Consider the following 56,969-nt stretch of genomic DNA (forward strand, 5'->3'; position numbering starts at 1 on the left):
AAGTACGCCCATCCGGCCGATCGGCAAGACAAACCTGTCGACCCGGCATTCCGCGGCTGGGGCCGCGCCGGCGCCGATTTCGATACGGGCGTCTATCGCTTCGACACCATCAAGCCGGGCGCCGTGGCCGGCCGCAGCGGGACCACGCAGGCACCGCACATCTGCATGATCCTGTTTGCCCGCGGCATCAACCTCGGCCTGCACACCCGCGTGTATTTCAGCGACGAGGCTGCGGCCAACGGCACGGACCCGGTGCTGAACGGCATCGAGTGGGAAGTGCGCCGCAAGACGCTGATTGCCCAGCGCAGCGAGCGTAACGGCGAGGTGGTCTACACCTTCGACGTGCGCCTGCAAGACACGCCGGATGGCGGCGCGGAGACCGTGTTCTTCGATATCTGATCGCCGCATCACATCCGAGGACCACGCCCGGCAGGTTCACACCGCCGGGCGTTGTTTTTGATGCGAGCAACACGACTTTCAGCGGGACGTCATGCGGGCGTCGATAATGGGTGGATCGCCAGCCCGGCGTTTGACGACCCTGCCGTGACCCAGCTCACTCTTCCCGGATTCGAAGCCACCCCGCAATTGCCCGCGCATCGCCTGTTTCTGGCGATCAAGCCTGACGTGGATACCGCCGAGCGCATCGCGCGGCTGATCCAGCAATTGCGGCCCGTCGTGGGCTTCAAGGGCAAGGCGCTGCGTACGGAGCGCCTGCATGTCACGCTGCATCACCTTGGCGATTTCGTTCATCTGCCGCCGGACGACGTCGTGGCGCGTGTGCGCGCAGCAGCGGCCGGCCTCGCATTGCCGGCATTCGACGCCACGTTCAACCAAGTGGTGAGCTTTCATGGCCGGCGCGACCATCGGCCGTTTGTGCTGCTGGGGGATGAGGGTGTGGGCGGCCTGATGGCGTTTCAGGCGGCGCTGGGCGAGGCGCTCCAACATGCCGCCGTGCCAGTGCCGCGTGGGCATTTCAAGCCGCACATCACGCTGTTGTATGACCGCGGCGGCTTTGCGCCGAAAGCGGTCGAGCCCATCACGTGGACCGTGCGCGAGTTCGTTCTCATCCATAGCTGGCTCGGCAAAACGCGCTACGACGAACTCTGCCGCTGGGCGCTCAAAGGCTGAGCGCCACGTTGTTATGCGCAGCCGTCCGGCCCGCAGACAGGGCCATCGGCTTGGTTCATCGGGGCAGGCGCGCCGATGTGCTGCGTCAGCGCCTGGGCCCAGGGTTCCGGTTTACCGAGCCACGGGCCAACGTCGATGATGCCCAGTTGGCCATCGGCATCTTCCAGCGCAAACGTCGGAAAACCCTGACCGCCCACTCGATCGAGCCACTGTCGGCTTTGGGCGATGTGCTGCTGCGTGAGCGTACCGGCTTGCCGCGCGTATTCCGCATCGAATGCTTCGGGCGATAGGCCGATCTCGGCTGCCAGCGCGCGCAGTACCGGCACATCTGCAATGCGACGGCCTTGTTCGTAATGCGCGCGCTGGATGCGATGGATCATGTCCAGCCCGCGGCCGCCGAGTGCCTCGGCTGCAAGCACGGCGGTAATGGGGGGCTCCGAATCCATCACGGCCGTGGTGTCGCGCAACAGGCCTTCAAAGTAGGGCTCGCCGAAGGGCTGGCCGGTCAACTCGGCAATGCGGTGGTCGTGCGGCATCACGTAGTCGCGCCACTGAGGCGTGACCGTACGGCGGTTCGTGCCAGCAAGCATGCCGCCGCCGTGGAAGGCGATCGTGAGGCCCGGCACCGTGCGCGCGGCCTCCACCAGCGGCGCGGCGCCGTAGCACCAGCCACACAGCGGGTCGTAGATGTAATGCAACGTCGTCATGTTGTTTCCTCGGTGGCAGACCAGCTTACTGCGGCCACTTCATTTCGCCCTTGATGACCTTGGCGCTCAGCTCCAGCGATGCATCGCCGGCCAGCGTCGGATAAGCCGCCTTCATCGCCTTGATCAGCTCCGCCGAGTTGTTGGCCTTGGCGGCCTGTACCTCGAAGGTTTTCAGGTAATCCGCGGTAAAGCGTACCGCGTCCAGCCCCGTTGGCATTGCACCCGTGAAGTGACCGGGCACCACGGTCGTCGGCTTGAGCGCTGTGATGTTGTCCAGCGTCTGCAACCAGCCCAGGCGCGATTCGCGCGTCTGCGTGTCGGCCACCCAAACGTGGTCGCCGCTGTTGACGACCACGCCGCCGGCCACGGTCTTGATCGATGGGATCCACAGATACGTACGTGCCGCGTCGGGGCCGTTCAGGCCCTTGATCTCGATGGTGCGGCCTTCCAGCGTGAGGTGGTCGGCATTCAGCACGTCGGGCAGCACGAGCGTCTTGGGCGCGTTGTCCTTGAGGATCGGGCCCCAGTAGGCGAGCTTGCCGTTCATTGATGCCTTGATGGCGGCCACGGTTTGCGGTGTTGCCACGATTTTCGCGTTCGGGAAGGCAGCGCGGATGACGTCGAGGCCGAAGTAATAATCCGGATCGCTCTGGCTGATGTAGACCGTAGTGAGCGTCTTGCCGCTGGCCTTGAGTTTCTGCACGAGCGCCTCTGCATCGCTGCGCTGGAATTGCGCGTCGATCAGGATCGCCTCGTGTGCGCCGCTGATGATTTCCGACGACACCGGGAAGATGCCCTTGGCGCCGGGGTTGTAGACCTCGAGATGCAAGGGGGCGGGCGGGGCAGCGTGAGCAGCAAGGCCGGCGCTGACCAGGCCGGCGGCAAGCAGGGTGCGGAGCAGGGACATCGGGTTTCTCCAGTCGGATGAAATGCGTGCAATGTCGCCACTGTAGGTTGCTTGATCCGATCGAAAAACCCCCTAAGATGCGCATATTTGTTTCTCTAATCGATCAAATATGGATCGCATCACGTCGGCCGAAGTGTTTGTGGCGATTGTCGAGCGCGGCAGCCTGAGCGCCGCCGCCGAAGCGCTCGACATGTCGCGCGCGATGGTCACGCGCTATCTGGCGCAGATGGAGGCGTGGTCCGGCGCGCGGCTGCTGCACCGGACCACGCGCCGCATCGGCCTGACACCCGCCGGCGAGGCCACGCTTGCGCGCTGCCGCCAGATGCTGGAAATCGCTTCGCAGATGGCCGTGGCGGATGGCCCCGAAGCCGATACGCCGCGCGGGCTCCTGCGCATTGCCTGCGCGCAGTCCCTGGCGCAGCAGACGTTGAGCGCGGCGGTGACGGCCTACCTGCGGCGCTATCCGCAAACGGCCGTCGATCTGGTGGTCGACAACCGCACCATCAACCTCGTGGAAGAACGCATCGACCTGGCCGTGCGCATCACCAACGATCTGGATCCGAACCTGATTGCGCGGCCGCTGGGCATGTGCGAATCCGTCGTGGTGGCGGCGCCGTCTTACCTGGCCGCGCACGGTACGCCGCGCCGCGTGCAAGACCTGGCCGTTCACAACTGCCTGACGTATTCGTACTTCGGCAAGAGCCTGTGGGAGTTCACCGAGGCGAAGACGGGCGCGCCATCAGACGTGCCGGTGGGCGGCAATCTGAGTGCGAATGAATCGATGGTGCTGCTGGCAGCGGCGCGGGAGGGCGCGGGGATTGCGTTGCAGCCGGTGTTTGCCGCCGCGCCGCTGATCGCCAGCGGGCAACTCGTGCGTTTGTTGCCCGACCACGTGCCGCAGGCGCTGGGCATTCACGGCGTGTACAGCTCGCGCAGGCAGATGCCGGCGGCGCTGCGGGCGATGCTGGATTTTCTGGTGGACTGGTTCAGGGCGCAGCCGAACGTCACGTGATTGGGCCGGCAGATTTCCTTCGCATAGCCAACAGGCCCAACGCCAGCAGGCAGAACACCGCCCCCGCGTGGAATGTCGCGGCTGCGCCAAGCCTGTCCCACAACAAGCCCGCCAGAACGCTCGCAGCCAACATAGCCAACCCGCTTACGAGGTTGAACATGCCGTAAGCGGTACCGCGCAAGTCGGCCGGTGCGGTGTGGGCGACCGGGGTGGCCAGCGAGCCGAGCATGATGCCGATCATCGGCGGGCTGACACAGCCGAGCACTCAGATGCCTGCCGGGATCTTGCACAGGCCGCTGGGCGATCTGGGTTTCGGTCAAGGAGGCGCCACGAGCGATTGGCTTTCCGTTAATCGAGAGCTTCAGGCGAACGGCTCAAAGACGCTGTTGAGCTTGGCCCCACTGGCAGCGTCGCGCGCGAAGGCGAATGTGCCGGCGGTGCGCAGCTCTTCCGCCGCCCGCAGGAAGGCTCCCATGGCAACGCGTGCGAGTGTCGCGCCCACGCTGATGCGCTTGACGCCCAATTCCGTCAACTCGGCCACGCTAAGGTTGCCGTCGGCGAAGCCCATCAGCACGTTGAGCGGCCGATCAATCTCGCGCAGCACGGTGGCGATCTCGTCGCGCGTTTTCAGGCCGGGGGCGTAGAGCACGTCGGCGCCGGCGTCCTGGAAAGCCTGCAGGCGGCGGATCGTGTCGGCCAGGTCGTTGCGGCCGTGCAGGTGGTTCTCGGCGCGCGCGGTGAGCGTGAACGGAAACGGCAACGCGCGCGCAGCCTCCACCGCAGCGCGCACGCGGTCGACCGAAGCCTCCAGCGAGTAGATGGGCGCATCTGCGCGACCCGTCGCGTCTTCAATCGAGCCGCCGACGATGCCCGTGGCGCCCGCCAGGCGGATGGTCTCGGCGACGGCTTCCGGCGCATCGCCAAAGCCGTTTTCCAGGTCGGCGGCCATGGGCACATCCGTGGCGGCTGCCAGATCGGCCACGTGCGCGAGGATGGTGTCGCGGCCGACGCCATAGTCGGGCAACCCGCGCGAGAACGCGAAGCCGGCGCTGGTACTGGTCAATGCTTCGAAGCCCAGCGATGCCAGCAGCCGGGCCGAGCCCGGGTCCCACGGGTTGGGAATCACAAAGGTGCCGCTGCGTTCGTGCAGCGCGCGGAAGGCGTGGGCTTTTTCGATCTGGGTCGGCATGGGCTATCCGGTGTGAAGGGGATGAGGGTTGGACTGCACTGCTGCGGCACAGGCGAGCGCATCGTCCAGGCGGTCATTGCCCCAGAACATCGCGTCGCCGACAAAGAACATGGGAGCGCCAAAGATGCCACGAATCTGCGCGGCGTGCGTTTGCTCGCGCAGGGCGGTAAAACGAGCGTTGTCAGTGCTCGCCTCAAGCACCTTTCATGCAGCGTGCGTGGCCGCTTCCGAACAGATCCAGGCAGCCACATCGCGCACGTCGCGGCGCGGGTTCGGCTCGGATTGGATTAACCAGTACGCATGCGTATTGCGCACCCCCGGGGCGATGGTCGGTACGGTGACCAGGCGGCCGTCCGCCAGCAGCGGCGCGATCAACTCCAGACGGCCCAGCGCGATGCCTTGGCCGGCCACCGCTGCATGGATGATCTGGTCGTGCTGGTTGAAGCGCAGCACGGTGCGCGGCTTGGCGTGGCTCCAGCCGGCGGCGGCCAGCCAGTCAGTCCATTGGAGCCAGGGGCGGCGCAGGTCGCGGTCGTCAAAGTCGAGTAGCGTTTGGCCGGCAAGCGCCTCGGCGGAATCCAGCGAGCGCAGCCCCAGCGACGGATGCGCGACCGGCGCAACGGTCTCCCCAAACAGCCGGATGGCGCCGGGCGGCGCATCGCTCGGTGGGCAATACCGGATGGCAAGTTCAATGCCTTCGTTCTTCAAATCGACGAGGCGGTTGTTGGTGGCCACGCGCACGTCGATGTCGGGGTATTGCTGCTGGAAGCGGGCGAGGCGCGGCAGCAGCCACAGGCCGGTGACGCCGATGCTGGCCGTAATCGTGACCGGCCGCCGTTCGGCCGCCACACGAATGGCGCCGATGGCGTCCTGCAACTGCTGCACGGCGCTGTCGGCGCTGCGGAACAGGCGTTCGCCCTCGGGCGTGAACGCAATCGAGCGGTGCCCGCGCACCAGCAGCTTCACACCCAGCGCCTCTTCCAATGCGGACACCTGCCGGCTCACCGCCGATTGCGTCAGGCACAGATCATCGGCCGCGAGCGTGATGCTCATGCGCCGGCCCACCGCCACGAAGCCGCGCAGCAAGTCCAGGGAGGCCAACCGAACCAGGGGAGTCGACATGCGTTTTCCTCATGCAAGGCGTTCTCAAAGATCAATTGAGAAGCCGGATAGGGCGAAGTTTAATAAGCCATCGGACGACATTCCAGTCTCATGCACGCTCCGCACGCTTGCGAAGCTGGAATGTCAGTCACATCGGAGAGAAACGCTCATGACATTGAAATCTCTCGCGCAATCGCCCTGGTTGCCGGTATTGGCCGGCGGCGCGGTGATCGGCGTGGCGCTGGGCATTCGGCACGTGCAAGGGCTCTTCCTCGTGCCGGTCACGATGGGCCATGGCTGGACACGCGAAACCTTCGGCCTGGCGATCGCGTTGCAAAACCTCATCTGGGGCGCGGCACAGCCTTTTGCGGGCATGCTGGCCGACCGCTACGGTGCCGCCAAGGTGGTGGTGGCCGGCATCGTCGTCTATGCGCTCGGTTTGTTGCTGATGGCACATGCGGGCACGCCGCTGGGCTTCACGCTCTCGGCCGGCGGGCTGATCGGGCTGGGGCTGTCAGGCACGTCGTTCGGCGTGGTGTATGGCGCGATCAGCCGATTGACGCCGCCCGAGCGGCGCAGCTGGGCGCTGGGCGTGGCGGGCGCGGTGGGCGGTGTCGGCCAGTTTGTGATGGTGCCGACGGCGCAGGGCTTGCTCAGCACGGTCGGCTGGGTGACGGCGCTGGTTGTCATGGCGGTGGTCATGGCGATCTTCATGCCGCTGGCCGCGCCGCTGCGCGAGAGGGCATCGAGTGCCACCGTGCAGGAGGCGCATCAAAGCATGGGCGCAGCCATCCGCGAGGCCTTCGCCCACCGCGGTTTCTGGCTGCTGAATCTGGGGTTCCTGACGTGCGGATTCCAGCTCGCCTTTATCGGTGCGCACATGCCGGCGTATCTGCTCGACAAGGGGCTCACCGGCCGCCACGGCATGGTCGCGCTGGCGCTGATTGCCGCCGCCAACATCGTCGGCACGTATTACTGCGGCGCACTGGGCGGGCTGTTCCGGCGCAAGTATCTGCTGTCGTTGCTGTACCTGATTCGCACGGCGGCAATTGCGCTATTCATCCTGCTCCCGCTGTCGCCGGCAACGCTGTATGCGTTTGCCATCGTGATGGGCCTGCTGTGGCTCGGCACGGTGCCGCTGACGAACGGGCTGCTGTCGCAGGTGTTCGGGGTGCGCTACATCGGCACGCTGTTCGGCTTCGTGTTTCTCGGTCACCAGATCGGCGCCTTCCTGGGCGTGTGGCTGGGCGGCGTGGTGTACGACCACCTGCATTCCTACGATGCAATCTGGTTTGGTGCGATGGTGCTCGGCGTGGTGGCCGCGCTCCTGCACTGGCCGATCGACGATCGCCAACTCGCGCGCACGCCGATGGCGCTACCGGCATGAAGGGTCGGCTCAATCGATGGGCGGCGTGGGCGCTGGCGGCGGCCGGCGCTGCCCTGGTCTTTGCGGCGTGGCTGACGCCGGAAGGTGCATTTTCTTTTGTGACGTTGGCGTCCTTCTGCGGGTAGGGCGACGCACGAGCCCGATTTGTGAAACAATACCGGGTTAATCACTAGTGGGCACTGGTACGGTTTGCGCGGGAATTACGTCGCTTTTGCGTCGTTCTCCTGTGAATGCCACCGTTCAGACATGACTTACGCCGTCAAGGAAATCTTCTACACGCTGCAAGGCGAGGGTGCCAACACCGGCCGCGCAGCTGTCTTCTGCCGCTTTGCCGGCTGCAATCTCTGGAGTGGGCGCGAAGCCGATCGCGCCACCGCCGTCTGCCAGTTCTGTGACACCGACTTCGTCGGCACGGACGGCACGCAAGGCGGCAAATACGCCACCGCCGACGCACTCGCCGATACCGTTGCCGCCGAATGGCCGGCCAGCGCCACCGGCGGCAAGCCGCTCGTCATCTGCACCGGCGGCGAGCCGCTGCTGCAACTCGATAAGCCGCTGATCGACGCGCTGCACGCACGCGGCTTCGAAATCGCCATCGAGACCAACGGCACCATCGCCGTGCCGGACGGCATCGACTGGGTGTGCGTGAGCCCCAAGATGGGCTCCGAACTCGTCGTCACGCGCGGCGACGAACTGAAAGTGGTGATCCCGCAAGACGGGCAAGACCTCGACGCATACGAACGGCTGGATTTCCAGCATTTCTTCCTGCAGGCCATGGACGGCCCGCTCGCCCGGCAAAATACGGCGGCTGCCGTTGAGCTGTGCCAGCGCCGGCCGCGCTGGCGCCTGTCGCTGCAAACCCATAAGATGCTGGGCATCCGCTAAGGCGGGCCGCAGCACTTTGTCCCCGGTTTTCTGCCGGTTCCAGCCGTTTCGCGGCGCCCGCTGCCGCCACCTTGCTCCATGACCAAGACCGTTTCCATTACGCGCCGGCTCGAATTCGACGCCGGCCACCGCATCCCGGGCCATGCCGGCCAGTGCCGCAACCTGCACGGCCATCGCTACCAGCTCGAACTCACGCTGACCGGCGAAGTCCTGCACAACGACAAAGCCGCCGACGACGGCATGATCCTCGACTTCGGCGACGTCAAGCAGCTCGCCAACAAGCACCTCGTCGACCTGTGGGATCACGCTTTCCTCGTCTATCGCGGCGACACGAAGCTCGTTGAATTCCTGAACGACATCGAAGGCGGTCACAAGACCGTCGTGCTGAACGACGTGCCCACCGTCGAGAACCTCGCCCAGGTGGCCTTCGACATTCTCGAGCCGGTGTTCCGCAACACGTTCGGGCATCATCTGCGCCTGTCCAAGCTCGTGCTGTACGAAACTCCGAACTGCTGGGCCGACGTGAAGCTCGCGCGCCCGCACGAGCAGGATTGATTCGACAGCGCCGGATCGCATGACCACACCGCACGTCCTCACCCCGCCCGCCGACATGTCCGCCCCCGAGCGCGACGGTTACTGGATGCAGCAGGCGCTCGTGCAGGCCAAGTTCGCATGGGGGCAGGGCGAGGTGCCGGTGGGCGCAGTGGTCGTGCGCGGCAACGAGATCGTCGGCGTCGGCTACAACGCGCCGATCGGCACGCACGATCCATCGGCGCATGCCGAGATGCGCGCCCTGCGGCAGGCCGCCGAAAAGCTCGGCAACTACCGCCTGCCCGACTGCGAAGTCTTCGTGACGCTGGAGCCGTGCGTGATGTGCGCCGGCGCCATGCTGCATGCCCGTGTGGCGCGCGTCGTCTACGGCGCGCCGGACCCCAAGACGGGCGCCGCGGGCAGCATCCTCGACCTGTTTGCCGAGACGCGGCTGAACCACCAGACCGCCATCACCGGTAGCGTGCTCGCGCAGGAATGCGGCGACATGCTGCGCGCCTTCTTTGCCGAGCGCCGCGCGAGCCAGAAGGCCGCGCGCCTGGAGTCCACCGAACCTGACGAAACCGCCACATGACCACTGTCCGCCTGATTGCGCCTTCCGGTTATCCGAACGATGCGGCCATCGCCCGGCGCGGCGTGGCGGCGTTGGAAGCGCAGGGCTGCGTGGTCGTCAACCGCGAGTGCCTGAGCCGGCAGCATCAGCGCTTTGCCGGCGGCGAACTGGCGCGTCTGGCCGACCTCAACCAGATCGGCACGGGCAGCGGCCAGGAAATCGCCATGGCCATTCGCGGCGGGTATGGCCTGACGCGCTTGCTGGATCGCATCGACTTCATCGACATCGGCCGCCGCGCGCAGGCCACCGACGCCATCATCGTCGGCCACAGCGATTTCACCGTGTTTTCGCTGGCGTACCTGGCGGCCACGGGCGGCGTGACGTTTGCCGGTCCGCACGTCTGTTCGGACTTCGGGCTGGAGACGGTCGACCCGTTCATGGCCGAACACTTTTGGGGCATTTTGCGCAGCCCGACCTATGCGCTGCGCGTGGAGGGGCCGCAACCCAAAGGCTGCCCGCGGCCCGGGCGCTATGCCGGCACGCTGTGGGGCGGCAATCTGGCCATGCTGTGCAGTTTGATCGGCACGCCGTATCTGCCGGACATTCGCGACGGCATCCTGTTCGTTGAGGACATCAACGAACATCCGTACCGCGTTGAGCGCATGCTGCTGCAATTGCAGCAGGCCGGCGTGCTCGATGCGCAGCAGGCGCTGGTACTGGGCGATTTTTCCGGCTATCGCACCACGCCGTACGACGCCGGCTACGATTTCGACGCCATGCGCGATTACCTGGCCGAACATCTGTCGATTCCGGTCGTCACGGGATTGCCGTTCGGCCATTGCCCGACCAAGGCGACGCTGCCGATTGGCGCACATGCCGAGCTGGATGTCGACGCCGCGGGCTTTACGCTGCACTTGTCGGGGTATCCGACACTGAGGGCATAAGTCTTCCGGCCATCCGGGTCACGTCCGGGTGGTAAAATCTCAGGTTCTCCAAATGGCGGACGGCCGAGTGCCTGCGTCGCCAGATCACCGCTTTCCAAATCAAGGTTTCCACGTGCTTTCCACCGCCAACATCACCATGCAGTTCGGGCCCAAGCCCTTGTTCGAGAACATCTCGGTCAAGTTTGGCGAGGGCAATCGCTATGGCCTGATCGGCGCCAACGGTTGCGGCAAGTCGACCTTCATGAAGATCCTGGGCGGCGATCTGGAGCCCAGCTCCGGCAACGTGATCCTGGAACCGGGCGTGCGCCTGGGCAAACTGCGCCAGGACCAGTTCGCCTACGAAGACATGCGCGTGCTGGACGTCGTGATGATGGGCCACACCGAAATGTGGGCCGCCGCGCAGGAGCGCGATGCCATCTACGCCAACCCGGAAGCCACCGACGACGACTACATGAAGGCCGCCGACCTGGAGGCCAAGTACGCCGAATACGACGGCTACACCGCCGAAGCGCGTGCCGGTGAACTGCTGATGGGCGTCGGCATTCCGACCGACCAGCACAACGGCACAATGAGCAACGTCGCGCCCGGCTGGAAGCTGCGTGTGCTGCTGGCGCAGGCGCTGTTCTCGAACCCGGACGTGCTGCTGCTGGACGAGCCGACCAACAACCTCGACATCAACACGATCCGCTGGCTGGAATCGGTGCTCAACGAGCGCAATTCCACCATGATCATCATCTCCCACGATCGCCACTTCCTGAACTCGGTCTGCACGCACATGGCCGACATGGATTACGGCACGCTGAAGGTCTACCCCGGCAACTACGACGACTACATGGAAGCCTCCATGCAGGCGCGCGAACGCCTGCAGGCCGCCAACGCGCGGGCCAAGGAGCGCATCTCCGACCTGCAGGACTTCGTGCGCCGCTTCTCGGCCAACAAGTCCAAGGCACGCCAAGCCACGTCGCGCCTGAAGATGATCGACAAGATCAAGGTCGAAGACATCAAGCCGTCGTCGCGCCAGAACCCGTTCGTCCGCTTCGAGATGGAGAAGAAGCTGCACAACCTGGCAGTGGAAACCGAGAACGCACGCAAGACGTACGACCGCAAGATTTTCGATGGCCTGACGATGGCCGTGCGCGCGGGCGAGCGGATCGCCATCATCGGTGAGAACGGCGCGGGCAAGACCACGCTGCTGCGTTGCCTGCTGAACGGCGCCGTGAAGACCGGTGTGCAGCGCGGCATCGAGATCGACGGTGGCACCGTCAAGTGGGCCGAGAACGCCAATGTCGGCTACATGCCGCAGGACACCTACGAAGAATTCCCCGAAGACCGCGACCTGATGGACTGGATGAGCCAGTGGATGCAGCCCGGCGATGACGACCAATCGCTGCGCGGCACCATGGGCCGCCTGCTGTTCTCTGCCGACGACATCAAGAAGAGTGTGAAGGTGCTGTCCGGTGGCGAAAAGGGCCGCATGATCTGGGGCAAGCTGATGCTCGGCCGCCACAACGTGCTGGCGCTGGACGAGCCGACCAACCACATGGACATGGAGTCCATTGAGTCGCTGCAGATCGCGCTCGACAAGTTCGAAGGCACGCTGATCTTCGTGTCGCATGATCGCGAGTTGATCAGCGCCCTGGCCACACGTGTGATCGAAGTGCGCCCGGACGGCACGCTGACCGACTACCTCGGCACCTACGACGAATACCTGCAAAGCCAGGGCGTCGAAGTCTGAGCGCCAATCCTCTGCCGTAGCCAAGGGCCGCCGATGTGCGGCCCTTTGTTTTTGGTGCCCGCCCAATGCGGCTGCCGCGCGCCGCCAAGGTGGTCGTTTTATGAAAAAACCGACTGGCTTCCATGATTTTTTGTCGCCATCGGAATGCATTGCCGTCGCTACACTGGGATCGCATATCACAGTGAACAGGCCGAGAGCTGCAGGCAAGGCGTCGCGCGTCGCACCAAGAAGCGCCAAACGCAGGCTCGGCGAAGTACCCAGGAGACGAGATGACCTCTGATATTGGCGGCCGCATTCGCCTGCAATCCCTGCTGGACAAAGTGGTGTCTGCGGACGAAGCCGCGACGTTGATCCGCGATGGCATGACGGTCGGCATGAGCGGCTTCACCCGCGCCGGCGACTGCAAGGCCGTACCGTTTGCCCTGGCCCGGCGTGCCGCGCACGAGCCGCTGCGCATCACCTTGATGACAGGCGCCTCGTTGGGCACCGACATCGACAAGGTATTGGCCGAAGCCAATGTGATCGCTCGTCGCCTGCCGTTTCAGGCCGATGCCACCTTGCGGCGCAAGATCAACGCAGGCGAGGTCATGTTCATTGACCAGCACTTGTCGGAAACCGTCGAGCAACTGCGTTCGCGGCAGATTGCGCCGCTGGATGTGGCGGTGGTGGAAGCCACAGCCATCACCGAGAATGGCGGCATCGTGCCGACGACGTCGGTGGGCAATTCCGCAAGTTTCGCGGTGCTGGCGAAGCAGGTGATCGTCGAGATCAACCTGAACATGCCCGCCAATCTGGAAGGGCTGCACGATATCTTCTTCCCGGTGCAGCGGCCTTATCGCCAGCCGATTCCGCTCATTGCAGCGGAGCAGCGCATCGGCCTGCCGTATATCCCGATCGACCCGCGCAAGATCGCCGCCATCGTCATCACGGGGCAGGACGACAGCCCGTCTAACGTGTTGCCGCCTGATATGGAGACCAACGCCATCGCCGGGCATCTGAACGCGTTCCTGGCGCGGGAAGTGCGCACGGGGCGTCTTTCCCCCACGCTGCAACCATTGCAGGCGGGTATCGGGACGATCTCCAACGCGGTTCTGCATGGCTTCATCGACTCGCCGTTCCATGACCTCAAGATGTATTCGGAGGTCTTGCAGGACAGCTCCATCGAGCTGCTCGACTCGGGCAAGCTGGCGTTTGCCTCGGCTTCGTCGATCACGCTGTCACGCCCGGTCTACAAGCGGTTCCTGACCGAACTGGAGCGCTACAAGCCGCGGGTGGTTCTGCGGCCGCAAGAGATCAGCAACCACCCGGAGGTGATCCGCCGGTTGGGCCTGATCACCATCAATACCGCGCTGGAATGCGACATTTACGGCAACGTGAATTCAACGCATGTGGGCGGCACGCACATGATGAACGGCATCGGCGGCTCGGGCGACTTCGCGCGCAACGCGCATCTGTCGGTCTTCGTGACCAAGTCGTTGGCCAAGGACGGCGACATCTCGAGCATCGTCCCGATGGTCTCGCATGTGGACCACACCGAGCACGACGTTGACATCATCGTCACCGAGCATGGCTTGGCCGACTTGCGTGGATTGGCGCCGCGCGAGCGTGCCGTCCAGATCATCGGCAACTGCGCGGACCCGCGCTACCGCGAGCTGCTGCGCGACTACGTTGTGCGGGCGCAGCGGCGCGGCGGACATACGCCCCACCTCCTGGAGGAGGCGCTGGCCTGGCATATTCGGTTCCGCGATCATGGATCGATGCGCCCGGCGGGGTTCAGTGAAGAGGGTGCGCTCGCGGAGTCTGCATTGAGCGCTTGAAGCGTGGGCGCCTCTGCTCAGGCGCCCAGCACTTCCTCGCATGTCGCCAGCCATGCGCGCGCGGCGTGCGACAGGTACCGACCGGGGGACCACAGGTGCGCGAGTGCCCAATCCATGTCCGGCGTGGTCAGCCGTGCCACTGCCAGCTTGTCACGGTTCGCAAGGTTGGTCACCAGCGGCTGCGGCAAAAACGTTGTGCCTAGGCCCGCTGCCGCCATCGAGGCGAGGAATTCCCAGTGCCCGCTCTGCGCAGCGATGTGCGGCTCGATGCGGGCTTCGAGAAAGGCGTGTCGCAGCTTGCGCGTCAGCGAAAAATCCTCGGCCAGCAACAGCAGCGGTTCGTCGCGCAGCGCAGAAAGGCTGACGGTCTTGCCCCTGGCCCACTTCGCTTTGCGCGGCCCCACCACCCAGATCGGATACTTTGCAAACTGCCGCGTGGCGAGTTCGAGCCCGCTGTCGCCGGGCAGCACGGTGGCGCCCACCTCCAGTTCGCCGCTGGCCACTTGCTGCTCCACCGTCTTGCCACCGGACTCGGCCAGGTTCAGCACCACATTGGGATAACGCTGCCGAAACGCGCTCACGACCGGCGAAAAGAACAGGTTCACCATCGGTGGGATGCCAACCGTGAGTTCACCCCGTCCGAGCGAAGACAGATCCGCCACTTCAAGCGTCAGCCTGTGCACCACGCCCAGCGTTTCCTGGCCCCGTGCGTACACGACCCGGCCCACGTCGGTGAGCCGCACCTGCCGGCCTTCGCGAATCAACAACGGCTGACCGACCTCGCTTTCCAACTGACGCACCATCTTGCTGATGGTGGACTGTGTTACCGAGAGCGAACTCGCTGCCTGCGTGAAGCTCTGCAGCCGCGCGGTTTCGACGAAGTAACGAAGGGCTCGGATATCGATGGGCACGGGCAAACCTTTGCCATGAAGCATGCGAATGGGATTCGCCATGGTAATGAAGTTTTCCCATTCCACGGTGCTCAACAAAAAAGGCGGCAGAGGTGGCCGCCTTTTTGTTGTCCGAGCGTGCGGGCTTAGCCGGTGGCCTCGTCGATCAGCAAATCAAGCTGGGCGATGACGTTGCTGGTGTCCGGCTCGCCGCGCGTCTTGGTCAGCGCCGCCTTGAGCGTGTCGCGCAGGGCGACGAGTTCCGCGACATTGCCGGCTTTCTCCACCTTCATCTCGAGCAGATAACCGCGCAGGCCGAGATACCGGCTGATGGTTTCGGTGTAGAAGCGATAAAGGCGTTGATAGCCTTCGGCGGCGGGCTCTTTTGACGTGGTTGCCTGTGCAGGAGCCGTCTCCGCAGCGGTGGGTGCAGATGCCGGTTCAGCCTTCGCCGCGGTCGCCCCGGCCGCGTGCGGGCGGATATAGCCGCCGTTCTCCAGCTCGTCGAATACCGCTTGCGTCATGCCGAGCGGCTGAAGCTGCACGAGGATGTCGTCGCAGGTTTTTTCGCCGTTGATCATCAGAAGCACCGCGCGGTGACGCTGGTCGAGGTGGTTCGCGCGCGTGCGGATCTCGTCCTGACCTTTTTCGGTCTTCTGATAGATGCTGGTGGTCATGCTGGTCTCCCTCGGCCGGCGCGTCTGCAGTGTGCGCTCTGGTGGCTCTACAATAGACCGATCATAACCGCCCCGGGGGCGATGTCGGCCTCAGTCGCAACCCGGATAGCACAACGCGCAAACCGCGCATCCACCAGAGCGAGACGACCAACGATGCAGCAACGCGACAAGCTTTTCATCAATGGCAAGTGGGTGGCGCCGCAGGGCAAGGGCGTCATTGAAGTGATTCATTCGGCCACGGAAGCGGTGATGGGCACCATTCCCGAAGGCAGCGCGGCCGATGCCGAAGCCGCCGTGGCTGCGGCGCGCGCGGCATTTGACGACTGGGCCGCCACGCCCGTGGCCAAGCGCGCCGAGTACATCCAGAAGATTGCCGACGGCCTGCAGGCCCGCAGCGAAGAACTGGCGCAGTTGATCGCCGGCGAGGTCGGCATGCCGATCAAGCTCGCGCGTGCCATCCAGGTGGGCGGCCCGGTCTATAACTGGGGCAATTTCGCCAAGCTGCTCAGCACGTTTGAATTTGAAGAGCACGTCGGCAACTCGCTGGTGGTACGCGAGCCCGTGGGCGTGGTGGGCGCCATCACGCCGTGGAACTACCCACTCAACCAGATCACGCTGAAGGTTGCGCCCGCGCTGGCGGCGGGCTGCACGGTGGTGCTCAAGCCGTCGGAAGTGGCGCCGCTCAACGCCTTCGTGCTGGCGGAAGTCATTGAAGAAGCCGGCCTGCCGCCGGGCGTGTTCAACCTTGTCACCGGCTATGGCCCGGTGGTGGGCGAGGTGCTGGCAAGCGACCCCGAGGTCGACATGGTGTCGTTTACCGGTTCCACGCGTGCGGGCAAGCGCGTGGCCGAGCTGGCATCGCAGTCCGTCAAGCGCGTGGCGCTGGAGCTGGGCGGCAAGTCGGCATCGGTGATCCTGGATGACGCGGATCTGTCTGCGGCGGTCAAGGGCACGCTGTCGGCGTGTTTCCTGAACTCCGGGCAGACGTGTTCGGCGCACACGCGCATGCTGGTCCCGCGTGCCAAGTATGAAGAAGTGAAGGCGCTCGCCGCGCAGTTTGCCGCTGCCTACGTGCCGGGCGATCCGGCGCAGGAATCTACGCGCCTGGGGCCGCTGATTTCCGCCGTACAGCGTGACCGCGTGCTGGGCTACATCCGCAAGGGGCTGGAGGAGGGCGCAGAACTCATTACCGGCGGTGCCGACACGCCCGAAGGCCTGTCGACCGGTTACTTCGTCAAGCCGACGGTGCTCGGCAACGTCAAGACGACCGACACTGTGGCGCGCGAAGAGATCTTCGGCCCCGTGCTGACCGTGATCTGCTACGACGACGAGGACGAGGCTGTCCGCATCGCCAACGACAGCATCTACGGCTTGGGCGGCGGTGTGTGGTCGGGCGACGAGAGCCGCGCGATTCGCGTGGCGCGGCGCATCCGCACGGGCCAGGTGAACATCAACGGCGGGCCGTTCAACATGCAGGCGCCGTTTGGCGGCTACAAGCAATCCGGCAACGGGCGCGAGAACGGCAAGTACGGTCTGGAGGAGTTCCTGGAGTACAAGGCGATGCAGCTCAACCCTGCGAAGACGGCCTGATCTGCCTCACATGCAGCACCCATGAAAAACCCGGCTTCGGCCGGGTTTTTTGCGTTTGATGCGCTGCGCTTACTTGCGGCTGCCGTCGGCGTTGTAGCCCTGGGCGGTGCCTTCGGCCAGGATGCGCGTCCAGACCGCGTTGCGCTCTTCGTCCGTCATGAACACCCAGTTGCTGACTTCCAGCTGGGTGCGCCCGCAGCCTTGGCAGACCTCGTCGAAGAGTGTCGAGCAGATACCGATGCAGGGGCTGTCGGGGCGGCCCAGCAGGGTGCTGTCGGAAGCACTGGTTGCGTCGTCGGGCATGGGGCTGAGAGCGGTCGATTCGGTCATGGGCGGTATTTTACCGGCTTCGACGCAGCGTCAGCTGCCGGCGCCGTCCCCCGTGCGCTGGCTGACATGATCGGCGGCGGCCGAGAGCGCCAGCGCTGAATTCACGAGCGCGATATGCGAAAACGCCTGCGGAAAATTGCCGACCAGCCGTTGCACGCGCGGGTCGTATTCTTCGGCCAAGAGGCCCACGTCATTGCGCAGCGCCAGCAGCTTGGTGAAGAGCGCGCGCGCTTCGTCGTGGCGGCCTTGCATGACGAGGTTGTCGACATACCAGAAGCTGCAGGCCAGGAATACGCCTTCGCCTTCGGGCAGGCCGTCAGTCACGGCTTCGGTGCGGTAGCGGCGCACGAGGCCATCGACGAGCAGGTCTTCTTCGATGGCCTTGACCGTGCCCTGGATGCGCGGGTCGGATGCCGGCAGAAAGCCGACGAGCGGCAGCATCAGCAGCGCGGCGTCCAGTTCTTCGCTGCCGTAGCTCTGCACGAAGCAGCCGCGTTTGGCGTTGTAGCCGTGCGCGCAGACCTCCGCGTGGATGCGGTCGCGCACGGCGCGCCAGCGTTCTACGGGGCCGTCGACATTGAATTGCTCGATGGTTTTGACGGCGCGGTCGAAGGCCACCCACGCCATCACCTTGGAATGCGTGAAATGGCGGGAAGGGCCGCGGACTTCCCAGATACCTTCGTCGGGCGTCTGCCAGATGCTCTCCAGATGCGTCATCAGCGCGACCTGCAGGCGCCACGAGGCATCGTCGCCATCCAGGCCGCCTTTGCGGGCGATGAACAGGGCATCCATCAGCTCGCCGTACACGTCGAGCTGCAGTTGCAGCGCTGCCGCATTGCCCACGCGCACGGGCTGCGCGCCTTCGTAGCCCGGCAGCCACGGGACGGTCCATTCGCCCAGGCGGCGCTCGCCGGCAATGCCGTACATGATCTGCACCTGTGCGGGGCTGCCGGCGATGGCGCGTTCGAGCCATTCGCGCCAGCTGCGCGCCTCGTCGAAGAAGCCTGCGTTCATGAGCGCGAGCAGCGTGAGGGTGGCGTCGCGCAGCCAGCAATAGCGGTAATCCCAGTTGCGCACGCCGCCCAGCTGTTCGGGCAGCGACGTGGTGGGCGCGGCCACAACGCCGCCGGTGCGGTGATACGTCAGCGCCTTGAGCGTGATGAGCGAGCGTTCCACGGCTTCGCTCCATTCGCCCGCGCCGTGACAGCGGCCCGCCCACGCGCGCCAGCGTGCCTCGATGTCGACCTGCGCTTCGAGCGCGTCGATCGATGCCGGTAACGGCAGGTGCGATGGCGAATACGTGAGCACGAACGGCACCGCTTCGCCTTCGCTCACCGTGAAATCCGCCACGGTGGAAAGGTTCTCGCCGCGGATGGGGGCAGGGGTGCGAAGTGTCGTCATGTTCGGCCCGGCCACGGCCCGCAGCACGCAATCGGGCATGTCGCACGGGCCGTCGGCCGGGGTGCCTGTGATTTCCGACACCCGGCTGACCCACGGGACCGACGCGCCGTAATCGAAGCGCAGCGTGAGATCCATGCGCATGTCGACCGTGCCGGAGAGACCGCGCACGATGCGGATGAGGTCGGAGGTGTCGTCCCGGGCGCCGAGCGTGCCGGGCAGCCGGGCGGTCATCAGGTCGGTCACGCTCGCCGTGCCGGTGTCGGTTTCGAAGACGGTCTCGAGTACCAACGTGCCGGGCAGGTAGCGGCGCTGCACGGAACGCACGTTGGCCTGCGGTGCGATGCGCCATCGGCCGTGGTCTGGCGTGCCGAGCAACGCGGCAAAACAGGCGCCTGAATCGAACCGCGGCCAGCACAGCCAATCGATGGAGCCGTCGCGCGAAACCAGTGCCGCGGTTTCGCAATCGCCAATCAACGCGTAATCTTCGATTCTTGAGGGCATTGCACTCCACTCCACGCACTTCAACGAGGCCGTGACCATGCACGAAAGCACCCGCATCCTTCTTGAATACAACGCCGGGCGTGATCCGGAAAGGCTCACCCGAAAGCTGGATGCCATCGCCGCCGACCCGTTCTCATTCTTTCGCGGCACCAACAACCTGTATGCGGCCTCGCTGGCCGACGCGCCGCTGCTGCACGAAGCGCCGCGCACGCTGGTCTGCGGCGATCTCCACCTTGAAAACTTCGGCAGCTTCAAGGGCGACAACGGCCTCGTCTACTTCGACATGAACGACTTTGACGAGGCCTTGGCCGCGCCGTTTACGGTCGACCTGGTGCGCGTGCTGTCGAGCCTGCAGGTAGCCGCCTACAGCTGGAAACTGGCCGATGAAGACGCCAACAACCTGTGCCGCCGCTTTCTGGACACGTATGCGGTGGCGTTGGTTGACGGCAAGCCGCGCTGGGTCGAACGGTCGACCGCCACCGGCATCGTGCGCGACCTGCTGCGCGGCCTGCGCAAGCGCAATCGCGCCGCCTACCTCGCGCAGCGCACCGAGCGCGATGGCAACCGCATTCGCCTGCGCATCGACGGCCGACGCACGTTGCGGGCTAGCAAGGAAGAGGCCCGCCGCGCGCGCCGCATCCTGCAGGCGTATGGCGAGCAGGGCAACGGCACCGGCAGCGCCAGCCACAATCAGCGCTTTGTCGCCGTGGACGTGGCGCGGCGCATTGCCGGCACCGGCAGCCTGGGCCTTGAGCGCTATTCCGTCCTCGCGCGCCCGGAAAACGACCCCGCTACGCTGCGCCTGATCGACATCAAGCTCTCCATCCCGAGTGTCTGGGCCGATACGCTCGGCAGCGCGTGCAGCGTGGCGCCGTGGCGTAGCGAGGCCGGGCGCGTGGTCGACATCCAGCGCCTGTCGCAGGCCATCTCGCCGGCGCTGCTGCGTGGCGTCGTCTACGGGGCCAAGGGCGAGAAGCCGAAGTCGTACGTCGTCAAAAGCCTGCAGCCAACCGCGGACCGTGTGGCGCTGGGCGCTGGCAAGAACGTCGTCGCCAATCTGGACGACGCGCTGCAGACCATGGCCCGCGTGGCGGCGTGGTGCCACCTGCGCGGCTGCGGCCGCCACGGGACCGATCTGGTGGAAAAGGTGCAGGACTATGCGGCCGGCACGGCGTGGCGCAAATCGGCGCTGAAGCTGGCAGCGCAGGGCCGCAAGGTGTCGCTGCAGCAATGGCGCGAGTTTGCGGAGGATTATCGCCAGGCGCGTGGGCGCAAGGCCCGCTGAATGGATGATGGCCGCCATTGGCGCCGGCGGCCATCCATCGTTGAAGTCTTCCAACGCCGCACCACAGAAGTCGCGAAGCCGCCCCACGCAGGCGCGGCATCAATCAAGAGCCGACCGCCGCTCCCCGCCCGCCACGCGTCAACATGCTCGGCATGCCGCCTTGGCGCAACGCGCCTGCGTCGGCGCCGGCACTTCATCGCGGCGCGTCTCCCATAACGCGGGAGCGGCAAGCCCCCTCAGCATTTCCGTCAGGCCTGAGTTTCTGGCCGATTTCTTAATTCGCTAAGCCGCCTGCGTGCATACCACGCTGGCCTCGGGTGTTTTTTAGGATCGATCCGATATTCGCTGCACCGCTCAACATTGAGAATTTCACTCTGCCGGTGCCCAGCCGTTGTCGAGAAATCCATACGCAGCGCGGTGTTTTTCATAACCAAGCGCATCCAGGGCATCGCGCAATGACTAAGACGCGCACCGAATTTCGGTGGAGGGTGACACGCAATAGGCCAATGCGCGGAGCATGGCGGCTCGAGACTGCGGCGACTGCATTTCGGGATGACTTAATGATGATGAAAGGACCGGGCGATCGAGCCTTGCGCGAAATTGTGTGCGCAGTATTCGCGGCGCTGAGCTTGACTGCGGCGACGTCTGCTTCCGCCGCAGATTCTTTCGGAGCAGATTTCTATCCTTTTGCAAAGGCACTCTCACTGCCACGAGATGTCCCGGCTAACACTGTCGTGCTAGAGCATATATAACGCCTCAACAGCTATATGGTGCCGGTGGTGGCATCGCTAAGACAAAGTCAATATTTTCAGGATAAATTGATGCATACAAAACAATTAAGCACCCGAGTCGCGCGCCTAATTCGATGCGCAGTATTGGCAGCCCTGAGTTTTGCTGCAGTCACTCCCGCTTTGGCTGCATATTTGTCCGGACTTCCTGCCGTGATTTCAGTGCCCGCCGACACACCTGCTGGTACTGTGGTAGCAAGAGGCTATGTGTCACCTCAGGAATTCTGTGGCGAAGGCACTTGCAGGTTAGTCCTTTTTTATCCAATCGATACTATTAACAACCCGATGGATGGGTTTGTCGGCGGCCCCACAGTTCCTAGCAAAATGAAAGGTTTTAACATGCAGGTCCTTGTCAACGGAAGGCCGCAGATGAGATTGAAAGTCGAGCAACCGCCTATTGTGTTTTCCTCAAAAGTGGAGGTTCAGTTAATTAGAGACGACTCCAAAGAATTTCCTGGCGGAACAGTTTGGGACGGTATTTCGTTCTGGTTTTTCGCAAAAACCATGACATCAAGCAAAGAGTTTGAGCACTACATTGCGCTTAGCACGAAAGTAACCAAGATCCAAGGAAGCTGTTCCGTGCCAAGTCAAACCGTCCAACTGCCACCTACCTTTGCACGAAATCTCACCGGTATCGGCGCAACGGCCGGTGAGCGCAGCTTCCAGATCAACATTAACGACTGCCCGAAGGGATACAACAAAATTCTCTACAGGCTCAAGCCGGTGGGCGACACCGTTGAGACCTCAGCGGGGGTATTGCCACTTTCGCCCGAATCGACCGCAAAAGGCGTGAAGATCAAGGTGACCGACAGTGCGGGGGCGGCGGCGGTATTCGATACGTCGACCCAAATCGACGATTACAGCAAGACGACGGGCGGCTCTTACTCCATCCCGATGCGAGCGTCGTATGTTCAGACCGACGCCAACGTCACGCCTGGCACTGTGAATGGCGCCATGTCCGTGCTGATGGAATATCAGTGACGCACCTCGGTGCGGATGCGCTTTAGTGATGCCTTCGTCACTGCGCTCTCAAGTTCCAGCGCCGCGCGGCCGATAGTGCCTGGGTAGCCGGCCGCCCGGCGCGATGGTCGCGCCTGCGTGAAGAGCCGTGCACGCCACTCTCGCCGCGTCCATGTCCGTCCGCCTGAACATCCGCACCCGCCTGGTGCTTTCGGTCTCTGTTCTCTTCCTGCTCGCCTTGCTGATCGGCGTGGCGGGCTTGCTTGGGCTGCGCGACGCCAACCGCGCGCACGAACAGACCTTCACCAACCAGTTTCCGTCTGCCCTTGCGCTGGGCGAATCCGATCTGAGCCTGACGCGCGCCCGCACCGCGCTCGACAAGGCGATGCTGTATCCGGAAGACAAGGGCGCGATGCAGTTGCTGGACCGCACTGAAGAGCTGATCGTTCGCTCAGATGAAGCCTGGAAGAAATACCTGAGCTTGCCGCGCGATGAAGAGGAGGAACGTCTGGCCAAGGACGTCGCCGCCAAGCGCGAGGCGGCTTCTGCCACCCTGCGCAACATCATCAAGGCGCTGCGTGCGGGCGATCGTGCAACGGCGGACAAGATCATGGACAAGGAAGTGTCCAAGGCCTTCCGGGATTCCAACGATTCCAGCCTGGCGCTGAGCAAGAAGCAGCTCGCATTCTCCCAGGCCAACTACGACGCATCGCGCGACGCCTATGCGCGCTTCCGCCTCATCGTGGTTGCCGCCATCATCCTGTCGTTGGTGGTTGCATTGTGGTGTGCGTGGTCGCTGCTGCGCGCGATCGTCGGGCCGCTGAACGCTGCGCTGGCGCAGTTCGACCGCATTGCCGCGGGTGACCTGACCGAGCGTGTACGCATCGATCGTCACGACGAAATGGGCCGCCTGCTCGAAGGGCTGGCGCGCATGCAGACCGCGTTGACCGATACGGTGCGCCGCGTGCGCACGGGCTCGGAGTCGATCGGCGCGGCCACCAAGCAGATTGCCGCCGGCAATGCCGACCTGTCGCAACGCACGGAGGAACAGGCCAGCTCGCTGGAGGAAACGGCGTCCAGCATGGAAGAAATGACCTCCATCGTGCGCCAGAACGCCGACAACGCGCGCCAAGCCAGCCAGCTGGCCGACAGCGCGTCGGAAGTTGCCAGCCAGGGCGGTGCCGTGGTGACCGACGTGGTGGCGACCATGCGCGAGATCAGCGCGTCGTCGCGGACGGTATCGGAAATCATCGGCGTGATTGACGGCATTGCGTTCCAGACCAACATCCTTGCGCTCAACGCCGCGGTGGAAGCCGCCCGCGCCGGCGAACAAGGCCGCGGCTTTGCCGTGGTGGCCGGCGAGGTGCGCAACCTCGCGCAACGCAGCGCCGCAGCCGCCAAGGAAATCAAGGAAATGATCGAGGCGTCGCTGTCGAAGGTCGAGACCGGCAGCGCGCTGGCGGAACGCGCTGGCAGCACGATGGAAGACATCGTCTCGTCCATCCGCCGCGTGACCGACATCATGGGCGAAATCGCTGCAGCCTCGAACGAACAAAGCTCGGGCATCGAGCAGGTCAACAAGGCTGTCACGCTCATGGACGAAGCCACGCAGCAGAACGCCGCACTGGTGGAGCAGGCCGCAGCGGCGGCTGAATCGCTGGAAGAACAGGCCGAAGCGCTGAACGCCGCCATCGCAGCATTCCGCCTCGCCTGAGGTTGATTTCACCGCCGTTGTCGTACGGGCACGGCAATGGCTTGCCTTGAATGCCGTTTTGGTTGATATAACCGACGGGTCTATTCAAGGAGTCGCCTCATGCCGTTCATCATTGCCGCATTCGCGCTGGTGGGTCTGCTGATCTACGGCGCAGTCCGGCTGTATGCGCTGGTTGCAGCCGCTTACGGCGCCGTGGCGGGTGGCGCGGCGGTGCTGCTGGCCGTGGCGCTGCTGGCCGGCGCGGTCGTCACCTTCGTCCGGCGTTACCGCGCCGTGCATGGCGTGAACGTGAAAGGCGAGCGGATCGTGTCGCTCAGCGGAAACTGGGGGCAGGTCGCGGTCGATGCCGAACAAAAGCGCGGGACGCTGCAGTTGCACGGGCAGGGCGCCCGTTTTCTCTTCGCCGATATTGCCGGCGCCGATGCGGTCGAACGCGAAGGCGCCTGGACGTTGGCACTGCGCCTGAAGCATCAGTCGCAAGCAGAGTGGCCGATTCCGATGCGCAACCGCCAGGAAGCGAAGCGCTGGGCGAAGATCTTCGCGCTGGCGGCCAGCCAGGAGCTTTGACCCGTGCGTTGATCCCGATTATTCCGTCGTACTCGGGTTCCAGAAAGCCTGCGCCACGTGCGGCTGCGATTGCAGCGACGTGACGATGCGGTCCAGCTCGGCCGCGTTCACAGCCGTCGACATCAGCATGGCTTCAATTTCCACGTGGTCGTCGCCAAAGGGTTCGACGGAGAGATCGCTGATCGGGTAGCTGGCTTCTTCCAGCAGGCGTTCCAGATCGGCCAGCGCCTCCTTCTGACGCTCGCTGGTGGAGATGACGCACATCGTGTACGTGACTTCGCTGGCCTGGTTGTCGAGTGGCGTACGGTTGATGCGATCGACCACCGGCCGCAGCAGGATGTTCGATGCCAGCACAAATAGCGTAATGAGAATGGCCTGACCCACCAGGTCGGAGCCTGCCGCCGCGCCCACCGCCGCAGAGCCCCACAGCGTGGCGGCGGTGTTCAGCCCGCGCACGTTCAGCCCTTCCTTCATGATCGTGCCGGCACCTAGAAAGCCGACGCCCGACACCACATAGGCGATCACGCGTGTGGTGTCCGATGCGGTGCCGATCTGCGCGGCCATATCGACGAATGCCGATGCCGCAACCGCCACGAGCGCGTTGGTACGCAGCCCCGCAGTCCGCTGTCTGACCTGCCGCTCGAAGCCGATCAGCGACCCGAGCGCGAAGGCCGAGGCAAGGCTGATGAACGAATCCACCAGCGTGGCGACATTGAGATGGACGAGGGCTTGCAGCGTCATCGGCGGCTCCTTGTTGTGGTGACCGGAGTCTTGGTAAATGGCGCCGATGGTTATAGCACGGCGCCATGACACGCCGTGCGGGTCGGGGAGGCCGGACGGCTACTTATAGTCCCACTGCATCTGCTCGGGAATCGGCACGGCGTCCGACGTCTCGAGGCAGCGGTCGAGGTAAGCGAGCAGGGAGCGCGGCTGGAAGCCGGTCTCCTGCACCAGCCGCGTGTTGTCGAACACGTAGCTCATGCTGGCGAACTTGGCATACAGGTGGATGCAGCGCGCGACCAGTCGCACGTTGCCATCGCCCGTCAGGCTCAGGAATTTACGCGCCAATGCTTTCTCGGCGATTTTTTCCTGGTACACGTAGCCCGCCAGCGCCTGGGCGTCTTCTTCCGGCGTCTTGCAACGCTTGAAGCGCGGGTACAGCGTTTCGATGCGCTCGGAGTTCGCATCGCCGGCGCTGATGTGATACAGGTCGTGCGCCAGCGTGGGCTTGGTCGACAGTTGCACGATCGCTTCGGCGCAGTCGTCCACGGGCAGGATGTCGACGCGGTCGGACAACCGGCAGCTGAACGTTTCGAGCATCGCCACCATACGCAGCATCCAGAAGATGCTGCCCGAGGGCTCGCACCCCAGCGTGCTGTGGCCCACCACGATGGACGGCCGCACGACCACCAGCGGCAGCTCCGGCACGGCTTCACGCAGCTTCAGCTCGGCCATGCCCTTGGAATACGTGTACGGCACCGCGTGCTGTTGTAGCGCGGGCACCTCCCAGCTCTCGCTGACGTGGCGATCCGCCAATTGGCCGCACGACATGGCCGTGCCGATCTGCAGGAAGCGCTTCAGGCGTTTGCCCTGCGCTGCGAGCCGGCCCAGCGCCAGCACGCCTTCCACATTGGTTTCCCACAGCGACGGGTGGTTCGAGAACGTTGCCAGCGCCGCGCAGTTGATGATGATTTCCGGATCGCCCAGCTTCGCCGCGCCGGCCTCTCGCAGGTCGAACGGCACGATTTGCGATTCCGTAATGCCGTCCAGCGTGCCCTGTGCGAATTCAAAACGTCGCAGGTTGCTGCGCAAGCGCGCCAACCCTTCAGCAGGCGTGTCGCCGCGCACGGCAAAGCGCGTGTCGGCCAGCAAACCTTTGGCTGCCAGATTGGCGGCAATGGCGCCGCCCACGAAGCCGGTGGCACCGGTCAGCAAAATACTCATGCGAGAAAACTTGAATTTTCTAGGTGGCAAAACGGGCGACCGTCCCGCTTGCAAACAACACGACCGCCGCCGCACCGCTCAGGTGCAAGGGGCAGGCAGGTCATGCAAATGAAGCCGCGCACACGAAACAAGGTTCGCGGGCCGCAGGATTCGCGCGATGCGATGCAGCCAAAACCCGCGCACAATCAGCGATATATAAGAATGTAACCTTTCAGGCGCCTTTCGGCATCCCATTCGATCAGAGGGTTGACTCAGGTTTGCGGGACCGCGCAGCTCGAAGCGGCGTTGGCGGCAATCTCGCGCGCCGCCTTGGCGCCTTCCACCTGCAGGAGGGTCGGCAGCGACACGCCGTTCTTGGCGGCCGTTACCTCGGCCAGGATCGAGATGGCGATTTCCGGCGGCGTCCGGCTGCCGATGTAAATGCCGACCGGCCCATGCAGGCGCGCAAGCTCGGCGTCGCTCAGGTCGAATTCCTTCAGGCGCTCGCGGCGGTTGGCGTTGTTGCGGCGGCTGCCGAGCGCGCCGACGTAGAACGCGGGCGTCTTGAGCGCCTCCATGAGCGCGAGGTCGTCGAGCTTCGGGTCGTGCGTCAGGGCGATGACGGCGCAGCGCTCGTCGAGCTTCATGGCCATCACCGTATCGTCGGGCATGGTGCGGACCATGGCCACGCCCGGGATCGACCATTCCTCGCTGTATTCCTCGCGCGGGTCGCAGACGGTGACCTGATAGTCGAGCCCCACGGCGATCTGGCACAGGTAGCGCGAGAGCTGCCCCGCACCGATGACGAGCATCCGGTAGCGTGGCCCGTGAATCGTCACGAGGCGCGCTTCGTCAAACTGCAGGCCGTCGGTGACGGTGGCGTGCTGCAGCGTGGAGGCGCCGGTCGCCATGTCGAGCGTGCGCGCGACGAGCTGGCCGGCCTCCACGGCGCGCAGCAGGGCGTCGATGCCGCTGGACGCGTTCAGCGGTTCGAGCACGAGCTGCAGCGTGCCGCCGCAGGGCAGCCCAAAGCGGTGCGCTTCTTCAGCGCTGATGCCGTATTTGACGGCTTCGGGCTTCGTGTAATGCAGGCCTTCGCGGCGCACGCGGTCGATGAGGTCGTCTTCAATGCAGCCGCCCGAGACCGAGCCAATGACGACGCCGTCATCGCGCAGCGCGAGCATCGCGCCTTCGGGCCGCGGCGACGAGCCCCACGTTTTGACCACGGTGACGAGCAGCACTCGGCGCCCTTGTTCCAGCCAGCGCACGCTGGTTTTCAAGACTTCAAGATCGACGCTGTCCATGATGCGTTGGCTGCGCTTTCGCGCGCTTCAGTAATGTGTTGCGGGGGAAGGGACCGATTATGCCCCGTGGTGCAAAAACAGGTAGGCGGCCGCCACGGCCACCACCGCCACGATGATCCACGGCCATGGATTGCGCGGCTGCAGCGCGGGGCTGACGTTGGGTGCGTGGCCAGGCGGCGCACCGTGGGCCTGCAGCTGGGCGGCGGCCAAATCGGGAATCGCGTGTGTGGCCGGCATGCCGTCGACCGGCGCGGCGTGTCCGTCGATGCCCGCCGTCTCTGCGGGGCCGAATTCTGCCGCAAAGCGCTGGAAGAACTCGTCGGCCAGTTTGCGGGCGGCGCCATCGACAAGCCGTGAGCCGATCTGCGCAAGCTTGCCGCCCACCTGCGCCGTCGCGGTGTAAGAGAGCCGCGTCACCGTGGGGCCTTCGGGCGTGAGTTGCACCTGCGCGCTGCCCTTGCCGAAGCCTGCCGCGCCGCCCTGGCCGTCGAAATGCAGCGTGTAGCTGCGCGGGGGCGCCACGTCGGCCAGCTCCATGCGTCCTTTGAAGCGCGCCTTGACGGGCCCGACAGCGGCGGTCATGGCGATGTCGTAGGCCGGGTTGGCGCCGGCCTCGGCGGCGGTGATGCTCTCGCAGCCGGGAATGCAGCGCTGCAGCACGGCCGGGTCGTTCAGCGCATCCCAGGCGGTCTGCAGGGGCACGGGCAGGAGATGGGTCTGGGTCAGTTCCATGGGGCGGTCGATTGGGCGGTCGATTGGGCGGGGGTGGGGGGGCGCGGCGGACGCGTGCGGCGGGCATGCGCCAGTTCGTGCTCCAGCGCAGCCAGGCTGTCGAAATGGTGCGCCGGCACCATCACGTCGACATGCGGAAGGATGGCCCGCACGCCACGTGCCCGCGGCTCAAAGCCGGCAAAGCGCAACAGCGGGTTGAGCCAGACGATGCGGTGGGCGAAGCGCGCCAGGCGTGCCATCTCGGTGTCGAGCACGTCGATGTGCTCGTGGTCTAGGCCGTCGGTCACCAGCAGGACGGTGGCACGGCCGGACAGCGTGCGGCGCGCCCATTGGCGATTGAACTCCGCCAGCGCCGCGCCGATGCGCGTGCCGCCCGACCAGTCAGGGACCAGCTCGGCGATGGCCTGCACGGCGACATCCGGATCGCGCTCGCGCAGTTGCCGCGAGACGTTCGTCAGCCGCGTGCCGAACAGGAAAGCCTGGATGCGCTCGCGCGACTGCACCAGCGCGTGGCAGTAATACAGCACGGCGCGTGAATAGCGGCTCATCGATCCGGAAATGTCGAGCAACAGCACCAGCGGCGGCGTGCGGTCGACGGGCTGGCGGTATTTCCAGCCGGTCCACTCGCCGCCGGCGCGCACAGCCTGGCGGGCGGTGGCGCGCAAGTCCGGATGGCGCCCGCGCGAGGCGGCCTTCAACCGGCGCGTTCGCTCCTGGGCGAGATGCACGCGCCGGCGGCGGATCATGTGTTGCAACGTGCGCCATTCGGCAGCGTTGAGCGTGTCGAAATCACGCGTGCGCAAGGCATCGTTGGCGGAAAACGCCAGCGGCGCCACGATGTCATGGCGCTCCCCGTCGGGCTTGGGGCCCCGGGGCAGATTCGTCGATGGCTGCGCGCGCAAGGCATCGGCCAGTCGGTTGCTGCGCGGCGCCGGAATACCGCCACGCACCTTGGGCAGCAGCAGGGCGCGCAGCTTGCCCTCCCAATCCGGATCCCGCCAGAACACGTTGAAGGCGGCATCGAACAGCGTGCGCTCGTCGGGGTGCGAGACGAGCAGGGCAGACAGCGCGGCCTGGACGTCGTCGCGGCGGCCGATGTCGATATGGCTCAGGGCTTCGATGGCGTCCACGGCGCGCGAGGGCGCAAGCGGCATGCCGGCATTGCGCAGCAGTCGCACGAAATGCGTGACGTTGCGCGCGAGCATGGGCAATTGCGTTGGCACGATCGCTTGCATGCGTTACTCCGGCAGCGCGGGGGCGGCCAGCAGTTGCTCGATGGTGGGCCTATCCACACGGGCCAGGTCGTCCTGGTATTTGAGCAGCACGCCCAGCGTGTCCTGCACGGACTGCGGATCCAGCTCCGTCACGTTCAGCGCCGCCAATGCGCGGCACCAGTCGATGGCCTCGGCAATGCCCGGCGCCTTGAACAGGTCGATGCCGCGCAGGCAGTGCACGAAGTCGACGGCGCGCTGTTGCAGGCGGGCGGCGGTTTCGGGGGCGCGCTGCGCCACGATCTGCAGCTCCCGCGCCTTATCGGGATAGCCGATCCACTGATACAGGCAGCGCCGCTTGAGCGCGTCGTGCACCTCCCGCGTGCGGTTGGACGTCATGATGACCAGCGGAATCACCTGCGCGCGCACCGTGCCGAATTCGGGAATCGACACCTGAAAGTCGGACAGCAGTTCCAGCAGAAACGCCTCGAACGGTTCGTCGGCGCGGTCGATCTCGTCGATCAAGAGAACGCGCGGTGTGTCGGGATGCAGTGGGTCGGGCAGCAGCGCCTGCAGCAGCGGCCGCTTGAGGAGGAATTCGTCGCGGTAGAGGGTGTCGGCGCGGGGCTTCTCGCCGGCGGCCTCGGCCAGGCGCAGCGCCATGATCTGGCGCGGGTAGTCCCATTCGTAGAGCGCGCTGGCGGTGTCGAGCCCCTCGTAACACTGCAGCCGCAGCAGCGACGTGCCGAGCAGTCCCGCCGCCGCCTTCGCCAGCTCGGTCTTGCCGACGCCGGGCTCGCCTTCCAGAAACAGCGGCCGCTGCATGCGCAGCGCGAGGAACAAGGCCGTGGCCAGCTCACGGCCGGCGAAATAGCCCTGACCTTGCAGTTGCGCGATGCAGTCGTCGATGGAATCGACCGGCATGCCGTTCCTTGGGCGGTGCGCTCAATGATGGTGCGCCAACGCCTGCTCAACCGCGCGCGCCGTCAAAACCGGAATGAGGTGCGCCCGATATTCCGGCGAGGCATGCAGATCGGCCACCAGGTCGTCTGCCGGCACCACCACCTTGCGCGCCGCTTCCGATGTAAAGCTGGCCGACAGCGCCTGCTCCAGCGGCGTGCAACGGAACACGCACGGCGCCGCACCCGTCACCGCCACGCGCACGTTGTTGCCCTTGCGGCTGATGAATACGCCCACAAGCGCAAAGCGCGACGCGGGGTTGCGGAATTTCACGTAGGCCGCCTGGTCCGGCACGGGAAACTGCACCTCGGTGATGAGTTCATCCGCAGCCAGCGCGGTCTCATACATGCCAAGGAAGAAATCGTCCGCCGCGATGTTGCGCCGCTCGGTGACGACGGTGGCGTTCAGGCCGAGCACAGCGGCCGGGTAGCACGCGGCCGGGTCGTTGTTGGCGAGTGATCCGCCGAGCGTGCCCATGGCGCGCACCTGTTTGTCGCCGATGCCGCCGGCCAGCTCACCCAGCGCGGGCAGCATGCGGGCGATCTCGGCGCTGTCGGCCACATCGGCATGGCGCGTGGCCGCGCCGACCGTAATCACGCCGGGCTGCGTGCGAATGCCCGACATGCCCGGAATGCGCGTGACATCCACCAGCGTTGACGGCTGCGCCAACCGCAGCTTCATCGCCGCCAGCAGGCTCTGGCCGCCGCCGAGGTACTTGGCGTCGGTGTGCGTCTTGAGCGCGGTGACGGCGGTCTGGGCGTCGGTGGCTTTCTGGTACTCAAAGTCGTACATGGTTCGCTCCTCTGCCTAGGCCTTGGCCGCTTGAATGGTCTGCCAGACGCGGTGCGGCGTCGCGGGCATCTGGATGTCCTTCACGCCCAGCGGCGCAAGCGCGTCGACGATGGCGTTGATCAGCGCCGGCGGCGAGCCGATCGCGCCCGCCTCACCGCAGCCTTTGACGCCGAGCGGGTTGTGCGTGCACGGCGTGCCCTTGGCGGTTTCCACCGTGAAGCTGGGCAGGTCGTTGGCGCGCGGCATGGCGTAGTCCATGTACGAGCCGGTCAGCAGCTGGCCGTTTTCGTCGTACACGCACGCTTCGAGCAGCGCCTGGCCGATCCCCTGGCCAAGCCCGCCGTGCACCTGGCCCTCGACGATCATCGGATTGATGATGTTGCCGAAGTCGTCTACCGCAACGAAGCGGTCGATGTGCACCTCGCCGGTGTCGGGGTCGACTTCCACCTCGCAGATGTACGCGCCGGCCGGGTAGGTGAAGTTGGTCGGATCGTAGAAGGCGTTTTCGTCCAGCCCGGGTTCGAGCTTGTCGAGCGGATAGTTGTGCGGCACGTAGGCGGTGAGCGCAACTTCGCCAAAGGTCTTGGTGCGGTCGGTGCCGGCCACGCGGAAGACGCCATCCTTGAACTCGATGTCTTCCGCCGATGCCTCCAGCAGATGCGCGGCAATTTTCTTGGCCTTGGCCTCGATCTTGTCGAGCGCCTTCATGATGGCCGAACCGCCCACGGCAATCGAGCGCGAGCCGTACGTGCCCATGCCGAACGGAATGCGGCCGGTGTCGCCGTGCACGATCTCGATGTTGTCGATGGGCACGCCCAGGCGATCGGCCACCACTTGCGCGAACGTCGTCTCGTGGCCCTGGCCGTGGCTGTGCGAGCCGGTGAAGACGGTGACGGAGCCGGTCGGGTGCACGCGAATTTCGCCCGCTTCGAACAGGCCGGCCCGCGCGCCCAATGCCCCCGCGATGTTCGACGGCGCGAGCCCACAGGCCTCGATGTAGCAGGAATAGCCCATGCCGCGTAACCGGCCCTTGGCGCGGGAGGCATCGCGTCGGGCAGCAAAGCCTTTCACGTCGGCCAATTCGATGGCGCGGTCCAGGCACGGTTCGTAGTCACCCGTGTCATACGTGAGGCCCACCGGCGTGGCATACGGGAACGTGCGGATGAAGTTGCGGCGGCGCAGCTCTGCCGGGTCGATCTGCAATTCGCGCGCAGCCGTTTCCACGAGGCGTTCGACCACATACGTTGCTTCCGGCCGCCCGGCACCGCGATACGCATCGACAGGCGCCGTGTTCGTGAAGACCGCTTTCACTTCGGCATAGATGGCCGGCGTCTTGTACTGGCCCGCCAGCAACGTCGCATACAGGATGGTCGGCACGCTGCTGGCAAACGTCGACAGATACGCGCCCATGTTGGCCGTCGTATGCACGCGCATGGCGAGGAAATTGCCCTGCGCATCGAGCGCCAGTTCCGCATGCGTGACGTGGTCGCGGCCATGCGCATCGGTCAGGAAGGATTCGGAGCGCTCGGCCGTCCACTTGATCGGTCGGCCGACCTTTTTCGATGCCCACGTGAGCGCCACGTCTTCCGGGTACAGGAAGATCTTCGAGCCGAACCCGCCGCCCACATCCGGCGCAATCACGCGCACCTTGGCTTCGGTCAGCCCCAGCACGAATGCGGACATGAGCAGGCGTTCGACGTGCGGGTTCTGGTTGGCAACGTAGAGCGTGTAGCTGTCGTCCTGGCGCGAATAGCTGGCGTTGACGGCGCGCGGCTCGATCGCATTCGGGATCAGCCGGTTGTTGACGATGTCGAGCTGCGTCACGTGCGCGGCCTTGGCAAATGCCGCGTCGGTGGCCGCCTTGTCACCGTGGCCCCAGGTGTAGCAGGTGTTGTTCGGCACGTCGTCGTGGACGGCGGTGCCGGCGGTATCCGCGGTGGCGGTGTCCACCACGGCGGGCAGTTCGTCGTATTCGACGTCGATCATCTCGACGGCGTCCTTGGCGATCTTCACCGATTCAGCCACCACCAGCGCGACCTGGTCGCCCACGTGGCGCACCTTGCCTTGCGCGAGCACGGGGTGGGGCGGCTCCTTCATCGGCGTGCCGTCAATGCTGTGGATGAGCCAGCCGCACGGCAGGCCGTTCACCTTGTCGGCGGCCAGATCGTCGCCCGTGAGCACGGCCAGCACGCCCGGATGATTGCGTGCCGCATCCGCATTGATGTGCTTGATGCGGGCATGCGCATACGGCGAGCGCAGGAACACCGCGTAGGACTGGTGCGCCTGGACAACGTCGTCCGTGTACTGCCCGGCGCCCGTCAGGAAGCGGAAGTCTTCCTTGCGCTTGACGGCCGCGCCGATCAGGTGGTTGTTGGGTTCTGCGGGAGCGTTCATGGTGGTCTCCTCGCGTGGGTCAGGCGGCGTGGGCCCGCGCCGCTGCCAGGCTCTGCAGCGAGGCATCGTCGCCTTCGGCTGCGGCCATGGCTTCGGCACCATGCATGACGGCGCGCACGATGTTGTGATAACCCGTGCAGCGGCAAAGATTGCCGTCGAGCTGCTCGCGCACCGTGTGTTCATCGGGATGCGGATGCTGCGCAACCAGCGCCGTCGCGGCCATCACCATGCCGGGCGTGCAGAAGCCGCATTGCAGGCCGTGGCATTGGCGAAAGGCTTCCTGCATCGGGTGCAGCGCACCATCTTTCGACAGGCCTTCGATGGTCGTCACCTCGGCGCCATCGGCCTGCACGGCCAGGATGTTGCACGACTTCACTGCGCGCCCGTTCATATGCACCGTGCACGCGCCGCATTGCGCGGTATCGCAGCCGACGTGCGTGCCGGTGAGGCGAAGGTGCTCGCGCAGCAATTGGACCAGCAGGGTATGGGGTTCGACACTGACGGTGACAGGCGCACCGTTGACCGACAGCTTGAGGCTGATCGCCATGGGAGTCTCCTTGGGGGATGGGCGCCGGGTGCCATGCTGTGCGTCTTCCTGGCTGTGAAGACGTGCGCGTGGTCTGGATATCGGTGGTCGCGGCTTTACTCAGTAAAGCACAGGCTAAACAGAAGACAACCGCTGGGCGGCCAGAGCGTCGGAGGCGTCAGGGCGATGCTGCGGCATGCAACAACCCATACAAATGCCGCAGAAATGACAAAGGGCCGGAATCCGGCCCTCGATTGGCACCAGGCGGTCATGACCTGGCGGGTGTGGCGGCGGGTGTGATGACACACGGCCGGCGCACGGTGCTACTGAAACTGCGATTGCTACATACAGCTAGCTTGGGCACACGCCCATCAACAATAGCGCGGCGGGTTAGGCCTTGGCGGTGCGGTGCGTGCCGAACAGGTTCGCGATTGCCGAGAAGAACTGGGCGAACGAGAACGATTGGCCGCTCGGACGGCGATAGTAGTAGATACCTTCGGACATTTCGCGCTCGATCAGTTCGCGTTCGAGTTGATCGGTCAGCTTCAGGTCGTTCGTGTTTTGCATGATTGGCCTCTTAGGGAAATCCCGGTTAGGGAATACCCTGACTATACACCAGATGATGCAATGCACCATACGTAGGCTTACGTATGCACCCCTTTTGCGCCGTCTCCCGTTGCTCCGCCACCACGCTTGCGTTGCGCCGCACCAATGTGGTGCGTCCATCGCTTATTTGACTGGGATGGGCTGACTGGCCGGGATCGGCACCGCCGTCACGCTGTTCTTCGGGCTGCCCGAAATGACCTTGTCCGAATACGTCAGATAGACCAGCACATTGCGTTTTCGGTCGACCGTGCGCACCACGTGCAACGTCTTGAAGACGAGCGACAGGCGCTGCGTGAACATGTCGTCCTGCTGCGGCAGCGGCTTGGCGAAGCTGATCTCGCCGACCTGCCGGCAGGCCACCGCGGCCTCGCTCACGTCTTCGGCCACGCCCAGCGTCCCCTTGATGCCGCCGGTGCGCGCCCGCGACACATAGCAGGTCACGCCCTGCACGAGCGGGTCGTCAAAGGCTTCTATGACGATCTTGTCGGAGCCGGTGATGCGGAAATTGGTGCTGACGCTGCCGATGTCCTCGGCACGGGAGCATCCAACGGTGCTCAGAGCGAGCGCGGCAATCAAGAGGGGAAGTTTGGTGAACGGGCGCATGGCTTTGCGTAGGTAAAAGAGGGTTTGTCAGTCAGAGCAGCGATTCGGGCGCCCAGGATGCGGCGGCCTCGTCTACGAAGGTGGGCCGCATGTCGGTGTGCTGGCGGGAATGCTCTATGCGGCGGTGCAGGGCATCCATGAAAACCTTGACCTTGGCGGGCATCAGGCGGCGGCCCGGGAAGACGGCATACACGCGCATCGGCGGAGATTGAAAATCGGTCAGGACCTCCTGCAGCGCGCCCGAAGCGATCAGCTCGGTTGCGAACACGGAAGTGATGCGGGCCACACCCAGGCCGGCAATGGCGGCCTGCATGCGCAATTCGCTATTGGAGGTGCGCATGCGGAAGTCCAGCGGCAGGTTGATCGTCTCGCCGCCGGGCGTGCGGAACTGCCATTCGGCTTCGTTGGAGGTGCCGAGGCAGGGCCAGTCGGCGAGCTGGTCTGGGTGTGTCAGCGGCCCGAGCCGCTCCAGCAGTTGTGGGGCGACGACGACCGCGCGGCGCAGATCGAAGACGCGCTGGGCGACGAGGCCGGAATCAGGCAGCGGCCCGCGCGGCACGGTCAGCATGATGTCGTAGCCCTGGGCGAGCGGGTCGATCTGGCGCGGCGCAACGTCCACTTCGATGCGCAGGCTGGTGTGCTCGCGCATGACTTCCAGCACCACTTCGGCGAGCTGCCGGGCGGCGAATTCGTAGGGCATGGCAATGCGCAATGTGCCGGCGGGCGACTGGAATGTCGCTGCGGCGTCTTCCGAAACTTCGCGCAGCCGCTGGAACAATGGGCCGGCGTCACGCAGCAGGGCTTCGCCGGCGTCGGTCAGGCGCAGGCGGCGCGTACTGCGCTCGAACAGGCGTACGCCCATCTTGCCTTCCAGCCGCGACACCGCCGTGCTGACCGACGACTTGGGCAACCCCAGCCGATCGGCCGCGCGCGTGAAGCTGCCGAGCGTGGCCACGGTGCAAAAAGTGTCCCAGTCGTTCCAGTCCGTCGTTCGCATAATTGAACAATGAATTTGTTGGCAGGCGATTTCCGCCGGTTTCGCGGCAAATTACCATCCCTGCATGAACACGCCAAGCACAGACCACACGGTTTCTCCACCGCCTGCACCACGCAAACCCGCTGCCGAGTCGACCGTCGGCAGCCGGATGGAACTGCGCATGGTGGGCATGGTGATCGGCCTGGCGACGGGCGTGGACTACATGTCCAACCTGATGTTTTCGATTGCCGGCCCGCATATCGAAGGTGGGGTGCTGGCGTCGCAGGATGTGTATCTGTGGGCCGTGACGGCCTATGCGGCCGCGGCCAGCCTGGCGATTCTGGTGATGGGCCGGCTGGCCGATCACATGACGTATCGCAGGCACACGCTGCTGTCACTGCTGGTGTTCATTGCCGGCACGCTGATGTGCGCCGCAGCCGAGGGCGGCACGATGCTGATTGTCGGGCGGGCGGTGCAGGGGTTTGGCGGCGGCCCGATGTTATCGACTTCACGCATCTTTGTGCAGCACAGCCCCGCGCACGAACGCCGCACGATGATGAAGGGCATGATCTACGGCATCTTCGGGCTGAGTTGCGTGTCGCCGATGCTGTCGGCGGCGCTCACCGAACAATTCGGCTGGCGCGCCATCTTCGTCGCACAGTTGCTGGTGGCGGTGGTGGTGTGTGGGCTGGTGGCGGCGTTCTATCCGCATCCGAAGATGCACGAGCGCAAGGGCGATTTCGCCTCGCTCGACTGGCCCTCGGCCATCGCGTTTGGGCTGGCGGCGCTGATTGCGCTGCACGGCTTTCAGCAGGCGCGGTTCATTCACCCCGACGGTTCTCCCGCGCAGGTCGTGCCGATCATTGCGGTGGTGGCGCTCATCCTCTGGGTTGGGATTCGGCAGACGGGCCATCCGCGGCCGTGGGTGGACTTGCGGGCCACGCTGCAGCGGCGCTTCCTGATGGGCATGGTGTTCTACGCCATCTATTACATGTTTGCGAGCGCCTGGGGCTTTCTCTCGTCGAGCCTGCTGCAGAACGGTCTGGGCTTCCGCTACGAAACCACCGCGGAGCTGATGAGCCTGGGCGGCTTGGTGACGGTGGCGCTGGGCATCCTGAACTTTCAGCTGACCAATGTGCTGCCGACAAAGCGCGTGTTGATTTCCATCGGCTTTGTGCTAATGGCGACTGCGCTGCTGTGGATGTCGCATGTGGCCATGCCGGGCGCGTCGGTGGCGGCGGTGGCGCCGGGGTTCATGATCGAAGGCATGGTCGGGATGTTCGTGGTGATCCAGGTGGCGGGGCTGACTTACGTGGATCTGCCGGCCAAGGATTTCGGCCATGCCTATCAGTTCAAGGGAATCATGCGGGCCTGGGCGCAGGCGTTTGGGACGATGGGCGCGACGTTGTTGCTGCAGCGCGGGCAGGCGCAGCACCGGACCGACCTGGTCGGGCATGTGAGTGCGCTGACGCCGGCCTGGCAGTGGCCGCATGCGTTGCAGGGTTCTGAGTTGATTCAGATTTCGGCGGAGATTGATCGGCAGGCGACGTTGTTGGCGGTGGGGGATTTGTTTGCCTGGGGCGCGGTGGTGGCGTTGGGGTGTGCGGGGGGGATTTGGTTGCAGCGGTCGTTGCGGTGAAGGTGCTGTGGGCCGGGTGTTTCGTCCCTGGCGGGACGACTTACTTTCTTTGTCTTGCCAAAGAAAGGTAAGCAAAGAAAGGCGCGCCCGATGCGGCGACTTCCTCCTTGGATTTCTGTCGCGTGGAGGGAAGGGAGGCAAACTTGCTGCGCTCAGACAGGCCTCCTTCCTTTTTCCTCCCTGCAACAGAAATTCAAGGCGCCATCTAGGGCAGGGTACGGCCACACCGTCTGGCGGCCTGCGTTGTCGTCGCCGTCTGTTGTGCAGGCTCGGCTCAATCCAGCTTCTGTTCCGGCGCTGTGGCTTGCGGCATCTTGCAGTTGAAGGCGGGCGCTTCGTCTTGCAGGTCCAGGTGGTTCATCAGCGTGGGGGCCAGGACCTTGAGCACTTGAACGGTCAGTGCGCTGGTGAATTTGTACTTGGCGGCGTCGGCGCCGGCCACGTAGGCGACGACGGTGCCGAAGTAGCGGTCTCCCAGGTAGAAGACGAAGGCGCCAGAGCGGCTGACGACCCGTTCTGAGATGAGGCCGCCGCCGCGGCTGAAGGTTTTGAAGCGGTTGTCGCCGGTGCCGGTTTTGCCGCCGATGGCGATGGGTTTGCCATCCTTCTGGACGAACGTGCCGGAGATGCGCTTGGCGGTGCCACCTTCGACGACGCCGGCCAGGGCGGATTTGACCAGGGGCGGGATCTCGGGCGGCAGCACGCGTTCTCCGGCGTTGGGATCGCGGCAGAGCATGACTTCGTAAGGGGTGTTGGCGGCAAAGCGCAGACGGTCGATGCGTACGCTGGGCAGGCGGATGCCGTCGTTTTCGATGATGCCCATCAGCTCCGCCAGCGATGCCGGCCGGTCCGCCGACGCACCGATGGCGGTTCCGTATGACGGCACCAGCGATTCGAACGGATACCCCAGCCGCTTCCACATGGCGTGAATCTGCTGGAACGCTTCGATCTCCAGCATCTGCTTGATGCGCTTGTCTTGCGCGCCCTTGCGGTGCGATTGCAGCAGCCATTTGTAGACGGACAAGCGCTCATCGGCGCTGGCCTCGTTCACCTGCGCGAGCGTGGCTTGCGGATGGGTGCGCAGATACGCCACCAGCCACAGCTCCAGCGGATGCAGCTTGGCGATGTAGCCACGGTCGGCGAGGTCGAAACGCTGGACGGAGTACTTCTCATACAGGTTGGTGAGTTCCGCCTCATCCAGCTTTGCGCCAGGCAGGTAGCTGCGGATGAATGCGGCGAGTTTGCCGGGGCCGGCTTCGGGGTCGATGCTGCGATAGATGGTGGCCAGCCGCACCGGCGTCTCGCGCGTGCTTTGCACCAGGATGGCTTCGCGCTCCTGGTCGGTCTTGCCTTTGTATTTGGCGTAGAAACGGCCCATGAACAGCTTGCCTTCGCGGTCGGCAAAGCGCCGCAGGTAAATCTGTCGCTGCGGAGACTCCGGATTGGTCAGCGCCTCGGCGCCGGCATTGGGCAACTGGTGCTGAAAGTAGCGCGAGATGTCGCGCATGATCCGGACGAAGACGAGGTTGACGGAGTGCTTCAGCCCCTCGCGCACTGTGAAGTTTTGAGTGCCTTCCCATTTCTCGAAGTTTTCGAAACTCTGCATGCCGCCGCCGGTGGCAAACCACTCGCCGGCGTTGCCGGAGTATTTGCGCTCCATCGATGCATCGAGCATCGCCGCGAGCGAGCGGTCTTGCGTGTGGGCGAGGTAATCGACGGCCCAGCGCTCGATCGGGTTCTGCACGGGAATATTGACCTTGCGTAGCGCCGCAGCGGGCTGGTCGGCGTAGCGCTTGTGCAGCTCGGCCACGATCTGCAGATACGTCACGAGCGTGCGCAGCTTGGCCGTAGAGCCGAGATCGAGCTTGACGCCTTCGTTGATGTCGAACGGCTTGTCGAACGTATCGGCTTGCACCAGCACGCGATTGCCGCCCGGCGCGCGTTCGTAGAGCGTGAAGCTGTAGGTCACGCCGCGCGGGTCGCCGCGCTCCAGCATCATGTCGCCGACGAGGCCGGCAGCCTTGGCGTTGGCCGGGTCGCGCAGCTTGCGCAGTTCGGCAGAAACATCGCGCTGCAACGGTGCATCGAGCGTGCTGCTGGCGGTCAGGTCGAGCCGGTCGAGCGCATACATGCGCGAGATGCCGAGCATGCCCGCCAGATTCACGCGTACGGCGTTCGTGCCTTTGTGCTCCAGCGGCGGAGGCGGCACGCGCGTGTTCAGCGCCTGCTGCTTGAGCGATTGCGCAATGGCCGCATCGCGCAGCGCGGGCGGAATCACGCCAGAGGCCGCCAGCACGCGCAGATAGGCGTTGGTCAACGTTTCCAGCTCATCGAGATTCTCGAGGTAATACGAAGGCCGCCGCTGCGAGACGAGCAGGCTCAACGCCTCTTTGTAGGCCAGCGCACGGTCTGGGAGCGGCGCGGTCGATTGGGCCGCGAGCAGCGCATTCACCTGGGCGAAGTCGCGCCCGTACCAGACCCACAGCGCATCGCCAATGCCCTGGATCTCGCCAAAGCCGGCGCGCGCGCCCAGCGGCACGGTGTTCAGGTAATCGACGGCGAGCTGGTGGCGCGCGGCAGTGGTGTCTTCGCCGTTCAGGTAGGCGCGGGCAGATGCAGAGAACATCTGGCGCAGCTTTTCGCTGGGCGATTCGGTGCGGCCTTCGGGCGAGTGCCGATACTTTTCGATCTGCGTGGCGAGCGTGCTGCCGCCGGGCGATTCATGCGCCGGATTGACGACATGCAGGGCGCGGTCCCACACCGCACGCGCGAGGCGCGACCACTCCACGGCCGGATTGCGCTTCGGGTATTCGGTCTGCAGCAGCGTGCGGTTTTCAATCGCCAGCAGCGAGTTCACCAGCAGCGGCGGCACCGACGCAAAACTGTCATAGACGCGTTCAGGGTGTCGCACGCGGTAGATCGGGCGGCCGTCGTCGTCGAGCAGCTCCAGGCCGGCCTGGTCCTTCTCGCGATAGGGCGGGTTCATGCCGCTGTCCATTCGCGCGACCATCTCTTTGGATGGCACGGCCTGCTGCGCGACGATGTAGCCGCGCGAGCGCAGGCGATCCAGAAACGTGGGAAGGTCGTGATAGCCGAGCCGCTCGTCGTAAGGGCCCGAGTTCGGATAGCGGGCCGACGTGTTCGGCCGAGGCTTGACGGGAAAGGTTTGCGATTGCGCCAGGTGCGCGAAGTAGCGGGCCTGCCAGGCGGAGGTGCGGAATTCGTGAGCGACAAGCCAGGCGGCCACCGCAAGCACCAGCGCCACGACGAAGGCCAATTTGATGATGATGGGGCGGCGTATTCTTTTCACTCGCTTGCGCTCCAATCGCAGGCGAACGGGCGCCTTGCTTCAATCTAGCCCATGCGGCCGTCGTGTCCAGCGGCTTGTAACTTTGGGGCCGCCGTTGCAAGCCTTACGAGGGTGCGTAATACGGAATCTTCTGCTCGTCGTACAACCGATACGTCAGCGCCAGCATGGCGCGGATGTCTTCAGACTCGTCGAGCAGGCGCGTGCTGAAGATAATGGGCGAGACCAATTGCGGATCGTCGAGTTCCATGTAGCAGACATCTTCGCGCCGCAGGCCCGCCACACTGCGCGGCACCACCGATACGCCTTCGCCCGCAGCCACCAGCCCCAAGGCGATTTGCAATTCCCGTGCCTCGTAAATCTTGCTGGGTTCCAGCGCGCGATCGTGGAAGAGGGCGAGCACCTGGTCCGCATAACTCGGACGCGGTGTGCGTGGGTAAATGATGAGCGTGTCGCCGACAAGGTCACGTAGCGAGGCGGTTGTCCTGCCGTCCAGCAGCGCATGGCCTGAGGGCAGCGCGACGATCAGTCGTTCATCACGCAGGAGGATCCGCCGCACGTTCGGGTCTTCGTAACGGATGCGGCCGAAACCGACGTCGATGTGGCCGTCCTTGAGCGCCTGGATCTGGTCCATGGTCGTCATTTCGTGCATGGTCAGATCGACCATTGGATATTCCGCCCGAAAGCGCCGGATGACCTTCGGCAGCATCCCGTACAGCGTTGAAGCCACGAAGCCGACCGACATGCGTCGCTCGATCTGGCCGACGCGTTGCGTCATCGACGCAAGTTCTGCCGTCTGCGCCAGCAATTGCCGCGCATGCGCGTGAAAAAAGCGGCCGGCTTCGGTCAGTTTGAGCGGGCGGCTGCCGCGCTCGAACAGCAGCACGCCGACTTCCTCTTCCAACTGTTGAATCTGCCGCGAAAGCGGCGGCTGCGCGATATGCAGCCGTTCTGCGGCGCGCGTGAAGTTCAGCTCTTCAGCAACGGCAACGAAATAGCGCAGATGACGCAGCTCCATTTTTATACCTTTCAGGTATGAAACTGATACTAAATCGGTGTTGGACGCAGTAAATCGCGCTGCGTAATCTGGTTTCCACGTTGATAGCTGTTCTTCTGATACCTGGAAAACATGATTCGCTCGATCGAGGCCATTCTAGTGGATGTGCCCACCATCCGTCCGCACAAGCTGTCCGTCGCCACCATGTACACGCAGACGCTCGTCCTCGTGCATGTGCGCTGCGAAGACGGTATCGAAGGCTGGGGCGAGGCCACCACCATCGGCGGCCTCAACTACGGCGAAGAGAGCCCCGAAAGCATCAAGGTCAACATCGACACGCACATTGCGCCGCTGCTGATCGGCATGGAGGCGCGCAATGTGGCGGCTGCCATGGCACGCGTGCGCAAGACCATCCAGGGCAACCGCTTTGCCAAGTGCGCGCTGGAAACGGCGCTGCTCGATGCGCAGGCCCGCCGGCTCGGCGTGCCGCTGTCGGAGCTGCTGGGCGGCCGCCTGCGCGATGCGCTGCCGGTGGCCTGGACGCTCGCCAGCGGCGACACCCGCAAGGACATTGCCGAGGCAGAAGCGATGCTCGCCGAGCGCCGCCACCGCATCTTCAAGCTGAAGATCGGTCTGCGCCCGGTGGCAGACGATGTGGCCCACGTATTGGCCATCAAGCGCGCGCTGGGCGACGTCGTGAGTGTGCGTGTAGACGTCAACCAGGCCTGGAGCGAGCTGGACGCTGCCAACGGCATCGCCGCGCTGCAAGCCGGGGGCGTCGACCTGATCGAGCAACCGGTGCGCGCAGAAAACCGCGCCGCGCTGGAGCGCCTGGCCCGCCAGTTCGCGGTGCCGATGATGGCTGACGAAGCCCTGCACGGTCCGCTCGACGCGTTTGAGCTGGCGTGCTCTGCCAGTGCCGATGTCTTCGCCGTGAAGATCGCGCAATCCGGCGGCCTTGTGCCGGCGATGCAGGTGGCAGCCATCGCGCAGCTGGCGGGCATCGGCCTGTACGGCGGAACGATGCTCGAAGGCGCGGTCGGCACGGCCGCATCGGCCCATGTGTTTTCCACCTTTGGCGAGCTGCAGTTCGGCACCGAGCTGTTCGGCCCGTTGTTGCTCACGCAAGAACTGCTGACCGAACCGCTGCAGTACCGCGACTTCATGTTGCAGGTGCCAACCGGCCCCGGCCTGGGCATCGACATCGATCAAGACAAGCTGGCACACCTGCGCCGGCAATAAATCCAAAACGAACGAGACCACCAAGGAGACCACGATGCTGTTCCACGTCCGCATGGATGTCCGCCTGCCGGCCGACATGCCCGCCGATGTCGCCAACGAGATCAAGGCGCGCGAGAAGGCCTATTCGCAGGATCTGCAGCGCAGCGGCAAGTGGCGCCACATCTGGCGCCTGGTCGGCGAGTACGCGAACGTCAGCATCTTCGACGTGCAGAGCAATGCAGAACTGCACGACATCCTGACGGCGCTGCCGCTGTTTCCGTACATGCAGATCGCCGTGACGCCGCTGTGCCGTCACCCGTCGTCAGTTCATGGCGACGATGCTTGAGACATTCCATATCCCCCCAGAAAACCACGAGGAGACACCCATCATGAACGCACGCGTATTCCAAACAAAAGAAGTGCAGGACCTGCTGAAGGCCGCCACCAACCTGGACGGCAAGGACGGCAACGCCCGCCTGAAGCAGGTCACCCACCGGCTGCTGGCCGACCTGTTCAAGGCCATCGACGACCTCGACATCACGCCGGACGAGGTCTGGGCCGGCATCAACTACCTGAACAAGCTCGGGCAGGACGGGGAGGCGGCATTGCTGGCGGCCGGCGTGGGCCTGGAGAAATACCTCGACATCCGCATGGATGCTGCGGATGCGGCGCTGGGCATCAACGGCGGTACGCCGCGCACGATTGAAGGGCCCTTGTACGTTGCCGGCACGACGGTGCGCGATGGCGTCTCCAGGATCGACATCGATCCGGACCCGGCGGCAGGCCCGCTCGTCATTCATGGCACGGTGACTGGGACGGACGGCAAGCCGGTCGCCGGCGCCGTGGTCGAGTGCTGGCATGCGAATTCGAACGGCTTCTACTCGCATTTCGATCCGACCGGTGCACAGAGCCCGTTCAACCTGCGGGGCGCGGTCAGGACCGGCGCCGATGGCCAATATGAATTCCGCACGCTCATGCCCGTGGGCTACGGCTGCCCGCCGCACGGCGCCACGCAGCAACTGCTGAATGGACTGGCGCGCCACGGCAACCGGCCGGCGCATGTGCACTTCTTCGTCACCAGCGACGGCCACCGCAAACTGACGACGCAATTCAACATCGAAGGCGATCCGCTGATCTGGGACGACTTCGCCTATGCCACCCGCGAAGAGCTGATTCCGCACGTGGTGGAAAAAACCGGCGGCAGCGCGCTCGGCCTGAAAGCCGATGCGTACAAGGACATCGAATTCAACTTCGTGCTCACGCCGCTGGTGCAGGGCAAGGACAACCAGCGCGTGAATCGCCTGCGCGCTTCGGCCGAGGCCTGAGGCCAACTGCCTCAACGTGGAGACGACCATGTCTGCCTTGATCGACAAAGCCCGCGAACTGGACCAGCTGCTGTCAACCGCCGTGGTGGATGACGAAGCGGCCGGCATTTACCGCTGCCGCCGCGACATCTTCACCCACCCCGATTTGTTCGCGCTGGAGATGAAGCACATCTTCGAGAACAACTGGGTGTATCTGGCGCACGAGAGCCAGATTCCAAACAACAACGACTACTACACCACGTGGATTGGCCGCCAGCCGATCGTCATCACGCGCGACAAGACCGGCGAGCTGCACGCGGTCATCAACGCGTGCGCGCACAAGGGTGCGATGCTGTGCCGCCGCAAGCACGGCAACAAGGGCAGCTTCACATGTCCGTTCCACGGCTGGACGTTCTCCAACACCGGCAAGCTGCTGAAAGTGAAGGACGAAAAGACCACCGAGTACCCGGTGCAATTCAACACGCACGGGTCGCACGATCTCAAGAAGGTTGCGCGGTTCGAGAGCTATCGCGGCTTCCTGTTCGGCAGCCTCAACGCCGATGTGCAGCCGCTTGAGGCGTACCTTGGCGAAGCGCGCGTGATCATCGACCAGATCGTCGATCAGGCGCCTGAAGGGCTGGAAGTGCTGCGCGGCAATTCTTCCTACGTCTATGACGGCAACTGGAAGATGCAGATGGAAAACGGCTGCGACGGCTACCACGTCAGCACCGTGCACTGGAACTACGCCGCCACGATGGGGCGACGCAAGGAAGGCGGCACGCAGGCAGTCGACGCAAACAGCTGGAGCAAGTCGGTGGCGGGCGTCTATGGGTTCGAGCACGGCCACATCCTGCTGTGGACGCAGACGATGAACCCGGAAGTGCGGCCCGTCTATGCGCACCGCGAGGAAATCAAGGTGCGCGTGGGCGAAACGCAGACCGATTTCATCGTCAACCAGACGCGCAACCTGTGCCTGTATCCGAACGTCTTCCTGATGGATCAGTTCAGCACGCAGATTCGCGTGGTACGGCCGATCAGCGTCGACAAGACCGAGGTCTCGATCTTCTGTTTCGCGCCGAAGGGCGAAAGCGCAACGGACCGCGCAACGCGCATTCGCCAGTACGAAGATTTCTTCAACGTCACCGGCATGGGCACCGCCGACGACCTGGAGGAATTCCGCGCCTGCCAACACGGCTACGCCGGAACGACCGCGCTGTGGAACGACCTGTCACGCGGGGCGCCGCTGTGGGTGCATGGACCCGACGAGAATGCAACGAAGATGGGATTGAAGCCCCTCATCTCGGGCGAGCGCAGCGAAGACGAAGGCCTGTTCGTCTGCCAGCACGAATACTGGGTGCGCGTCATGCGTGAGGCGCTCAAGCAGGAATGCGAAGGAGTGCCGGCATGAGCGCGGATTACCAGAACATCTGCGCCGCCCTGTACCGCGAGGCGCGCCTGCTGGACGACCGGCAGTGGGACGCGTGGCTCGACTGCTACGCCGAAGACGTCACGTACTGGATGCCCGCCTGGGATGACGACGACCAGCTGACCGACGATCCGCAGAGCCAGATTTCGTTGATGTACTACGCCAATCGCTGCGGGCTGGAGGATCGCGTCTTCCGCATCAAGACCGAACGCAGCGGGGCCTCCACACCCGAGCCGCGAACGAGCCACACCGTCGCCAATGTCGAAGTCCTGGCCGAACGCGGCGATGAAGTCGACGTGCGCTACAACTTCCACACGCTCAGCCACCGGTACAAAACCACCGACCACTTCTTCGGCACGATGTTCGTCACCCTGCGCCGCGCGGGTGAGAGCTTCCTGATCGCATCCAAGAAGATCGTTCTGAAGAACGACTACATCCGGCAGGTGCTCGACGTCTATCACGTCTGATGTGCCCCCCGTATAGGACACGCAAGAGGCAGCGGAGGTATTCCATGTCCAGTTTCACAGTCGCACTGAATTTCGAGGACGGCGTGACCCGTTTCATCGATTGCAAAGCAGGCGAGAAGGTGCTCGATGCTGCCTTCCGCGCCAAGATCAACCTGCCGATGGATTGCTCCGATGGCGTTTGCGGGACCTGCAAGTGCCGCGCCGAAAGCGGAAGCTACGACCTCGGTGACGATTACATTGACGACGCCCTGAGCGAAGACGAGAAAAACACCGGCCTCGTCCTGACGTGCCAGATGGTGCCGCACAGCGATTGCGTGATCGCGGTGCCGACCTCGTCGGCGGCGTGCAAAACGGGGCAGAGCGCTTTCGGCGCAACAGTGTCGAACGTCGAGCTGCACAACGATGCCGCTGTCGTGCTGGAGCTGGACGTGGATGCCGAGGCGCCGGTGTTTCTGCCGGGCCAGTACGTCAACATCGGCGTACCGGGCAGCGGGCAGCACCGTTCGTATTCGTTCTCATCCGCGCCGGGCGAGTCGAAGATCAGCTTCCTCATCAAGAAGATTCCCGGCGGCGGGATGAGCCGCTGGCTCGAAACCGCACAACCCGGCGACAAGCTCAACCTGCACGGCCCGCTGGGCAGCTTCTATCTGCGCGATGTGCAGCGGCCGCTGTTGTTCCTTGCCGGCGGCACGGGGCTCGCGCCGTTCCTGTCGATGCTTGAAGTGCTGGCGCGCACCCATTCGCAGCAGAAGGTGCACCTGATTTATGGCGTGACGCGTGACCTCGACCTGGTGCAGGTCGATGCGATCGATGCCTATACAGCGCGGCTGCCGAATTTCAGCTACGCCACGGTCGTGGCCGACGCCGCGTCGAATCATCCACGCAAGGGATGGGTGACGCAGCACGTGCCGGCCGATGCGCTGAACGATGGCGACGTCGACGTCTATCTGTGCGGGCCGCCGCCGATGGTCGATGCGGTGCGCAAGTACTTTGACGACGAAGGCGTAAAGCCGCGCAGCTTCTACTACGAGAAGTTCACGCCCAATGCAGTACCGGAGGCGAAGGCGGCATGAGCATGCAACGATTCTCAGGCAAGGCCGTCGTCGTGACGGGGACGGCGCAGGGCATCGGGCGCGGCGTGGCATTGGCCGCAGCAGAAGAGGGCGCCCAGGTGCTGCTGGTGGACCGGGCGGAGCTGGTCTACGACGTGCAGGCCGAGATTGCTGCAGCGGGCGGCCAAGCCCACGCCACCACCGCCGATCTGGAAACCTACGCTGGCGCTCAACATGCTGTACAAGCGGCGCTGGATGCGTTCGGCCGCATCGACGTGCTCATCAACAACGTGGGCGGCACGATCTGGGCAAAGCCTTATCAGCACTATGAAGAAGCGCAAATCGAAGCGGAGATCCGCCGCTCGTTGTTCCCCACGCTGTGGTGTTGCCGCGCCGTGCTGCCGCACATGGTGGAGCGCCGTCAGGGCGTGATCGTCAATGTGTCGTCGATTGCCACGCGCGGTATCTATCGGATTCCGTATTCGGCGGCCAAGGGCGGCGTGAATGCGCTCACGGCAAGCCTCGCCATGGAGCACGCGCAGGACAACATCCGCGTCAACGCCGTCGCCACGGGCGGCACCGAAGCGCCGCCGAGGAAAATCCCGCGCAACACGGCGCCCATGTCGGAGCAGGAGGCGGTCTGGTATCAGGGCATCGTCGACCAGACCATCGCCAGCAGCCTGATGCACCGCTACGGCACGGTAGGCGAGCAGGTAAAGGCGATTCTGTTTCTGGCGTCAGACGACGCTTCGTACATCACGGGGACGGTGTTGCCGGTGGGTGGCGGGGATCTGGGCTGACCATCGCCGCTCTCTGCAAGGCCCTTGCCTATATAAAAAAAACGCCAAGCGGGCGCACCGCTTGGCGCTGCACAACGTGGCATGAACGGGCAACTCATCCATGCGACGGGAATCGAACGGCCGGGGGGGCAGCAGTTCGATGTTTCTAGGGTAAGCATCACAATTGAAAAGAAGGCAAGGCATTGTCAAACAGATCGCGATGGATCGATCGGCGACTTTTCGCGCGATATTGTTTATCCCAATAGGGCAGTGCTGGAAAATTGCACATGTCGCCACGTAATTCATATGGCGATAATTTTCCCGGAAACTCGGCGACTTCGTTGTTTTCCCCTTGGGCCGTTGCGCAGCCATGCCTTGCTAGCGCCTGCCCTTCACGTCGCAGCCCCAGGGAATGTGAACGTTTCTCCATATTCGGTGGGCGTCCTCCCGCAAATTCGCATATTTCGACTGCTTCAAACGGTCGCTTGATTACAGGCGAAACAAAGCTCTGGTGACTTTGCAATTGTTTGGAATTCCCCAGATAGCGCATGCTATTTCTAACCCTGTCATGCTGCCTCAATGAGCAAGCCTCCTAGAAAAAGAAGGCAGCTGGCCGAAGTGATCGGCATATCGATTACAAGAAAAAATAGATAGAACGATATAAATCAACGGGGAAGTAGCGATGCGGATCGCTGTATTAGAAGACGATCCTGGCTTTCTGTCACTCATGGAATCCGTGATTGAGCGCCTGGGACACTCGTGCGTGTCATTTCGGGATGGCATGCAATTGTTCAAGAACTTGCAGCGCGATTCCTACGATCTCTTGATTCTGGACTGGCATGTTCCAAAAATGTCCGGAATGGAGATACTGGTCTGGCTGCGACAAAAGAAAGAAGACCGCACACCGGTCGCGTTCGTCACCAGCGCAGCCTTTGAATCGGAAATCGTGGCCGCCCTGCGCCAGGGTGCGGACGACTACATCATCAAGCCGATCGGCGCTGCCGTCCTGGAGGCCCGCATCGAGGCCATTCTGCGGCGGCTGTATCAGGAAGAAGCCGACAGCACGCTCGAGCTTGGGGCATTCAGGTTCGACGGCACGCGCCGCGTTGCCTACGTCCGCGGCCAGGAAATCAAACTGACCAGCAAGGAATACGAACTCGCTCACAAGCTCTTCTCTCGCAAGGGCAAGTTGCTGACGCGCGATTACCTGGTGAGTGCAATCTGGGGCGAGACCTATGCCGGGGAATCCCGCACGCTCGACACGCATATCTCGCAGATCCGGCTGAAGCTGGGGCTGAACCCTGGCAACGGTGTGAAGCTGATCTCGGTATATGGAGCCGGATACCGCCTGGAGAGTGCGTGATGCATGACGGACGTGCTTTGCCAGGTTGGCGCTCCCGCAGCGTGGCGCTGAGCCTGTTTGTATTGGCCATGGGCCCGGCGCGAGCGGAGCCCGGAACCTCACCCGAAGACATCCTGCGACTCGCGGATCGCACGGTCGCACAACTGCAAATGGCGCAGTACGGCGACCTGTGGGAGACGGCGGCGCCGATGGTTCGAGCCACGACCGACAAGGGATCGTTCGTCCGCCAGATGCAGGCGACGCAAATGACCGACCGCGCCGTGCTGGATCATGGCTGGGCTTCCATCACGCGCATCCGATATCAACACAGCCGTGATATCCCGGACGGACTTTATGCCAACGTGGATTATGCGGTTCATCTGAAAAACGGCGATGTGAAATATCGGCTGATCAGCTTTCGATTAGAAGGCGATGGGCGATGGTATTTTGTTGGCAGTGCAGAGCGACAATATTCCAATGGCGTTCCAACGCAACCCGTGATTTTCAAGTTCCCCCCTTGACTGTCGTCCGCGCCACGTCGGCGGCCTGACGGAATTGCGCATGTGGCTGCCAAGCCGCGTCACGCCGTGATCCGCAGCCCATCGCGCTTCCTATCGGCAGGGTGCCGCTTGTCGGATTTCTCTCGTCTTCGCATTTTCCCGGCGAGATAAACACGATGTGCTTTATCGCAATGCAATTTAACGGTGCCTGACAATTGCTTTTCAATGCTTTGCATTGGATAAAGCGACCCCTATTAAATTGACTCACAGAGTGCCCTCGCGCACACGGACCAGGGCCCATAAAAATCAGCAACACGCTTTTTCATCCACGGCGTTGCTGTCGAGCAATACGTTTGGGGAAGCCAATTGAATCTCATCTATAAAACCAAGTACAGCCACATCAGGAACATGATGGTGGTGGTGGCGGAGACGTGCTGCGGCTCTGGCAAGGGTGGTGCCGCGCAGGGAAAAACCGCGAGCCAGCGTGCGCTGAAAGCGCTCGATACGGTGTTGCACCGGAAGTCCGCCATCGCGTTGGCGCTGTCTGCGCTGCTAGGGCTGTGCCTGCACGGCACCGCGCACGCGCAATACACGAACGGCACGTCGGGCACCGCAACAGGCACCTCGGTGGCGATCGGAAGCGGCACGGGCGCCAACGCTGCCAGCGCCTCGGGTTCTGCAGCGGTGGCCATCGGCAGCGGCGCAACCGCCACGGGCGGCTCGACCAGCGCAGGCGCCATCGCCATCGGCAGCGCCAAGGCCGGCACATCAGGCACGCCATTCCAGAATGGCGCCATTGCCATTGGACAGGGCGCGCAGGCACTGAGCAGCAACCCGACAGGCGGCACATCGCCGATTGCCATCGGTGCGACCTCCAATGCCAACGGCACAGGCTCTCAGGTTGCCATCGGTGACCAGGCAGTCGCGACAGGCGTCGATGCGATCGGGATTGGCGGTCATGCAAACGCTGCCGGCGTGAAAGCGACCGGCAACGAGTCCACCGCCATCGGCCAGTCTTCGGCTGCGACGAACACCGGTTCGGTTGCGCTCGGTTACTCGGCCACGTCGTCGGGTATTGGCTCGGTAGCGTTGGGCGGCAACGGCACGTTGGGTTCCAACGCAACGGGCGATGCATCGTTTGCGGTGGGCGGCGGTTCTTCTGCGGCAACGGCGGGCGCGATCGCCGTGGGCTCGGCAGGGGCAACAGGCGTTGCAGCTGGCGGCGCCGGCGCGCAGGCCAAGACGGGCCTTGGGGTCATCGCCATTGGGGCCGGTGGCGCTGGAGGCTCGGTGGCAGGCGCCACCGGCGGGGCAGGTGCCGTCGCCACGGGTTCCGGCTCGATCGCCTTGGGTGACGGAGGTGCGGGCGGTTCCGTAGCGGCTGGCAAAGGCGGCGCGGGGGCGATAGCGAGCGGGGCAAGCGCCATCGCCATCGGCTCCGGCACGGCCGGGTCCACCACGGCAGGCTTGGCGGGTGCCGCCGCCACGGGCAGCAACGCGATTGCCGTTGGCGCAGGTTCTTCAAGTGCGGGGGCCGGCGCGACGGCGGTCGGCACAGCGGCATCCGCCATCAGCGCAAATGGCGTTGCACTTGGCAATGGCGCGGTCGCGAACTTCGCGAAAGATGTGGCGCTGGGCTCGGGGTCGAGCACGGCCGCTGCTGTGGGCACCTCCAGCGTCACGGTGGCGGGGTCCACCTACGCGGTGGCAGGGACGAGCCCCACCAGCACGGTCAGCGTGGGCACCGTCGGCGGGGAGCGCACCCTCACCAATGTTGCAGCTGGCCGCGTCAGCGCCACCAGCACCGATGCGGTCAACGGCTCCGAACTCTATGCGACGAATCAGGCGATCGCGGCCGTCAATACGATTGCCAACAAGGGCTGGAACGTGACGACCGCACAGACAGGCACCGGCACGGCCAGCGGCACAGCTGTGAGCAACGTGGCCCCGGGCGGCACCGCAACTTTCACCGCCGGCAACAACGTCGCCATCACGCAGAACGGTGCAAACATTACGCTGGCCACCAGCATGACGCCCACGTTCACCAGCGTGACGACCGGCAACAGCGTGCTGAACAACAACGGCCTGACGATCAGCGGTGGGCCGAGCGTGACGAGCACTGGCATCAACGCAGGCAACACCGCCATTACGAACGTGGCCGCGGGCACGGCATCGACGGATGCAGTCAATGTCAGTCAGCTCAACGCCGTCAATGCCACCGCACGTGCTGGCTGGAATGTCAGTGCACAGGGCAGCAACGCCACCAACGTCGGCCCGAACAGCACCACTGGCACCAGCGTTGACCTGAACAACACGGACGGCAACCTCGTTGTGAGCAAGACGGCGGCAAGCAACAACGTCAGCTTCAATCTGGCGCCCAACGTCAATGTCGCCAATAGTCTGACCGTCGGCCCCGCTGCCAGCGGCACGACCATTACCGCGACGGGGGTAACCACCAACGGTGGCACAGGCCCGAGCCTGACCACGGGTGGCATCAACGGCGGAGGCTTGGCGGTGACCAACATTGCACCGGGCGTCAATGGCACCGACGCGGTGGATATGAACCAGCTCAATGCGGTCAACACGATTGCCAACAAGGGCTGGAACGTCACGACGGCACAGACAGGCACCGGCACAGCCACCGGCTCAAGCGTGACCAACATCGCTCCGGGCGGCACGGCCACTTTCACCGCCGGCAACAACGTCGCCATCACGCAGAACGGCACGAACATCACGCTGGCCACCAGCATGACGCCCACGTTCACCAGCGTGACGACCGGCAACAGTGTGCTCAACAACAGTGGCCTGACGATCACCGGTGGGCCGAGCGTGACGAGCACCGGCATCAACGCGGCCAACACCGTCATTACCAACGTGGCTGCGGGCACGGCCGCCACTGATGCAGTGAATGTCAGTCAATTGAACGCAGTGAATGCGGCGGCAGGCGCGGGGTGGAACGTCAGCGCACAAGGCGCCAACGCCACCAACGTCGGCCCGAACAGCGCCACGGGCAGCACCGTCGATCTGAACAACACCGACGGCAACATCGTCGTGAGCAAATCGACGACGAGCAACAACGTCAGCTTCAACCTGGCGAACAACGTCAATGTGGCGGGCAGCGTGACGGTCGGCCCGGCGGCCAGCGGCACGAGCATCACCGCCACGGGCGTGACGACCAATGGCGGCGCTGGCCCAAGCCTCACTGTCACAGGGATCAACGCGGCCAATACCGTTATCACCAACGTTGCCAAGGGGCAGGTGTCCGCCACCAGCACGGATGCCGTCAACGGATCGCAGCTCTACGCCACCAACCAGACGGTCAGCAATCTCGTCAATTCGGTGACAAACGGCGGCGTGGGGCCCGTCCAGTACAGCAATCCGTCTTCGCCGACCACGCCGAATGGCGGCACGCCTTCGCAAGACCTGACATTGGTGGGGGCGGCGGCCGGTCCGGTGACGCTGCATAACGTGGCCCCCGGCGTGGCGCAAACCGATGCCGTGAACGTGGGGCAGCTCAGTGGCGCGGTGGCAGGTCTGGGCGGCGGCGCCTCCATCAACCCGTCTACCGGAGCGGTGACGGGGCCGACGTACACGGTCAGCAACGCCAACGGCACAACGTCCACGGTCAACAACGTGGGCGCAGCGCTGGACGCGATCAACAGCGCGGGCATCAAGTACTTCCACGCCAACAGCACGGCGCCGGACAGCCAGGCGTTGGGCCTGGACAGCGTGGCGATCGGTCCAAACGCCGTCGCCAACCATGCCGGCGACATCGCCCTGGGTGCCGGCAGCGTGACGGCATCGACGATCGCCACGCCTTCCGCCGCCATCAACGGCACGCTCTACACGTTTGCCGGCGGCGCGCCGGTCAGTACCGTCAGCGTGGGGACGCCGGGCGCAGAGCGCACCATCACGAATGTGGCCGCTGGGCGCATCAACGCAGGCAGCACGGACGCGATCAACGGCTCGCAACTCAATGCAGCCGATCTGGCCATCACCGCATTGAGCGACAAGGTCAACAGCCTGGGGGCGACGGTGGCCACCAACCTCGGTGGCGGATCGAGCTATAACTCGTCGACCGGCGCGGTCACCTCGCCAACATTTGGCAACGGAAGCAATGGCGGCGGTAGCTCGCTCGGCAACAACGTGGGCGCCGGGGGCGGGCCCGCGACCACCGTATCGGCAGGGCTGCTGGCAGCCGCCAACACCTGGATCACGGGCAACCCGACGACCTACACAGCGCCCCTGGCCATCGGGACGAACAGCACTGCAGCAGGGAGCGGCGCCGTCAGCACCGGAAGCAACTCCGTCGCGCTGGGCAACAACTCCAGCGACGGCGGGCGCGCAAACGTGGTGAGCGTGGGATCGGCGGGGGGTGAGCGGCAGATCACCAACGTTGCCGCGGGCACGCAAGGCACGGATGCGGTCAACGTCAGCCAACTCAACTCCGCGATCGGCCAGTCGAATGCCAATATGACGCAGCAGCTCAATGGCTTGCAGCAAAGCGTGAACAACGTCGCGCGCAACGCCTATGCCGGCGTCGCAGCGGCCACCGCGCTGACGATGATTCCCGACGTCGACAAGGACAAGACGCTGTCGCTTGGCATCGGCGCGGGCTTCTATCACGGCTATCAAGCCGTGGCGATCGGCGGCACCGCGCGCATGACCGAAAACATCAAGGTTCGTGCAGGGGTCAGCACGAGCCCCGGCAATGGCACAACGTTTGGCATGGGCGCTTCGATGCAGTGGTAAGCCGCCCGTCCAACCCAGAACGCTCCACCACACACCATCATGATGAAATCCGTTATCTGGGCACTGGCGTTTGCCGTGCCGCTGGCCGCGTGCTCAAGCGCGTCAGGTCCAACATTCAATGCCTATCAAATCAACGCGCAAGACGGTATCGCGACGTATCGCGTCGAATGTCACGGCCTGCTCCAGGGGCAGGGCGTCTGCACCGACAAGGCCAAGGAGATTTGCGTCGACCAAGTTGTGCGCCCGATCGAACCGGTGACGCCTTTTGGTCGCAGCACGGACGTGCGCACCTTGACCTTCCAATGCGGGCCGGCGCCTGCGAAGCCCGTAACGGCGGCGCCTCCGGAAACCAGGCCGGCAGCAGTCTTCGTGCCAGCGGCGGTCGTCAAACTGGATCTGAACGGTGACGCCAACTTCGATACGGGCAAGGCGACGCTCACGGCCGCCGCCAAGCGCAAGTTGGATCAATTGCTCGCAGGCAGCCGCGGCATTGCGTTCAGCCACGGCGAGATCAGTGGCTACACGGATTCGCGCGCCTCGGCGGCATATAACCTTGCGCTGTCGCGGCAACGCGCGGAGAGCGTGGCGGGCTACCTGCGCAGTCGCGGACTGCAGTGCGACGACCTGACCGTACGTGGCTTCGGCAAGGAGAACCCCGCTGCCTCCAACGCCACGGCGTCGGGGCGTGCGATCAATCGCCGGGTCGAGATTCGGTTGAGCCGGTCGTGAGCAAGGGCGCGAGCCAAAACAAAAACGGCGCCGATGCGCCGTTTTTTTATGCCTTCGCGGGATAGCCGAACATTCGGCCGCGGCGTTCAGCCCAGATACGAACCGGACTTGCCAACCACCTCTGCGTACGCGAGGTTGTCGTCCCAACCGTTGCGGAAAAAGTTGATGACTGCGCGCAGCAGCGAGGTGCGGTTGGCGGCTTGAACTTGGATTTCGCCGGCGAACTTGGGGGTGAAATAGGCTTGCTGGACCATGATGTTTTCTCTCAGTGCGTGATCTAGGGTTTTCCCGAGTATAGGGTTATCCCTAGGGCTGAGCAATGAGTCAAAGCAAACCTGCGGTCCATTTTCAATATCACTCAATGTAAATAATCGGTGCGCTCGGCGCCCGCTCTGCGCCCGGTCCAAGCAAAATCGAGCGACTCGTTATGTGACTTTTGAGGCATATTTTTCCGCGCTGGAAAAGATTTTTTAACGGCACGTTCCGCGCAAGAGGTGAAAAATCGCACGAAGAAGTGATCTTCTTCGCTCATTTTTCGCCTATATGCCGCCATTTTCTTTCAACGTGCGGGCTTGTTGTTTGATCCACATGCCCTCTACCATACGCCGCCGAATCCCCCGCTTCTGCTTCTGTTTCGAGGAGGCCTCGTATGGCGTATCCCCCAATCCCGGTGCCGGCCGACGGCGCGCCCAGCGCCAACACGGCGTGGCAGGCGCGCAGCCGCGCGGCCGTCTGGCATCCGTGCACGCAAAATGCGCGGCTCGATGCCATGCCGCCGCTGCCGATCGCGCGCGGTCAGGGGCCATGGCT

General features: G+C 64.4%; 53 protein-coding genes and 2 pseudogenes (2 of these 55 cut by a window edge). 28 read left to right on the forward strand and 27 right to left on the reverse strand.

Annotation, left to right across the window (positions count from 1 at the left end):
- Both pcaG and thpR read left to right on the forward strand, forming a co-directional pair.
- A protein-coding gene (gene pcaG, locus R2676_RS22900) for a protocatechuate 3,4-dioxygenase subunit alpha (protein ID WP_004626744.1) crosses the window boundary here: on the forward strand, positions 1-399 show its 3' portion. It extends 297 nt beyond the left edge of the window; the window shows 399 of its 696 coding nt (coding positions 298-696); the start codon falls outside the window, past its left edge; the stop codon is at positions 397-399.
- Positions 400-459: 60 nt separating this feature from the next.
- The gene (gene thpR / locus R2676_RS22905; RefSeq protein WP_316857456.1) at positions 460-1,128 is read left to right on the forward strand and encodes an RNA 2',3'-cyclic phosphodiesterase; all 669 of its coding nucleotides are present in this window, start codon (positions 460-462) and stop codon (positions 1,126-1,128) included.
- A gap of 11 nt (positions 1,129-1,139) precedes the next feature.
- Here the strand turns inward: thpR and R2676_RS22910 are convergent, their stop codons facing one another.
- Complete coding sequence (locus tag R2676_RS22910) at positions 1,140-1,835, reverse strand: DsbA family protein (RefSeq protein ID WP_206272122.1); 696 nt, start codon at positions 1,833-1,835, stop codon at positions 1,140-1,142.
- Positions 1,836-1,860: 25 nt separating this feature from the next.
- The gene (locus R2676_RS22915) at positions 1,861-2,742 is read right to left on the reverse strand and encodes an MBL fold metallo-hydrolase (protein ID WP_206272123.1); all 882 of its coding nucleotides are present in this window, start codon (positions 2,740-2,742) and stop codon (positions 1,861-1,863) included.
- Between the two features lie 109 nt (positions 2,743-2,851).
- Here R2676_RS22915 and R2676_RS22920 point away from each other — a divergent pair, with 109 nt between their 5' ends.
- Complete coding sequence (locus R2676_RS22920; protein WP_206272124.1) at positions 2,852-3,754, forward strand: LysR family transcriptional regulator; 903 nt, start codon at positions 2,852-2,854, stop codon at positions 3,752-3,754.
- Here the strand turns inward: R2676_RS22920 and R2676_RS22925 are convergent.
- The 4 genes and pseudogenes from R2676_RS22925 to R2676_RS22940 form a co-directional block, all read right to left on the reverse strand.
- Positions 3,747-3,992 (reverse strand): annotated as a pseudogene (locus tag R2676_RS22925) (MFS transporter); the annotation flags it as partial. The gene R2676_RS22920 and the pseudogene R2676_RS22925 sit on opposite strands and share 8 nt — an antisense overlap.
- Before the next feature lie 123 nt (positions 3,993-4,115).
- The gene (locus R2676_RS22930) at positions 4,116-4,943 is read right to left on the reverse strand and encodes an isocitrate lyase/PEP mutase family protein (protein WP_206272125.1); all 828 of its coding nucleotides are present in this window, start codon (positions 4,941-4,943) and stop codon (positions 4,116-4,118) included.
- Between the two features lie 3 nt (positions 4,944-4,946).
- Positions 4,947-5,144 (reverse strand): annotated as a pseudogene (locus tag R2676_RS22935) (DsbA family protein); the annotation flags it as partial.
- A gap of 3 nt (positions 5,145-5,147) precedes the next feature.
- Positions 5,148-6,065, reverse strand: coding sequence for a LysR substrate-binding domain-containing protein (locus tag R2676_RS22940; RefSeq protein ID WP_206272126.1), 918 nt, complete (start codon positions 6,063-6,065; stop codon positions 5,148-5,150).
- 148 nt (positions 6,066-6,213) lie between these two features.
- Here R2676_RS22940 and R2676_RS22945 point away from each other — a divergent pair, with 148 nt between their 5' ends.
- The 7 genes from R2676_RS22945 (at position 6,214) to R2676_RS22975 (ending at position 13,914) form a co-directional block, all read left to right on the forward strand.
- On the forward strand, positions 6,214-7,431 hold the full coding sequence (locus R2676_RS22945) for an MFS transporter (RefSeq protein WP_206272127.1): 1,218 nt from the start codon (positions 6,214-6,216) through the stop codon (positions 7,429-7,431).
- A gap of 246 nt (positions 7,432-7,677) precedes the next feature.
- Entirely contained in the window at positions 7,678-8,316 is a 639-nt protein-coding gene (queE, locus tag R2676_RS22950) for a 7-carboxy-7-deazaguanine synthase (RefSeq protein ID WP_206272128.1), read from the forward strand.
- A gap of 78 nt (positions 8,317-8,394) precedes the next feature.
- The gene (gene queD, locus R2676_RS22955; RefSeq protein WP_206272129.1) at positions 8,395-8,871 is read left to right on the forward strand and encodes a 6-carboxytetrahydropterin synthase QueD; all 477 of its coding nucleotides are present in this window, start codon (positions 8,395-8,397) and stop codon (positions 8,869-8,871) included.
- Positions 8,872-8,890: 19 nt separating this feature from the next.
- Positions 8,891-9,439, forward strand: a complete 549-nt coding sequence (tadA, locus tag R2676_RS22960; protein WP_206272130.1) for a tRNA adenosine(34) deaminase TadA — start codon at positions 8,891-8,893, stop codon at positions 9,437-9,439.
- Positions 9,436-10,362: a muramoyltetrapeptide carboxypeptidase gene (ldcA, locus tag R2676_RS22965; protein WP_206272131.1), complete on the forward strand. Its 927-nt coding sequence runs from the start codon at positions 9,436-9,438 to the stop codon at positions 10,360-10,362. Before tadA ends, ldcA begins: the two co-directional genes overlap by 4 nt.
- A 112-nt stretch (positions 10,363-10,474) precedes the next feature.
- Positions 10,475-12,097 carry an ABC-F family ATPase gene (locus R2676_RS22970; protein WP_027681497.1) on the forward strand — a complete coding sequence of 541 codons (1,623 nt, stop codon included), beginning with the start codon at positions 10,475-10,477 and terminating at the stop codon, positions 12,095-12,097.
- Between the two features lie 269 nt (positions 12,098-12,366).
- Positions 12,367-13,914, forward strand: coding sequence for an acetyl-CoA hydrolase/transferase family protein (locus tag R2676_RS22975; RefSeq protein WP_206272132.1), 1,548 nt, complete (start codon positions 12,367-12,369; stop codon positions 13,912-13,914).
- A gap of 17 nt (positions 13,915-13,931) precedes the next feature.
- Here R2676_RS22975 and R2676_RS22980 read toward each other — a convergent pair whose 3' ends face one another.
- Entirely contained in the window at positions 13,932-14,825 is an 894-nt protein-coding gene (locus R2676_RS22980) for a LysR family transcriptional regulator (RefSeq protein WP_206272185.1), read from the reverse strand.
- 125 nt (positions 14,826-14,950) lie between these two features.
- Positions 14,951-15,481, reverse strand: coding sequence for a hypothetical protein (locus tag R2676_RS22985; protein WP_206272133.1), 531 nt, complete (start codon positions 15,479-15,481; stop codon positions 14,951-14,953).
- A gap of 153 nt (positions 15,482-15,634) precedes the next feature.
- Here R2676_RS22985 and R2676_RS22990 point away from each other — a divergent pair, with 153 nt between their 5' ends.
- Complete coding sequence (locus R2676_RS22990; protein ID WP_206272134.1) at positions 15,635-17,071, forward strand: aldehyde dehydrogenase family protein; 1,437 nt, start codon at positions 15,635-15,637, stop codon at positions 17,069-17,071.
- Between the two features lie 69 nt (positions 17,072-17,140).
- On the opposite strand, the gene R2676_RS22995 is transcribed toward R2676_RS22990, so the two are convergent.
- Positions 17,141-17,401 (reverse strand): DUF1289 domain-containing protein, encoded by a 261-nt coding sequence (locus R2676_RS22995; protein ID WP_012761945.1) that lies wholly within the window; start codon positions 17,399-17,401, stop codon positions 17,141-17,143.
- A 30-nt stretch (positions 17,402-17,431) separates the two neighbouring features.
- Entirely contained in the window at positions 17,432-19,303 is a 1,872-nt protein-coding gene (locus tag R2676_RS23000; protein WP_206272135.1) for a glycoside hydrolase family 15 protein, read from the reverse strand.
- A 37-nt stretch (positions 19,304-19,340) separates the two neighbouring features.
- On the opposite strand from R2676_RS23000, the gene R2676_RS23005 reads away from it, so the two are divergent.
- The 4 genes from R2676_RS23005 (at position 19,341) to R2676_RS23020 (ending at position 24,617) form a co-directional block, all read left to right on the forward strand.
- Positions 19,341-20,588 carry a DUF2252 domain-containing protein gene (locus tag R2676_RS23005; RefSeq protein WP_316857452.1) on the forward strand — a complete coding sequence of 416 codons (1,248 nt, stop codon included), beginning with the start codon at positions 19,341-19,343 and terminating at the stop codon, positions 20,586-20,588.
- A gap of 821 nt (positions 20,589-21,409) precedes the next feature.
- Positions 21,410-22,357, forward strand: coding sequence for a fimbrial protein (locus tag R2676_RS23010; protein ID WP_206272137.1), 948 nt, complete (start codon positions 21,410-21,412; stop codon positions 22,355-22,357).
- Between the two features lie 151 nt (positions 22,358-22,508).
- A complete protein-coding gene (locus tag R2676_RS23015; RefSeq protein ID WP_206272138.1) occupies positions 22,509-24,050 on the forward strand; it encodes a methyl-accepting chemotaxis protein in 1,542 nt (513 codons plus the stop codon).
- 99 nt (positions 24,051-24,149) lie between these two features.
- Positions 24,150-24,617, forward strand: coding sequence for a hypothetical protein (locus tag R2676_RS23020; protein ID WP_206272139.1), 468 nt, complete (start codon positions 24,150-24,152; stop codon positions 24,615-24,617).
- A gap of 18 nt (positions 24,618-24,635) precedes the next feature.
- Here the strand turns inward: R2676_RS23020 and R2676_RS23025 are convergent, their stop codons facing one another.
- The 12 genes from R2676_RS23025 to R2676_RS23080 form a co-directional block, all read right to left on the reverse strand.
- Positions 24,636-25,358, reverse strand: coding sequence for an MgtC/SapB family protein (locus R2676_RS23025; protein WP_081785425.1), 723 nt, complete (start codon positions 25,356-25,358; stop codon positions 24,636-24,638).
- Between the two features lie 99 nt (positions 25,359-25,457).
- Entirely contained in the window at positions 25,458-26,561 is a 1,104-nt protein-coding gene (locus tag R2676_RS23030; RefSeq protein ID WP_206272140.1) for an SDR family oxidoreductase, read from the reverse strand.
- A gap of 251 nt (positions 26,562-26,812) precedes the next feature.
- Positions 26,813-27,844: an XdhC family protein gene (locus R2676_RS23035; RefSeq protein WP_206272141.1), complete on the reverse strand. Its 1,032-nt coding sequence runs from the start codon at positions 27,842-27,844 to the stop codon at positions 26,813-26,815.
- Positions 27,845-27,901: 57 nt separating this feature from the next.
- Entirely contained in the window at positions 27,902-28,576 is a 675-nt protein-coding gene (locus tag R2676_RS23040; RefSeq protein ID WP_206272142.1) for an SRPBCC family protein, read from the reverse strand.
- Entirely contained in the window at positions 28,567-29,811 is a 1,245-nt protein-coding gene (locus tag R2676_RS23045; RefSeq protein WP_206272143.1) for a vWA domain-containing protein, read from the reverse strand. Before R2676_RS23045 ends, R2676_RS23040 begins: the two co-directional genes overlap by 10 nt.
- 3 nt (positions 29,812-29,814) lie before the next feature.
- Positions 29,815-30,711: an AAA family ATPase gene (locus R2676_RS23050; RefSeq protein WP_206272144.1), complete on the reverse strand. Its 897-nt coding sequence runs from the start codon at positions 30,709-30,711 to the stop codon at positions 29,815-29,817.
- Positions 30,712-30,732: 21 nt separating this feature from the next.
- Complete coding sequence (locus R2676_RS23055) at positions 30,733-31,539, reverse strand: FAD binding domain-containing protein (protein ID WP_206272145.1); 807 nt, start codon at positions 31,537-31,539, stop codon at positions 30,733-30,735.
- 15 nt (positions 31,540-31,554) lie between these two features.
- Positions 31,555-33,933 (reverse strand): xanthine dehydrogenase family protein molybdopterin-binding subunit, encoded by a 2,379-nt coding sequence (locus R2676_RS23060; protein WP_206272146.1) that lies wholly within the window; start codon positions 33,931-33,933, stop codon positions 31,555-31,557.
- Between the two features lie 19 nt (positions 33,934-33,952).
- On the reverse strand, positions 33,953-34,480 hold the full coding sequence (locus R2676_RS23065; RefSeq protein ID WP_012761956.1) for a (2Fe-2S)-binding protein: 528 nt from the start codon (positions 34,478-34,480) through the stop codon (positions 33,953-33,955).
- Between the two features lie 369 nt (positions 34,481-34,849).
- The gene (locus R2676_RS23070; protein WP_009238172.1) at positions 34,850-35,026 is read right to left on the reverse strand and encodes a hypothetical protein; all 177 of its coding nucleotides are present in this window, start codon (positions 35,024-35,026) and stop codon (positions 34,850-34,852) included.
- Positions 35,027-35,188: 162 nt separating this feature from the next.
- On the reverse strand, positions 35,189-35,668 hold the full coding sequence (locus R2676_RS23075; RefSeq protein ID WP_102067181.1) for a CreA family protein: 480 nt from the start codon (positions 35,666-35,668) through the stop codon (positions 35,189-35,191).
- 31 nt (positions 35,669-35,699) lie between these two features.
- Positions 35,700-36,665, reverse strand: a complete 966-nt coding sequence (locus tag R2676_RS23080) for a LysR family transcriptional regulator (RefSeq protein ID WP_206272147.1) — start codon at positions 36,663-36,665, stop codon at positions 35,700-35,702.
- Positions 36,666-36,729: 64 nt separating this feature from the next.
- On the opposite strand from R2676_RS23080, the gene R2676_RS23085 reads away from it, so the two are divergent.
- On the forward strand, positions 36,730-38,283 hold the full coding sequence (locus R2676_RS23085; protein WP_206272148.1) for an MFS transporter: 1,554 nt from the start codon (positions 36,730-36,732) through the stop codon (positions 38,281-38,283).
- A gap of 274 nt (positions 38,284-38,557) precedes the next feature.
- Here the strand turns inward: R2676_RS23085 and R2676_RS23090 are convergent, their stop codons facing one another.
- Both R2676_RS23090 and R2676_RS23095 read right to left on the reverse strand, forming a co-directional pair.
- Positions 38,558-41,593: a transglycosylase domain-containing protein gene (locus tag R2676_RS23090; protein ID WP_206272149.1), complete on the reverse strand. Its 3,036-nt coding sequence runs from the start codon at positions 41,591-41,593 to the stop codon at positions 38,558-38,560.
- 103 nt (positions 41,594-41,696) lie between these two features.
- Positions 41,697-42,608, reverse strand: coding sequence for a LysR family transcriptional regulator (locus tag R2676_RS23095; protein WP_206272150.1), 912 nt, complete (start codon positions 42,606-42,608; stop codon positions 41,697-41,699).
- 111 nt (positions 42,609-42,719) lie between these two features.
- Here R2676_RS23095 and R2676_RS23100 point away from each other — a divergent pair, with 111 nt between their 5' ends.
- Genes R2676_RS23100 through R2676_RS23130 form a run of 7 tightly spaced genes read left to right on the forward strand, consistent with a single transcriptional unit; the run spans position 42,720 to position 48,857 of the window.
- A complete protein-coding gene (locus R2676_RS23100; RefSeq protein WP_206272151.1) occupies positions 42,720-43,829 on the forward strand; it encodes a muconate/chloromuconate family cycloisomerase in 1,110 nt (369 codons plus the stop codon).
- Between the two features lie 34 nt (positions 43,830-43,863).
- Positions 43,864-44,154 (forward strand): muconolactone Delta-isomerase, encoded by a 291-nt coding sequence (catC, locus tag R2676_RS23105; protein ID WP_027681473.1) that lies wholly within the window; start codon positions 43,864-43,866, stop codon positions 44,152-44,154.
- A 43-nt stretch (positions 44,155-44,197) separates the two neighbouring features.
- Positions 44,198-45,133 carry a catechol 1,2-dioxygenase gene (catA, locus tag R2676_RS23110; RefSeq protein WP_206272152.1) on the forward strand — a complete coding sequence of 312 codons (936 nt, stop codon included), beginning with the start codon at positions 44,198-44,200 and terminating at the stop codon, positions 45,131-45,133.
- Between the two features lie 28 nt (positions 45,134-45,161).
- Positions 45,162-46,520, forward strand: coding sequence for a Rieske 2Fe-2S domain-containing protein (locus tag R2676_RS23115; RefSeq protein ID WP_206272153.1), 1,359 nt, complete (start codon positions 45,162-45,164; stop codon positions 46,518-46,520).
- Positions 46,517-47,005: a benzoate 1,2-dioxygenase small subunit gene (benB, locus tag R2676_RS23120; protein ID WP_206272154.1), complete on the forward strand. Its 489-nt coding sequence runs from the start codon at positions 46,517-46,519 to the stop codon at positions 47,003-47,005. The genes R2676_RS23115 and benB overlap by 4 nt, the downstream gene beginning before the upstream one ends.
- 44 nt (positions 47,006-47,049) lie before the next feature.
- On the forward strand, positions 47,050-48,078 hold the full coding sequence (benC, locus tag R2676_RS23125; protein ID WP_206272155.1) for a benzoate 1,2-dioxygenase electron transfer component BenC: 1,029 nt from the start codon (positions 47,050-47,052) through the stop codon (positions 48,076-48,078).
- Positions 48,075-48,857, forward strand: a complete 783-nt coding sequence (locus tag R2676_RS23130; protein WP_206272156.1) for a 1,6-dihydroxycyclohexa-2,4-diene-1-carboxylate dehydrogenase — start codon at positions 48,075-48,077, stop codon at positions 48,855-48,857. The genes benC and R2676_RS23130 overlap by 4 nt, the downstream gene beginning before the upstream one ends.
- 157 nt (positions 48,858-49,014) lie before the next feature.
- On the opposite strand, the gene R2676_RS23135 is transcribed toward R2676_RS23130, so the two are convergent.
- Positions 49,015-49,386 (reverse strand): hypothetical protein, encoded by a 372-nt coding sequence (locus R2676_RS23135; RefSeq protein ID WP_206272157.1) that lies wholly within the window; start codon positions 49,384-49,386, stop codon positions 49,015-49,017.
- Positions 49,387-49,518: 132 nt separating this feature from the next.
- Here R2676_RS23135 and R2676_RS23140 point away from each other — a divergent pair, with 132 nt between their 5' ends.
- The 4 genes from R2676_RS23140 to R2676_RS23155 all read left to right on the forward strand — a co-directional run bounded on the left by R2676_RS23140 (position 49,519) and on the right by R2676_RS23155 (position 56,159).
- Complete coding sequence (locus R2676_RS23140) at positions 49,519-50,199, forward strand: response regulator transcription factor (RefSeq protein ID WP_206272158.1); 681 nt, start codon at positions 49,519-49,521, stop codon at positions 50,197-50,199.
- On the forward strand, positions 50,199-50,699 hold the full coding sequence (locus R2676_RS23145; RefSeq protein ID WP_206272159.1) for a DUF4019 domain-containing protein: 501 nt from the start codon (positions 50,199-50,201) through the stop codon (positions 50,697-50,699). Before R2676_RS23140 ends, R2676_RS23145 begins: the two co-directional genes overlap by 1 nt.
- A 345-nt stretch (positions 50,700-51,044) precedes the next feature.
- Positions 51,045-55,430, forward strand: a complete 4,386-nt coding sequence (locus tag R2676_RS23150) for an ESPR-type extended signal peptide-containing protein (protein WP_206272160.1) — start codon at positions 51,045-51,047, stop codon at positions 55,428-55,430.
- 75 nt (positions 55,431-55,505) lie between these two features.
- Positions 55,506-56,159 carry an OmpA family protein gene (locus R2676_RS23155; RefSeq protein ID WP_316857448.1) on the forward strand — a complete coding sequence of 218 codons (654 nt, stop codon included), beginning with the start codon at positions 55,506-55,508 and terminating at the stop codon, positions 56,157-56,159.
- Between the two features lie 86 nt (positions 56,160-56,245).
- Here the strand turns inward: R2676_RS23155 and R2676_RS23160 are convergent, their stop codons facing one another.
- On the reverse strand, positions 56,246-56,413 hold the full coding sequence (locus R2676_RS23160) for a hypothetical protein (protein WP_009238159.1): 168 nt from the start codon (positions 56,411-56,413) through the stop codon (positions 56,246-56,248).
- A 104-nt stretch (positions 56,414-56,517) separates the two neighbouring features.
- Complete coding sequence (locus R2676_RS23165; RefSeq protein WP_206272161.1) at positions 56,518-56,691, reverse strand: hypothetical protein; 174 nt, start codon at positions 56,689-56,691, stop codon at positions 56,518-56,520.
- A gap of 117 nt (positions 56,692-56,808) precedes the next feature.
- Here R2676_RS23165 and bioA point away from each other — a divergent pair, with 117 nt between their 5' ends.
- Positions 56,809-56,969, forward strand: the start of a protein-coding gene (gene bioA / locus R2676_RS23170; RefSeq protein ID WP_206272162.1) for an adenosylmethionine--8-amino-7-oxononanoate transaminase. The gene runs 1,246 nt beyond the window's last position; the window shows 161 of its 1,407 coding nt (coding positions 1-161); it begins with the start codon at positions 56,809-56,811; its stop codon lies off the right edge, out of view.

This window comes from Ralstonia flatus (assembly GCF_958439105.1).
Classification (GTDB): Bacteria; Pseudomonadota; Gammaproteobacteria; order Burkholderiales; family Burkholderiaceae; genus Ralstonia; species Ralstonia flatus.

Bases quoted from the DNA above. Each gene is read 5' to 3' on its own strand.
- thpR (WP_316857456.1), top strand. From the start codon at position 460: ATGCGAGCAACACGACTTTCAGCGGGACGTCATGCGGGCGTCGATAAT.
- R2676_RS22910 (WP_206272122.1), bottom strand. From the start codon at position 1,835: ATGACGACGTTGCATTACATCTACGACCCGCTGTGTGGCTGGTGCTAC.
- R2676_RS22915 (WP_206272123.1), bottom strand. From the start codon at position 2,742: ATGTCCCTGCTCCGCACCCTGCTTGCCGCCGGCCTGGTCAGCGCCGGC.
- R2676_RS22920 (WP_206272124.1), top strand. From the start codon at position 2,852: ATGGATCGCATCACGTCGGCCGAAGTGTTTGTGGCGATTGTCGAGCGC.
- R2676_RS22930 (WP_206272125.1), bottom strand. From the start codon at position 4,943: ATGCCGACCCAGATCGAAAAAGCCCACGCCTTCCGCGCGCTGCACGAA.
- R2676_RS22940 (WP_206272126.1), bottom strand. From the start codon at position 6,065: ATGTCGACTCCCCTGGTTCGGTTGGCCTCCCTGGACTTGCTGCGCGGC.
- R2676_RS22945 (WP_206272127.1), top strand. From the start codon at position 6,214: ATGACATTGAAATCTCTCGCGCAATCGCCCTGGTTGCCGGTATTGGCC.
- queE (WP_206272128.1), top strand. From the start codon at position 7,678: ATGACTTACGCCGTCAAGGAAATCTTCTACACGCTGCAAGGCGAGGGT.
- queD (WP_206272129.1), top strand. From the start codon at position 8,395: ATGACCAAGACCGTTTCCATTACGCGCCGGCTCGAATTCGACGCCGGC.
- tadA (WP_206272130.1), top strand. From the start codon at position 8,891: ATGACCACACCGCACGTCCTCACCCCGCCCGCCGACATGTCCGCCCCC.
- ldcA (WP_206272131.1), top strand. From the start codon at position 9,436: ATGACCACTGTCCGCCTGATTGCGCCTTCCGGTTATCCGAACGATGCG.
- R2676_RS22975 (WP_206272132.1), top strand. From the start codon at position 12,367: ATGACCTCTGATATTGGCGGCCGCATTCGCCTGCAATCCCTGCTGGAC.
- R2676_RS22985 (WP_206272133.1), bottom strand. From the start codon at position 15,481: ATGACCACCAGCATCTATCAGAAGACCGAAAAAGGTCAGGACGAGATC.
- R2676_RS22990 (WP_206272134.1), top strand. From the start codon at position 15,635: ATGCAGCAACGCGACAAGCTTTTCATCAATGGCAAGTGGGTGGCGCCG.
- R2676_RS22995 (WP_012761945.1), bottom strand. From the start codon at position 17,401: ATGACCGAATCGACCGCTCTCAGCCCCATGCCCGACGACGCAACCAGT.
- R2676_RS23000 (WP_206272135.1), bottom strand. From the start codon at position 19,303: ATGCCCTCAAGAATCGAAGATTACGCGTTGATTGGCGATTGCGAAACC.
- R2676_RS23005 (WP_316857452.1), top strand. From the start codon at position 19,341: ATGCACGAAAGCACCCGCATCCTTCTTGAATACAACGCCGGGCGTGAT.
- R2676_RS23010 (WP_206272137.1), top strand. From the start codon at position 21,410: ATGCATACAAAACAATTAAGCACCCGAGTCGCGCGCCTAATTCGATGC.
- R2676_RS23015 (WP_206272138.1), top strand. From the start codon at position 22,509: ATGTCCGTCCGCCTGAACATCCGCACCCGCCTGGTGCTTTCGGTCTCT.
- R2676_RS23020 (WP_206272139.1), top strand. From the start codon at position 24,150: ATGCCGTTCATCATTGCCGCATTCGCGCTGGTGGGTCTGCTGATCTAC.
- R2676_RS23025 (WP_081785425.1), bottom strand. From the start codon at position 25,358: ATGACGCTGCAAGCCCTCGTCCATCTCAATGTCGCCACGCTGGTGGAT.
- R2676_RS23030 (WP_206272140.1), bottom strand. From the start codon at position 26,561: ATGAGTATTTTGCTGACCGGTGCCACCGGCTTCGTGGGCGGCGCCATT.
- R2676_RS23035 (WP_206272141.1), bottom strand. From the start codon at position 27,844: ATGGACAGCGTCGATCTTGAAGTCTTGAAAACCAGCGTGCGCTGGCTG.
- R2676_RS23040 (WP_206272142.1), bottom strand. From the start codon at position 28,576: ATGGAACTGACCCAGACCCATCTCCTGCCCGTGCCCCTGCAGACCGCC.
- R2676_RS23045 (WP_206272143.1), bottom strand. From the start codon at position 29,811: ATGCAAGCGATCGTGCCAACGCAATTGCCCATGCTCGCGCGCAACGTC.
- R2676_RS23050 (WP_206272144.1), bottom strand. From the start codon at position 30,711: ATGCCGGTCGATTCCATCGACGACTGCATCGCGCAACTGCAAGGTCAG.
- R2676_RS23055 (WP_206272145.1), bottom strand. From the start codon at position 31,539: ATGTACGACTTTGAGTACCAGAAAGCCACCGACGCCCAGACCGCCGTC.
- R2676_RS23060 (WP_206272146.1), bottom strand. From the start codon at position 33,933: ATGAACGCTCCCGCAGAACCCAACAACCACCTGATCGGCGCGGCCGTC.
- R2676_RS23065 (WP_012761956.1), bottom strand. From the start codon at position 34,480: ATGGCGATCAGCCTCAAGCTGTCGGTCAACGGTGCGCCTGTCACCGTC.
- R2676_RS23070 (WP_009238172.1), bottom strand. From the start codon at position 35,026: ATGCAAAACACGAACGACCTGAAGCTGACCGATCAACTCGAACGCGAA.
- R2676_RS23075 (WP_102067181.1), bottom strand. From the start codon at position 35,668: ATGCGCCCGTTCACCAAACTTCCCCTCTTGATTGCCGCGCTCGCTCTG.
- R2676_RS23080 (WP_206272147.1), bottom strand. From the start codon at position 36,665: ATGCGAACGACGGACTGGAACGACTGGGACACTTTTTGCACCGTGGCC.
- R2676_RS23085 (WP_206272148.1), top strand. From the start codon at position 36,730: ATGAACACGCCAAGCACAGACCACACGGTTTCTCCACCGCCTGCACCA.
- R2676_RS23095 (WP_206272150.1), bottom strand. From the start codon at position 42,608: ATGGAGCTGCGTCATCTGCGCTATTTCGTTGCCGTTGCTGAAGAGCTG.
- R2676_RS23100 (WP_206272151.1), top strand. From the start codon at position 42,720: ATGATTCGCTCGATCGAGGCCATTCTAGTGGATGTGCCCACCATCCGT.
- catC (WP_027681473.1), top strand. From the start codon at position 43,864: ATGCTGTTCCACGTCCGCATGGATGTCCGCCTGCCGGCCGACATGCCC.
- catA (WP_206272152.1), top strand. From the start codon at position 44,198: ATGAACGCACGCGTATTCCAAACAAAAGAAGTGCAGGACCTGCTGAAG.
- R2676_RS23115 (WP_206272153.1), top strand. From the start codon at position 45,162: ATGTCTGCCTTGATCGACAAAGCCCGCGAACTGGACCAGCTGCTGTCA.
- benB (WP_206272154.1), top strand. From the start codon at position 46,517: ATGAGCGCGGATTACCAGAACATCTGCGCCGCCCTGTACCGCGAGGCG.
- benC (WP_206272155.1), top strand. From the start codon at position 47,050: ATGTCCAGTTTCACAGTCGCACTGAATTTCGAGGACGGCGTGACCCGT.
- R2676_RS23130 (WP_206272156.1), top strand. From the start codon at position 48,075: ATGAGCATGCAACGATTCTCAGGCAAGGCCGTCGTCGTGACGGGGACG.
- R2676_RS23135 (WP_206272157.1), bottom strand. From the start codon at position 49,386: ATGCGCTATCTGGGGAATTCCAAACAATTGCAAAGTCACCAGAGCTTT.
- R2676_RS23140 (WP_206272158.1), top strand. From the start codon at position 49,519: ATGCGGATCGCTGTATTAGAAGACGATCCTGGCTTTCTGTCACTCATG.
- R2676_RS23145 (WP_206272159.1), top strand. From the start codon at position 50,199: ATGCATGACGGACGTGCTTTGCCAGGTTGGCGCTCCCGCAGCGTGGCG.
- R2676_RS23160 (WP_009238159.1), bottom strand. From the start codon at position 56,413: ATGGTCCAGCAAGCCTATTTCACCCCCAAGTTCGCCGGCGAAATCCAA.
- R2676_RS23165 (WP_206272161.1), bottom strand. From the start codon at position 56,691: ATGAGCGAAGAAGATCACTTCTTCGTGCGATTTTTCACCTCTTGCGCG.